This window comes from Kitasatospora sp. NPDC051702 (assembly GCF_040681575.1).
Classification (GTDB): Bacteria; Actinomycetota; Actinomycetes; order Streptomycetales; family Streptomycetaceae; genus Kitasatospora.
The window spans coordinates 1-57,671 of the sequence record NZ_JBFAZB010000027.1 but is presented as its reverse complement, the minus strand read 5'-3'; the positions used below and the strand labels follow the sequence as shown (position 1 = coordinate 57,671).

Here is a 57,671-nt window from a genome sequence, read left to right as displayed (position 1 = left end):
GAGCACAGCACCGAGCAGAGCGTGCTGGTGAAGACCCCCGACCGCGAGCGGCTCGCCGAGCTGCTGCGTTCCGAGGGCGCCACCGTCACCGACACCGACGAGGGCGACCTGGACGTCGTCGGGCTCGAGGCTCCGCGCATCGCCGAACTGGCCGCCGCCGGCGGCCTGGTCCTGCACGAGCTCTCGACCCGCCGCGGTTCGCTCGAGGACGCCTTCATGGAACTGACCAAGGACGCCGTCGAGTACGACGCCGGCGTGACCACCGCCGGAGGTGTGAAGTGACGACCGTGACCGCACCCGCCCCCGCGACCACCGTCACCGGCGGGGCCCGCGAACCGGGCTTCGCCGACCTGATGCTCTCCGAGTGGACCAAGATCCGCTCGGTCCGCTCGACCGTCTGGTCGCTCGTCATCCTGATCGTGCTGACCCTGATCGCCACCGTGCTGTTCATGCAGATGGGCGTCGCCAACTGGGACAAGAGCGACGCGGCCCAGCAGGCGGAGATGCGGCTCGACCCGACCGGCACCATCCTCGGGAGCGGCATCCTGCTCAGCCAGCTCGCGGTCTGCGTGCTGGGCGTGATGGTGATCGCCTCCGAGTACTCCACCGGAATGATCCGGGCCAGCCTCCTCGCGGTGCCCAAGCGGGTGCCGGTCCTGGTGGCCAAGGGCGCGGTCTTCGGCCTGGTGGTCCTGGTCGTCGGCGAACTGACCGCCTTCCTCTCGTTCTTCCTGGGCGCGCCGATCCTGAACGAGAAGGCGCCGGTCTCGATCGGCGACGAGGGCGTCCTGCGGGCCGTCTTCGGCTGCGGCCTGTATCTGTCCCTGCTCGGCCTGTTCGCGCTCGGGGTCGGCGCGATCATCCGGCACACCGCGGCGAGCATCACCGGCGTCATCGCCTTCGTCCTGGTGATCGCCCCGATGACCCGGATGCTGCCCGGTAGTGTGGGCAAGCACGTCCACGGCTACCTCCCCACCGAGGCGGGGTTCCTGATCACCCAGCAGCACTCCCGCGCCTCCGACGTCCTGGGGCCGTGGCAGGGCCTCGGGGTGCTCGCCCTCTGGACGGCCGCCGTGCTGGTCATCGCGGGTGTCCTGCTCCAGCGCAGGGACGCCTGACCAGGCCCTCCGCGTCCACCGCGGGTGTCCGCCGAACCGGCGGACGCCCGCGGTGTCGTGCTTCCAGGGAACGTCCACCTGCCCTCGACTGCCGCTGAAGAGCCGCTTGCGACGCTCGACGCAGCGGCAGCAGAGAGGGAGAGAACGGAATGGCTCAGAGCAACGGGCACGCCGTCCTGGTGACGAGTGCATTCAGCCCCGTCAGGACCGGCAACGCCGAATCATCGGCCCACACCGAATTCGATCTGAAGAACTTCGAGAAACTGCCGGCACGCGATGTCCCCATCACCGCGCTGTCGCCCGGAGTGTCCCTGCGCCAGGGCGGCACGGACGCCGCCCACATCCAACTCCTCATCGACGCGGCGGGTTCGGCCGAACTGCCGCCCATCCTCGTCCAGATGGACGGCTACCGCGTCATCGACGGGCTGCACCGGCTGGAGGCCGCCCGGCTGCGCGGCGACGACAGCATCAAGGTGCGCTTCCTCGACTGCTCGGACTCCGAGGCGCTCGTCATCGCCATGAAGGCGAACGGCTCGCACGGGCTGCCGCTGTCGAAGGCCGACCGGGTCTCCGGCGCCCAGCGGGTCCTGGGCTCCCACCCCGACTGGTCCGACCGGGCCATCGCCGGCATCACCGGGCTCAGCGCGAAGACGATCGCCTCGCTGCGCGACCAGTCGGCCGGGGGCGCGCAGCTGGGCGGCAAGCGGATCGGCCGGGACGGCCGGCGGCGCCCGGTGGACGCGGGCGAGGGGCGGCGCCGGGCGGCCGAGTACATCGCCGCCAACCCGAACGCGCCGCTGCGTCAGGTGGCCCGGGAGACCGACGTGTCGCTCGGCACGGTCCACGACGTGAGCGCCCGGCTGCGGCGCGGCGACAGCCCGGAGCGGGACGGACGCCAGACGGCCGCACGGCCGCAGGCCGTCCAGGCGGTGCAGCCCGTGCGGTCCGTGCAGGCCGTGCGGCCGGTCGACGGGGCGGTCCGGCCCGCCGGGGTCCCCGTGGGGGTCCCCGGCGGCGCCACCCGGGTGCCGCTGCGGGTGGCGCCGAGCGTCGACTCCGCCTCGACGCACCGCCGGAACCACACCGACGCGCCGCCCGCGTGGGCGACGGTGGCGGCCAAGATGGCCGGCGACCCCGCCATCCGCTACACCACCGGCGGCCGGGAGTTCCTCCGCTGGATGCAGCTCCACGCCACCGACCTCGACGAGGACTGGCGCGACCTGGTCGACGCGGTCCCGCCGCACTGGCGCGGCGTCATCGCCTCGATCGCCGAGCGGATCGGCCGGGAGTGGAGCCTGCTCGCGGAGCAGCTCAAGACCAACCAGGAAATGGTGCGGTGATCCCGCCCGGTCACGACCGCGCCGGCACCGGTGCCGCGGACGCCACCCGGAGGTGGCCCGCGGCCCGGTGCCGTTCGGCGCGCTCCGGGGCCGGCACCACGGAGGCGCACCCGGGGTGGGCCGTGACGTTCGCCGGCGGTTCGAGCTCCGGCAGCGCCAGCAGCACCGGCGGGTCGGACGGACGGCCCGGGCGCAGCCGCACCGCCGCACTGGTGACGGTGTCGGCGGTGACCGTCACCGGCCCCGGGCCGTGCCCGCCGAAGAGCGCGGTCCGCCGGGCCCTGGCGTCGGGCCCGACCCCGTCGGCCACCGCCACCGCGAGCAGGTGCCAGGTCCCCTCGGGGACGTCCGTCAGCGAGTAGCAGGACGGCCTACCGCTCGGCACGTCGATCACCGCCGCGGCGAGCGACGGGTGCTGGACGACCGGCGTGCGGAAGGCGCCCAGGAACACCCGGGCGTTCCCGTGGCCCTCCGGCAGGCTGATGGTGCCCGCGACCGTCCCGAATCCCGTCCACGTTCCCGGATCGGGCTCCGGAAGTCCCTCCCCCCCTCCGCGCGCCAGCCGGCGGTACCGGCTCGGCGACACCCCGACCCCGGCGGTGAAGGAGTTGGTGAAGGAACCGAGGCTGTTGTAGCCGACCGCGAAGGACACCTCGGTGATGCTCATCGAGGTGGTCGCGATGAGCCGCTTGGCCTCGTGGATGCGGATCGCGGCCAGGAACCTGCCGGGAGTGAGCCCGGTCTCCTCCTTGAAGAGCCGCGTGAAATAGAAGCGGCTGAGCAGGGCGCTTTCGGCGATCTCGGTGAGAGTAAGCGGATCGCCGTAACGCGCCCGAATGCACTCGATGGCCCTTTCTACTGCAGTATCCATATGTCACCTCACTACGTGTGAACCAAGCAGCAGAATGACTTTCGCACATCGCGCTCGACTCGAGTAGTGCCGGTGATCTGAACACATACGTTCACCGTCCGCAATGGCCTGGAACAACTGTGGACGAATATCCGAATCCGTGCTCCGCCCCTTTTCCTGAACACGTCCGGGGGTCTTGAAAAAGCCCGCGGTCCTCGAAAACGCCCGGGGCCTCGAACACGCGAAGGGCCGGCCGGGGCGACTCACCGGCGGCGGGAACGCAAGAGGCCCAGGTCATCACGTGGATGACCTGGGCCTTCACCGAGCCGCCTGCGGGATTCGAACCCGCGACCTACGCATTACGAGCCCGGGAGTGATCATGCTGGCTGGTGTCGCCGTAGGTCACTTGGTGATGAACCCGCAGGTCAGGACGCTGCACTGTGATCCGAGATCTTGCTCGAACCGGCACGTGCTGCCCCGTCCGCTCACGCATCGCTCACGCAAATCAGCCTTGGCCGAGGTCCCCGAACAGAGAACTATGGGGCCAATGTGGCTTCGGCAGTCCCAGCTCCTGCAGGTAACCGATCCGCGCGTTTATGGCAGCTGAGAAGTGCCTCCAGTCCAAGCTGGCAACCGGCTCGTTCGGCTTCGGGTCGGTCGCGGACGAGGTGACGTAGCAGACCGCGTCGTAGAGTTGTTCGGCCATCAACCGCTGGCAGAAGATGCCGAAGCGCTCCTGGTAGGACTTGCCGTGCCAGATGTCCTCCACCGGTAGAGCCCCCGCAGCCGGCTTCACCGGCCGCCTCGACCCGTCCTCGTCCTGCATGATGAAGAAGTAACCGAGCCAGGGCTTTTCCCCGGGGTAGAGGTCAGCCAGCGCCGCCCTTCGAAGGTCGACGGCGCTGCCGAGGGCTTCCTCCACCCGGTTGTTGTAGTTGTTGCCGAAGGACGGCCCGCCCAGGGCCTTCATCTCGAAGGCAGCAACCAGCGTGTTCTCGTAGGCGACGACGACGTCCCACTGCTTCTGGGGCCTGTAGTAGCCAGGGAGCTCCAGACGCTGGGACTTGGTGACCCGGATGCTCTCAGGCGGATAGCCCGCTTCGAGGAAGAACTTCGCCAGGAGGGCCGCAATGGAATCGAAGTGCTTGCCACCTCTGACGGAACCCGCAGTGCCGGCGCCGACCGCGGCCTTGATCGCCGACTGTTCGTTCTGGGCCTGTTTGACACCCCAGTACGCCGCGACGGCGTCCTCGAAGTCCTGGCGGCTGACCGTCAAGATCGGTTCCTCCTAATCGGGAAGCTCGGTAAGCCCGTAGACACGTAGTGCTGCCTCGGTGGCCGCCTTCACGTCCCGCTTGTCGAAGGCGTCCGCCAGCGCAGTCCGGTCCCCCTCAGCGATGGAGCCTGGGTCGGGCACGCGGATCTTGCGCAGGTACTGCGCCTGGAAGCGCAGCGTCCCCCCTCGCATCTTGACCGCGTACGCCTCCACGAACGCTTCAGCGACCTTCGATAGCAACAGGCCGCCGAGCACGCGCATGTCCCAGACGTCCGAGACGATGAAGTACAGGTTGTGGTGAGGGTACAGCCCTCCCTCATCCAGCACCGGATGGATCGTCAGTTTCATGTCCGGGAAGAAGAGTTTCGGCCTGGCCGTGAGGCGGTGGTCGACCTTGTCGATGGTCTTGTACCAGCGCTCTGGCTGCTTGACCGCGACGTACCGCTTCCGTAGGGCGCCGCTGTGCTGCCGGAAGTAGCTCGCGAGCTGCGGATAGTCGGCAAGGTCGACCAACTCGCCCTGCGAGTTCCACGGGTTGACGAGGTAGGAGCCATTCCAGTGGAGGGTGCCGCTGGTGGTGTCACGGACCATGGCCAGGGGCAGGAGCCGGTCCTTCTCGACGAGATCGGGTTCGTTGGTGATGAAGACCTTGTCAGCCCCGGTGGCGATACCGATGCCGACTCGGGTTCCGGTTGTCTCGTCCTCCAGCAGGCGGAATCGCTCGCTGAGGTCCTCAAGGACAGCGAGTCGCGCGGGTGAAGCTGCAGGCCAGGAGTCCTCGTCCGGGAACCAGTGGGGCATCCGGGCTGCTTGGTACGCCGCCTTCGTAGCTGGCTGCTGTTCGCCAGCTCCATACCAAGACAGGAACTCGCGAGCCTGGCTCTCCCCGAAGGCACGGGTTGTGTCAGCCGCGACTGCGGTGCCCTGCTTCTGGTTGGAGATGATCGTGATGGCCGGGTAGGCAGCGACCTGCTCATGGAAGGCGTCGACGTCGTGCATGACCAGAGCGAGATTCATGCTGAACTGGCGCGTGACCAGCTGGCGCAGCTTGCGCCCGTACTGGTTGCGCATCCAGCGGTCAGCACAGATGAAACCGAGCTGGCCCCCGGACCTCAGGCTGCGCAAAGCCATCTCGTAGAAGCCGATGTAGATGTCGGCTCGACCGCCCATCGTGCTACAGGCAGCCCGGTAGGCGTCCATCCGATCGTCCGGGACATCCTCAAGCCTGATGTACGGCGGATTCCCAACCACAAGGTCCACCTCGTGGCGTGGGCTCGCCTGCAGAAGGTAGTCGCCCTGCCTAACCCAGCCACCCGCGACCTGCCTCGCCTCCTCGCGTTCCCACCCGTCAGCATGCAGCAGCTCCTCGACGAGATCGCGGCTTTGCGCGACGTTCTTCTCCAACAGGTCGAACGCCTCAACCGCGTCTGCAGCATCAGTGATGGGCCGGCCGTGGCTACGGCACGATTCGGCGATCCGCGCTGCGATCGCGCCAAGGAACGCGCCCGCGCCGCATGCCGGCTCGACGACCCTCAGCTCGGCGAGGTCCTTGTCAGGCGTGTACCCAAGCAGGTCGAGGATGAGATCGACCACCCAGCGCCGCGTAAAGACCTCGCCATGCTCGACCGCCTCCACCGGCAGATCGGGCAGAGTCTGATGATCGAAGTCGAAGAGAGCCAGAGTTGCCACGTCTTGACCCTACAGGGGCGCCTACGGCGGCCCCGCGGACTCAACACGAAAGGGTGGAGATACACCGGCCGTCACCAAGCGGTTCCCTCGACCATGCCTCTCACCAGCCCCGATCACAACGGGCCCGTCGCTGTCAGACCAGAGCGATAGCTTTCGAGCAGCACCCGGACGACACAGGAGCGGAAGATGCTGGACTCGGTCGTAAACGCGGTAAAGGACGTCTGGCAAGCCAGGCGCCTGGACTCGGATCGAGCCGCTGCAGGCACCTACCCACCAAGTTCGGTGAGAGCGGGACACGCGTTCAAGCGAATCGAGCAGTCCATCATCGCCGATCTCGTGTCTCGGGGGGTTCCACCGGAATGGATCAAAAGCGGTCCGAGGCTCAGCCTCCCCAGCTTCTATGGGGGCATCAGTAGCGGCTGGGACCTGGTGATTTCCCGAGATGGATTCCCACTCGCAGCCATATACATCAAATCCCAAATGGGGCCATCCTACGGAAACAATTTCAGAAACCGAATCCAGGATGTCACCGAACAGGCGTTGGACGTCAGGCGACAGTACGAGAAATCGGACCTGAAGGAGCTCCAGCCGCATCTCGGTCTCTTCTTCATTCTCGAGGACGGCCCTGGCGCAAGAAGGCCCGTGAAGACCACACCAGCCGTGACCGGATTCCCATCAGAGGTAGATGGAATGTCCTACCGAGACCGGTTTACCGATGTCTTCGGACGACTGCTGAAGGACAGGGTCTATGACGGGATCTGTTACATCACCGCCAGCCCCGACGGCGATTCCTCCCCGGAAGAGCCGTGCTGGGATATGGGAATTGAAGCCTTCCTCTCGGAAATCGCCAGCAGAGTCTCCGCGCTGAGCTACGCCCAGGATCAGGGCGGTATGACCTCAGCCTCGTTCGGTGAGGCCTTGGCGCGTCGAGACGACATTGCCGACGTCATGTCCGGCTTCACCTCAACGCCAGCTGGCCTGGCAGCGGCCGAGATGGCAGTTGTCCGTCGACGCCGCATGCTGGTCGCGGAGCTTCGCGATCTCGCCCGCCAGTCAGAGGTCAATGAGACCGCCATGCACAAGGCCATGGAAGGCCACTACTGGCTATTCGGGGGCCAATACACCGGAGTGGCAGCGCGGCGCGATCTAATGAACTTGGACGAGCACGACTTCCCCCTGGTCTGCTCTGACGGAAGCCTGCACATTATTGAACTCAAGGGCCCCGAGGCCCGGCTCGTCCGCCGGGCAAGGGATAATCACCTGATCGTGACGAGCGCAGTTCATGAAGCGGTTAGCCAGTGCATGAATTACCTTCGCACGATTGACGAGATGGGCGCATCCCTCCGAACGCTGCACAGTAACGAGCTCGGCCTGAACTACGACTATCGACGCGCTCGCGGAACAGTCGTGATCGGATACCAGGATAGGTGCATTTCAGATCGCGCAACCAAGGAGCAAATCGACCAGACGATCCGCTCATACAACTCACACCTCAGTCGAATTCAAGTACTGACGTACGCAGATCTTCTCGACTCGGCCGAACGCGCTCTCAGCTTTGAAGAGACCTCCCTGTAGCCAGAATCACCTGAGTGACACCGGAAGAAGCGGCGTCGGTCAGCCGAGGTAGGGGTAGGTGCCAGCGAGGTAGTCGCCGATCTGCTGGCGCATGCTGGGGTGGATGTCGAACTGGTCGAGGTCGGCGGGCCGGACGAAGCGGACGCCGTCGGCCTCGTCGTTGATCGTGGGTTCGCCGCCGATAGGGCAGCCGATGTAGGTGTTCTCGTACTGCTGGCGGATCTCGCCGTCGGTGTAGGCGACGATGTGGTTGGGGTTGGTGTAGACACCGAGGAAGCCGGTGATCTCGGCTTCGATGCCGGTCTCCTCCAAGCACTCGCGCACGGCGCACTTGGCGGCAGTCTCGCCGATGTCCTGAGCTCCGCCGGGCAGAGCCCACTGGCCGGTGTCGCGGCGGCGCTGGAGCAGGATGGCACCGTGGTCGTCGACGACAAGCAGGTTGCTGGCGGGGATGAGGGTGTTCGCCTTCGGCGCGTTCGGGTCGTTGTAGTACTCCGTCCTGCCCACGGGCGGCGGTCCCCCTCCTGGTCTGGCGTCCAGGAGGGGCTCTCCCGGACAGCATTCATGCCGAGAGTAGACGGGCACCCCGGACCTGCTTGTCAGATCTCCGCAGCGGCGGCCGTTACTGTCGCGCGGGCAGCCATCACGTTGGCCACGGCCTGCTTGTTCGTGATCCATACGGTGTCACCGGCGGAGACCGAGCGCTGTACGACTTCGAGGACGGCTCCGTCGGCTGCAACGGGCTTGGCCAGGTGCGACCGCATGTAGTGCTTGAACAGCGAGGGCAGTTGGTCCGGGCTCGTCGCGGTCTTGGCCCTCAGGGAGAAGAGCGGGAGGAACCACTCTTCGAAACCGTCCTTGATCGCCTGGGTGGCGCGGTACGCCTCGTGCAGCGGCTGCAGGCTGGCCGTGTGGTCGTAGGGGAGGTGACCGTGTAGGGCGTACTGAAGGCGGGTGCCGCCGTGTTCGCGGAAGTGCTGGCCATGGGCGGCTATGTGGTTGGCCGCGTTCTCGGTGATGGTCATGACGGCCGTGTCCGCTTCGTGCCGGCGGGCTGCGGCGAGGACGGTGGCGTGGATGCCGACGCGCGGGTCGAGGACGAGGCCGTTGAGGCCGAGCGGCGAGAGGTCGATGCCGTGATCACGGGTTCGGGAGAGGATCAGCCGCTCGGCGACGTTGGCGGCGGTGTGCTGGAGGTGCTTGGGCTGCTGGCGGTGGCTGGCGTGGATGTCCGAGCGGTCGAGGACGGGGCGGTCCTTCGCGAGTTCGGCGACGAGGTGGAGGCCGGTGTGTTCTCGGGTGTCGGTGCTGCCGCAGGCGTTGCAGGGATGGCTGCCGGTGCCGGTCATGTGACCGCAGGCCCGGCACGAGGGTACGGTCTCGCGGCTGATGGTGAGGGTGCGGGCGCGGAGGTTGTTCTCGATCATCTCCAGGGCGAGGCCGGCGACCTCGGCGTCGGTGTCGGTCATGATGCCACCCACCGGGGACTGCCCGGGCGGGTACTTGTCGGCTATCAGGTCGGCCTCGAAGCGCTGGCGGGGGATCCTCGGGCCGTTGGCCTCACGGTGGCGGAGGTCCCCGGCGAGGGTGACGGTGTTCCACAGGTGGGGCGCCAGCGGTAAGCCGAGGATGGCGTTGAGGGCGGCGGCAAGCCGGATGCCTACGGCCTTGCCGGGCCGGGTGGCGAGGGTGAAGGGCCCGTTCTGGACGGGCCCGTTGAGGAACAGGTGTCGCACGGGCTCCTCCTAGATCGGCGGGATGGTCGTTCCCGTCCGGGTGAACCGGCCGTCTCGCAGTTCGTAATGGAGGATCGCGGCGTTGGGCATCTTGCCCTTCCGCTCCTCGGCGAGGATCTCGGGCAAGGTGCGGGCTTCGAGCAGGGATCGAAGGGCCACCGCGGCGGTCTGGTGGGTGAAGGCGACAACGGTCCGCGATTCCTGAAGTTCGGCCTGGGCGAGGGCGGCGAACTCGGCGGCCCGCTTGAGCACGCCCTCGGCGAGCGACTCTCCGCCGCCCGGCGCGGTCCAGATGTGCTTGCGCCGGCGGCGGTCCTCGGCGAGTGCGGGGTAGCTGTCGTAGAGCTCGCGCTTGGTCATGTAGGTGGCGTCGCCGTAGTGCTGCTCGTCCAGGAGCGCGGTCTGCCGGGGCCAACCATCGGGGAGGGTCGGCAGGGCGATCGCGGCGGTGTCGATCGCCCTGCGGTAGGTCGAGGTGTAGACGTGCAGGTCGGAGCTCGCGAGCTGCGGGAGGACCTCGGCGAGCCACTGGGCCTGCCGGAAGCCGCGCGGGGTCAGGCCGACGATGGTGCGGGAGATGGCATGGGCGGCGGCTCCGCTGTAGGGGCGGGGGTCCTGGTAGAAGCCGTTGTACTTGTCGGCGTTCTCGACGGACTCGGCGTGTCGGATGACGAGCAGGGGCAAGACGAGGCTCCTATCCGGCGAGGTTGGCGACGTAGGAGCCGCTGACGGTCCAAGGGGTGAGTTCGATGCCGAAGCCGCTGTGTTCGCCGTCCTGGGTGTGGACGAGCTTGCCGGACAGGTGCACGGTGTCGCCGGACCTGAAGGCGCCGGTGTAGGCGCCGAGGTACGAGCGCATGTGGGTGATCCGGCGGGCGAAGGAGTCAGCCTCGTCGATGGTCGAGCTGAGGATGGTCTTGACCTTGATCCCGTAGACGGCCGGGGTGGTGAGACCCTCGGCGTGGTCGGTGATCTTGGCGAGGAGCGAGATCTCGCCGATCTCCTTGGAGGAGATCCGAGCGAAGGTCTTGTCGCGGTCGGAGCGGATGGGTTCGCAGTTGATGTGCGCGCCGGCGTTGGCGGTGAGTCCTTGGAGCTTGCGGCGTTCCTGCTTGATGAGGGCGTCGAATGAGCTGCCCTCCATGTACTTGGCCCGGCGGATGTACAGCCGGGTGAGGTCGTCTCCGTCGTACGGCCGGATCAGGTCGGTCTGCTGGAAGAGCTCCTGTGCGGCCTGGTAGCCCTCGGGGCCGTAGCAGACGAGGTCGATGTCGGAGCGCTCGTTGAAGCAGCCGACGAGGAAGGAGCCGGTGACGCCGATCAGGCCCTGGGCGTCGTTCGCGGTGATCCACTCGGTGATGGCCAGGAGGTCCTTGCCGGCCGGGTTGTCGGCGACCGCGCCGGGGGCCTCGTGGATGGCTGCGAGGGCCTGGCGGCAGGAGTAGTGGACGGCCACGTCCTCGCGCGGGATGCCGGTGATGACGCAGCCGAGGGTGTCGGAGTAGACGTAGCACTCCGGCCTGCCGGCGAGGATGCCGAAGGACTTCGACACGACGCTGTTCTGCCGGTAGGTCCGGTCGAAGAGCCGCCGGTCGCCCTTCTCGTCAGGGTGGTACTTGACGTAGCCGAGGTAGTGGCTGCCGGGGTGGCTGTCGCCGATGACCTTGAAGACGACTCCGTGGTGGTCCATCAGGTAGTCGCGGTCGCGAACGGTGGGAACCGGCCTACCGGTGTTCAGCGGTGAACCGTTCCAGAGTGGGGAAGGTGCCGGTGTCGATCGTGTTGGACGACTCATACTGATCAAGTCCCATCGTGAAGAGGGTGCGGCGGTACTGCCACTTGATGTGCTTGTCGTGCCGTGTGGGGTCGGTGGGCCGCATGAGGGCGAGGAAGAAGAAGCACTTGACGAGCAGGAAGTCGCCCAGGTGCTCGCTGACCCGCTGCCCGATCAGGGATGCGGTGGTCTCGTCGAGTGCGCCGGTGTAGGCGGTGCGCTGTTCCGGGGTGATGCTGTAGCCCTTGCCTCCGCCCTTGAAGGCCACGATGTCGAGCGCGGGGTAGACGTCGTAGCCGAGCGGGACCGGTCCGTGGTGCTGCCAGTCGATGACACCGGCCTGGAGGACGTTGGGCAGGCCGTAGTCGAGATGTCCGTGCACCATCGGGAGCTGGGCCAGCCGGTCGAGGGCGTGCTTGACCGCTTCGTGGACGCGCGGGGTGTCGAGGTCCGGGTTCTCCTCGAAGACCTCTGCCGCGAAGGCCGCCTTCTCGAACCACGGCGTGGCGGGGAGGGGGTGCCTCGCTTGGGCCTGCAGGAGCTTCGATGCGACGGCCGCCGCCGTGCTGATCACCTGGTAGCTGACCTGACCGTTCTGCCTGGCGTCGGCCAGCGCCTCCTCGTGAAGCGAGCTGTCGCCGATGGCGCGCTCGATGACGAAGTAGCTCTCGTTCTCCGAGCCGCTGTCGACGATCTCCGGCACCGGGTAATTAAGGCCGGCGGCCAGCTGCTGGAACTCGGTCTCAACCCGCAGATCCTCGCCGCCGGTCCGCTTGTAGAGCAGGCCGTCGGTGGACCTCCACACCGCGCCCTGCGTGGCCGTTCTGTCCTTCACAAACTCCCAGTCACTCATCCATCCATCCTTCCGTAGAGCCGAGTTGGGGTGGAGCAGATACGGCTGTGTCGGGCAGGTCACCTGGGGTTGGGCCGGCCGCCCCCGGGGGAAAGGGCGACCGGCCCCGTCACCGCCCGGCCGGTGTGCCTGCATCGGTACGGGCGGAGTCGGTGGGCACGTGGCGAGCGGTGCTGCGAGAACCACCTGTACGCGCGGGCGCTTGGCCAGGCGGGCACGTGGGGACGGGGCCTGGGACGGTCGGTGCGGACGAGGCTCGCGATGAGTGCCGCCCGGCGGGCCGAGCGAGGGTGCTCAGGTACCGCGACAGCGGGCACCGCCAGTTCGGCCCAGACCTTCTTGCCATGGGTCGTCGGTTCCGCGCCCCAGGTCTCCGACAGGCCCTCGATCAGCAGCATGCCTCGACCGGTGGTCAGTTCGTCGTTGCCGAAGTTCGCGGCGCCGGTGGGCATCCGGCGCGACGGGTCGTAGACCTCGATCACCACCCGGTCGCCGTCCGGAGAGAGGTAGATGCCGGCCAGCAGTCTTCCTGGCGCGTGGATGACCGCGTTGGCGAGCAACTCGTCGGCGACCAGCGCGATGTCGCCCAGCGAAGTCGGGTCGATCCCCCACGAGCGCGCGACTCGGACGACGGCTTCCCGGGCCGGCGGGACGTGGTCGCGCTTGGTACCGATGAACGAGATACGCCGAGCGTGAGTGGAGGCGATCACTGATCACCGTCGCAGGCTTGGACCGCGTCGACAACGCTGTTGCACGGCCAGGGGCCGCAGCCGTCGCTGCACCGGCCGTCCTCGAACTGGTGGCGGCCGAGGACCTCTCGGGCGTGGGTGCTGGCGGTGGCGAGGCGCGCGCGACGCTCAGCGGCGTGATCTGAGGGGCTCGCGGTTGCGTTCGACGCCCGGCCGTCTTCCGAAGCGAGAGGAACGGCCACCGCGTCCGCGTCCCGCTGATGCGTGGTAGCGCCTCTCTGGGCATCCGAGCGGAGGGTCATCGGCGCTTCTCCTTAGCCACTGGGTAGAGCCGCGCATGCGAGAGACCGCAGATGGGCCTCGGTCATGCGGGAGCGGGGAACCGCAAGCTGCGAGATGGTCGAGCTGCTGACGACCAGACAACTCCATCTCGATGCACCACGGTTAGGGCAACGGCTCCGCGTGCATGATCCATGCAGATCGTGCATGACGGGTTGTCCTGGTGCGGCTACGCTCGGCTCGCCAGGGCAGGATCAGCATTGGCAGGAGAAGCCATGTCGCGGACGGCCACAGGACACTCCGCTGCGGGTGGGATCGGAGAGGTGATCCGCCGCGCGCGAGTGTTGAGCGGCCGGTCGCAGGCGGACGTGGCCACCGAACTGGGCTACCACCAGTCGAAGATCAGCCGGTTGGAGAGCGGCAAGGGGACGCAGGACATCGACGTCCTGCGCGCTGTCGCAGCCGTGCTCGACATCCCACTGGAAAGCCTCGGCCTGTCCTCCCATACCAGTGCGGACAGCAGGACGGACGACATGCACCGTCGCAACTTCCTGGCCGCGAGCGTCGCCGCGCTCGCGACCCCGACGCCCCGTCCCCGCGTGGGGATAGAGCTGGTCCAGGCGCTGCTGCCTGGACCTGTTCCAGCCGATCACGCGCCACAACCCCAGGCCGCACTCGCGGCCCGGCTCTCCCAGGCTCGGAGGCTGTTCTACACCTGCCGGTACGCCGAACTCGAAGGCGCTCTGCCCTCGCTGATCGCCGACCTTCGCCAGGCCCAGGATGCCTCCCGCGGCGACGATCAAGTCCTGTCCGGCCTCCTCGCCACGGCGTACCAGACCGCGGTCAGCCTGCTGCTCAAGCTCGGCGACCACGGCAACGCCTGGCTGGCGGTCGGCCGTGCCATGGCCGAGGCCGAACGGAGCGCCGACCCCGTCGTGATGGCCTCCAGCGTCCGCGTCCAGGCGCACGTCCTCGCGCGCGACCGGCACACCGCGCCCGCCGTCACCCTCATCCGGCACACCGCCGACCAGCTCTCCGGCAGCTACGACCGGCGCCCACCCGAGTACCTCGCCGCGCTGGGGCTCATGCTCCTTCGCGGGGTGACGGCCGCAAGCGCCGGCGGCGACCGCGCCACGACCGCTGAGTTCCTCGCCGAGGCCCAGGAGGTCGCGCGCTACGTCGACCTCGACAGCCCCGAAGCGTGGGCGAACTTTAGTCCGACCAACGTCGCACTTCACTCGGTGAGCGCCTCGGTCGTCCTGGGCGACGCCGGAGCGGCGCTGGACGCCGCCCGGCCGCTGATGCGCAGGCGCATCCCGGTCCCCGAGCGCCGAGCGGCACTGTGGGTTGAGGCTGCACGGGCCTACAGCCAGCAGGGCAGACTGGCCGAGGGATACAAAGCGCTCAGGATCGCGGAGAGCTGTGCCTCGGAGGACATCCGCCGACGGCCCAGCGTGCTGGAGCTGGCCGGTGACATGGCCGCTCGCGACCGGCGCGGCGCCGTCCCGGAGCTTCGCCGTTTCTGCCAGGAGTTGGGAGTCCAGGTTTGACCGAGCACCGCGAGCCGTTCCTCTACGTCGTCGTCTGCGCGTCGGGCATCGCCGACGGAGTGGGCGAACTGATCACCGCTGCCCATTCCGAGGGCTGGGGAGTCGGCGTGATCGCGACCCCGAGCGGGCTCGGATTCATAGACCAGGAAGCCATTGAAGCCCAAACCGGCTACCCGATCCGCTCCGCCTGGCGCACCCCCAGCATCCCCCAACCGCTGCCTCCGGCCGACGCCATCGCGGTCGCCCCGGCCACGTTCAACACCATCAACAAGTGGGCCGCCGGCATCTCCGACACCCTCGCCCTCGGCATCCTCTGCGAGGCGTACGGCCTCGGTATCCCCGTGGCCGTCCAGCCCTACGTCAACTCCGCCCAGGCTGCCCACCCCGCGTACGGGGAGAGCCTGGCCCGGCTCCGGTCGATGGGCGTCCTGATCGGTGACTACGTCCCCCACAAGCCCAAGGCCGGCGGGGGTCGCGACAAGTACAACTGGACCCACGTCCTCGACCTTCTCCGCCCCGCGGCGGCCTCAGCGACGGAGAGGGATTAGCCGATGCACCCGGCTTCAGACGGACGGCCAGGTATCGCTGCCGCGATCGTGATCCGAGAGAGTCGGGTGCTGATGGTCCGGCGCCGAGTCAGCGAGGGCCAGCTCTCCTGGCAGTTCCCGGCAGGCAAGATCGAGCCCGGCGAGTCTCCCGAGCAAGCGGCTGTTCGCGAGACCGCGGAGGAGACGGGGGCTGAACGTGGCCGCCATCAAGGTCCTCGGCGAGCGCGTCCACCCGGAGACTGGCCGATGGATGTCGTACATGGTCTGCGAGATCGTCAGCGGCACCGCTGCCGTCGGTGACCCACGAGAACTGGACGCACTGGCGTGGGTGGCGCTTGCAGAGATCCCCGAATACGTCCCATACGGGATCTTCGAGCCAGTGCAGGCATACCTGGATATCGCGCTCAAGGGCTGAGTGAACAGCTGTGGGCGACCACCAACTGGTGGCCGCCCACAGCGGCAGCAGAATTCCGGTCGCTGGTGGTCAGCGGTGTCGGGATTGGGTGACGGGGCGCTGCAGGGCAGTCGTGGCGGAGGACGGGTTGGTCGTGGGGTGGCGGACGGTCGGGGCGGCAGACGAGCGCAGGAGTGCCGCCTCGACGGTGCGGTTGGGTGCGGGGTTGTAGCTGGTGTGCTGGATGCGAGCGATGAGGACCTTGGCGGGCAGGTGGGCGCTGCCGAGTTCGCGGCGGGCGGCGGCCTCGGTGAGGAGTTGGTGGGGTATGTAGCCGCCGGCCTCGGCGTCGGCGAGCACGGTGGCGAGGGCGGGCCAGTTGGGGTCGGCGAGGATCCGCGTCGCGTGGTCGGGAATGGCGGCGCGGACGTCGCTGGCGAGGGTGTTGCGGGTCTGCTCCTTGGGCTGGCGCTGGGCGAGGAAGGCGAGCTGGTCGGCGGCGGCCTGGTCGTAGGCGGCCTGAAGGTGCTGGACGGTTCGGCGCGCGGCTTCGGCCTGCTGGGCATGACCCTTGGCGGTGTGCCAGCGCTGGGAGAGGATCGTGGCCCAGACGAGGGCTGCGACGAAGACGGCGAGGGTGCTGCCGTCCTTTCCGCTGCCGGCGTGCACAAGATCGCGGGCCGCCTGTCGCAGACCGGCTGCCGCCGTGTGGTCTGCACGAATCTGGGAGCGCTGGGCGCGGGCGAAGGTCTTTGCTGCTACTCGGAGTTCGGCGCGCAGGTCCTGGGGTGCGGTCTGGGCGGTGGCCTCGATCAGTTCACCGAGGGCGGTGATGTGCGCCTGCGCACGCGCGTCACCACTGTCGCCGGCGGTGTCGTGGTCGGTGGTGAAGGTGTCGAGGGCGTTGGTGGCGTGCTGCCAGCGGGTGGCGGGCTTGTTACGGCGGGCGGTGGGGTGCTCCTCCGGCTTGCCGGCCGCAAGGAGCGCCTGGAGCTTGGGCAGGGACAGGTCGGGGGCGATCTTCCCGCCGGGGATGTAGTTCGGCTGCCCGTTGGCCTTCAGGTCGCCGGGGCGGGCGACGGAGTAGCCCTGAAGGTTGCCGGACGGGAAGCGGCGGATCTTGACCTCGACGCCATCGGCCTGGAGGTAGGCGAGAAGTTCCTCCGCGTTGCTCGCGTGGGGGATGGCGGCGCGGATGCGGTCCTGGAGCCACTCGCGGCTGGTCTGTTCCCAGCCGAGGCGCTTGGCTTTGTGCATCTCGGCCTGGGTGGGGCGGCGTTCGGCGGTCCGGTCGCCGGTGCCGAGCTGGCGCAGGCCGTAGTCCTTCTCGATCTCGCGGCACTCGGCGCCGACACGCTGGCCGCTGTTGTGGAGCTTGGGGCGGCGGCCGTCCTCGCGGACGGTGGTGGCAAGGATGTGGATGTGATCGTCCGCGTGGCGCACAGCGATCCAGCGGCAGGCGAGGTCGTCGTCCTTGGGGGCGATGCCGGCGGCCTGGACGATGCGTTCGGCGATCTCGGACCACTCGGCGTCGGAGAGGTAGCGGTCCTCGGGTGCGGCGCGTACGGGGCAGTGCCAGACGTGGTCGGTGAGCTTCTTGCCGGGCTCGCTGTTGCGCAGGCGGACGGGCTCGTCGAGGTAGCGGGCGAGCTCGGTGAGGGTGGCGTTCTCGTCGCGGCCGGGGTCGGGCATGGCGAGCATGGCGAAGCCGGCGACGATGTGCGGGTCGTGGTGCTCATCGTGGCGGCCGGGTCCGTAGAGGTAGGCGAGCAGGCCGCGGGTGTTGGAGCCGGGGTTCTTGATGGGGGCGATCACGGCGGTGTTCAGCCTTCCTGGTTGGCGGGCTGGCGAAGGGCCTCGGCGATCTCGGTGAGCAGGCAGTGGAGTTCGTCGAGGGTGCGGCGGATGTCGACCGGGGGCTCGTATCCGCCGTTGAGGGCTCGGGCGATCTGGTTGACGTTGCTGGCGATACCGCTGATCTGGCGCAGGACGCGGGCGCGGAACTCGTGGATGAGTCGGCGTTCTTCCGCCAGGGGCAGGTCGATGAAGAACCGGCCGGCTATGAAGGCAAGGACGACGTCGGCGGCGAACCCGGACAGGCCGCGGTAGCCGTTGGCGGCGGCAGCCGCACGCAGCCGAGGCTCGTCCTCGGGTTCGAACCGCAGAGGGCCGACGCGCTCTTCGCGCTTGGTGCCGGTGTAGCGGCGGTTCTTCGGCGCGGCATCATCGGCGGTGCTGTGGTCGGAGGACTCGTTGTCGGTCTCGGTCGGGCGGACGTCGGCGAGGATCTGCTGCTGAACGGCAAGGAGCTTGTCCGGGTCGGGGCCGCCCTCGGCCCCGACCTCCTGGCCCGGCGCGCCCTCGCGCTGGGCCGTCTCCGCCACCCCTGGGGCGGAGATCCCGCGAGTCCGGCCACGAGTCGGACACGCGGTACTACTGGCTCCGCCAGGGGCACGGCTGCCGAACGCCCGCTGCCAAAGACCCTTCACGGTATGGGACTTCTTCCTCTCCTTCGCGCTCTCGCCGGTGGTGCCGTGGGGGTGCTGGGTGTCGGTCACGGAACTGATCTCCTGTCGCGGGGTCGTCGAGGTGCTGTGGTGCGAGCGGGATGCGAACGCGGTGCACGAACCGGCTCGGGCGGCGAGCGGTTCGGCGGAAGAGTGATCCGATCCTTTGGCGGATCTTGCTGACCACGAGGTGGACATCCGCCAGACCACTTGGCGGTGAAGGGGCCGCCCGCCAGGCGCCGTGCGGGTCATTGGCGGGCGGCCACCCATGGAGCGGTGGCATGTCAGGCGGGCACCGGGTGCTCACGCGCCTGCTCAGGCTCGCGGTCGGCGTTCTCGGGCTGAGGGTCGGCCTGCTCATCCCGCAGGAGCGTCATCAGCTCCGTCCGGCGCTTGCTGCTGATCGGAATCCCGGCGTTGCTGAGAGCCTTCTCGACCACGGCGACGCTGACGCCGTGCTCTGTCACGACCGGCCGCATCATCTCCACGAGCTGGTCCATGGTCTTCGCCGGTGGGCGTCCGGTGCACTTGCGAGGCGCGGCTGGTTCTTCGGCCGGGTCGTCCCTGCGCTCTGTGACCGGCGTGGGGCTGGACGGGCTGTCCTGCTCCACCTTTGGTATGGGCGGGGCTGCCGGGATGGGCACGGGGTTTTCGCGGAGCGGGAGTTCGTCCTTGGCGGGCTTCGGGTCGGTGGCGGTCGCGGTCGCGCTGGTGTTGTGGGCGAGGAGGGTGCCACCGAAGAAGGCGAGAGCGGGCCATCCGGCGACCAGGATCCGCAGCCAGGCGGGGACGTGGGCGAGGTCGAGGAGTCCAGCGGTGGCGACGTTGGCGCCGAGGGAGGCGGTCAGGGCGATGGCGAACCACGTCCAGGCGGTGCCGGCAGGGCGGCCGGTGGTGCGCAGGGTCCGCATGCGGTGCCAGGCGGCGACGAGCAGCAGGTCGACCGAGACGGGGTAGGCCCAGGCTTTCCAGCCGTGCTGTCCGGCGGCTTCGGCGATGTCGTGGAGGTGGGCGAAAGACAGGGCGCCCGCGATGGCGGCCTGTACGAGGACGGCGTCCGGGCGGGGCAGACGCGGTGAGGTGGTGGCGGTCATGCGGAAGGTGGTCCTCGCGGGTCGGGCGGTGGTGGTTTGTGGGATTGCCGTCTCTGCCGTCTTGCCGTCTTGGTGCTGCAGGACGGTCTCTGGGCCGGGGCGGGCTCGGCCGCCCGGGTGGTGCCGTGGACACGGCGCAGTTCGGGTTCGGGCCGGTGCGGTATCCGTCTTGGGGCTCGTATCCGTCCCGGAGTCAGGGCCTTTGAGCTGCGGTTTTACGGCAGAGACGGCTGGGACGGCACAAGACGGATGTGTTTCCCGTCCCGGGCGGGCCCGCCGCTCGCGCCGAGGTTCGGGCGGCGGCGGGCCGGTGGCGGCGTGGGACGGTTGCCGTCCCACGCGCCGTCTTGCAGGCGGGGTGGTGCCGTCCCCGGTGTAGGAGCGTTTCCGTCTTGGGAGACCGTTCCGTCCCGGCGGCAGGTGCTGTGACCTGTGCTGTTACGGCAGGGACGGCAGGGACGGCAGTTCGGGGAGGCTGGTCAGCCTCTGCTGCTCGTGCCCGTGCCCTCGTCCGTAGCCGTGGGGGTGACGGGGTGGACGGTGGGGCAGTAACGGCGCCAGGCGTCGAGGAACTTGTGGCGCGCGTAGCCCTTGCGCTGGGTTCCGTCGCCGAGGCGCACGTTGCCGGAGGTGATGCCGAACTCGCGGAGCATCGCGCCGAGTGCGCGCGGAGTCAGCCCGCCCCGGGCCGACTCCGCCCACGGCGCCTCCTCGTTGCCGTTGAGCGCGAACAGCAGCTGGCCGGTGGTCATGCTGTCCGGCTCCGGCTCGCTGGCGGCGTGGAAGATCCGGCGGATGTCGGCGAGGATCCGTGCGCCGCCGGGGTTGTCCTCCTCCGTCTGGACCTCGGCGTCGACCATGCGATTGCACGCCTGGCGGGCACGGCGGGGCCAGGGGCCTCCGGCGAGGTCGGCGATGATCACCAGGGGCTCCCAGGTGTCAGCCGCGCGGTCCTCGACCGGCATGGCGGGCTCCAGGCGCAGGGCTTGGTCGGCGAGCGGTGCCGTCCAGCGGGCGATCTTGTCGCGGATCGCGTGCAGGGCGGGGCAGTCGCGCTTGGTGCGGTACGGGGAGACGCGCTCGCCCTCGGCGCGGCGGCGCATGCGGATCACGATGGAGCGGTCCATGATCGTGTCGGGGAGGTCGCCGATGCCGGCGATGGCCGCCATGGCGAAGGTGTGGAACCTGCCCGGGGCGTGCTCCTTGCCGACCACCCGCAGCACGTAGCGGTCGCGCTGGTGCCCGGCGTTGAGCAGGCCGCGCATCTCCTCGTTCTTCTCGGCCATCTTCGGGCTGCCGAAGATCGTGTCCGCCTCGTCCACCAGCAGGGTGGGCGGCTCCTCGCTGATCGAGCGGAAGATGGCGGCCGGAGACGAGTTCACCGTCGCCACGGGATTGTGCACCGTCTCGGTGAGGACGTCGAGCAGGCGGGACTTGCCGCAGCGCTTGGCCGGGCCGACCACGGCCAGGCGCGGGGCGTGCTGCCACGAGCCCTGCAGGTGGGTCGCGGCGACCCACAACGTGGTGGCGTCCAGGGCCTGGTCGGAGGGAAGGATCACGAACTTCGCGATCTGGGCCCTCAGCTGCGCGAGCAGGTCGGCGCCCTCGGTCGCCTCGGTGTCGGGCATCAGGTCGGTCCCGTCCGGGACGGCGGGGTCGGCAGGCGCCGCCTCGGCGTCGCGTCCACAGGCTGTGGACGCGAGGGCCTGCTGGGCGGGCAGGTAGGTGCCGGGCTCGCCGGCCTTGGCGACCGGCGGCCAACTCACGGTGGGAGCTGCCGGATCGAGCTGGTGGGACGTAGACTCCATGCTGAAGCTCCAGACTGGGGCGCGGGACCTGTTCCGTCGCGCGCCGCCGATGAAGGTCGTGGGTAAGGACTTCGCCTGGCCCTCGGTGTTCGCAGCACCGGGGGCCTTCGTGCGTCCTGGGGCGGTCGGGCCGGGGATCCTGGCCCTCTCAACTCACAGGGACTGCTTGCACCTTGGCGGTGGTCCCTCGGCGGCCGAGGCCGCCGAGGGACCACGAACGTACGGTCATGCCGCTGGAAGATCCACTCCAATCGGGCAAGTACGCCCACGGCAGACAGGCTTGTGGATCGGGCTCTCACCACGTCAAGCTGCATCAGCCGCCGAACCTTCGCCGAGCGCCGCGTCGATGCCGAGCAGGCGCAGAAGGTCCGCTGTGATCACGCGATACTTCTTGCCCAGTCGCAGAACCCGGCAGGGGTAGGCACCGAGGCGGGCCAGCTCGTAGCCCTTGCTCCGCCCGAGGCCGATGGCCCGGTTTGCGGTGTCGAGGTCGATGGCCGCCGGCAGCCTGAGAAGTTCGGCCCGAACCATCCCCTGCGCCGTCGCGGATATGTCACCAGTTCGCACATGAACTCCAAGTCCGAGCTTCCCCCGGACGGGGGGCTGCGGCGGAGTGCCGCAACGGAGAAGAGCTTTCCAGTGGCTACTGTGTCGATATGACACAACGCCGCGAGGAACACTGGTCCACCGACGACGAAGACGCGCCCGACTGGCCCGAACGGATCACCAAGGACGTGATCCGAGCAATCACCCGAAGGAGGCAAGACCTTGGACTGTCCGCGCAGGATGTGGCCGACGAAACAGGGGCCCTGGGCTACGAAGTCCCCCGGAACGTCATCGCCAACTGGGAGTCCGGTAGGCGCAAGACGATCACGATTCCCGAGCTGATCGTCGTGGCCGAGGCCCTGGACATCGCACCGGTCGAGCTGCTCTTCTCCCCAGCCCTCGGCGGCCGGGTCGACTACCTGCCAGAGATGCCCAGCGACCGCTGGTCGGCGCTCACCCACTTCACCGGCGAGGCCCGCCACTCGCTCGGGATGTACCGACTCCGCCTCTACCGGGAGCACGAACGGATCTGGCAGGAGCTCCAGGAGGAACACCACGCCGCGTTCCAGCTGGAATTCAAATTGTTCCGGGAGGAATGGCCTCCCGACTCGCAGGACAAACTCGACGCTTTCGTCGCAGCCATCCGTGAGCGGCTTCAACCCGCCAGGGCACACCTGCGCGAGATCGGCCTGGAAGTCCCGCACCTCGCACCGAGTCTCGGCTTTCTCGACGCCGAACTCCCCCCGCTGAAGACCGATACCGATCTGGAGGACGAATGAAGGGTTCCACCTACCACCGCTGCTACTGCCGCGACGCCGAGACCGGAAAGCCGCTCGGCAAGGCGTGCCCGAAGCTCGGCAGCCGAAAGCACGGCGCCTACTCCATACGCCAGGAGCTGCCCAACTCCGAGGACGGCACTCGCCGTTCGTTCAACCGCGCCGGCTACGAGACGCTGAAGGAGGCCCAGGCTGACCTCGACCACGTTCGCGGCCTGCTCGCCCTCGGCAAGGAGGATCCGGACGACCTGGCCCTGGTCGCCGAGCTGCTGGTGAAGGTCGCGGACGAGAAGGCCCAGCTGCCCGACATCGAGGAGACCCGCAACCGCCTGAAGGCCGGTCAGGACCTCTCCGCCCGCGTCACTGTCGGCGAGTGGCTGGACACCTGGCTGGCCGGCAAGAAGATCCGCAAGTCCGGCATCACCCGCTACGAGTGTGACGTCCGGGTCCACCTCAAGCCCCGCATCGGGCACATCCGCGTCGACCGGCTGCGGGTGAGCACGCTCGCCGAGATGTTCACGGCCATCGCCGACGCCAACGAGGAGATCCTGGAGAACAACGCCCTGCGGCACGCGCTGAAGGCCGAGCTCGCCACCGTGCCGATCAAGGGCTTGGAGAACCGTGCCCGCCGCAAGGCTCTGCGCGCGGAGCTTGCCGAGATGCCACCGTTTCGGCGCACGACCGGCGCGGCCACCCGCCAGCGCATCCGGGCCACGCTCCGGACCGCCCTGAACGCCGCGATCCCCGAGGGCCTGATCACCCTGAACCCGGCCGCCCACGTCAAGCTCGACCCGGCCACCAAGCCGAAGGGTCTGGTGTGGACACCCGAGCGGGTCGCGCAGTGGCGGGAGACCGGCGTGAAGCCCTCCCCCGTGATGGTCTGGACGCCGCAACAGACTGGCGCGTTCCTCGATTTCGTCGCTGACGACCGCCTGTACGCGATGTGGCACGTGATCGCCTTCCGCGGTCTTCGCCGAGGCGAGGCGTGCGGGCAGCTGTGGTCCGAGACCAACCTCGACGACAGCTCGCTGACCGTGACGACCCAGCTCGTGCAGGACGGCTGGGAGGTCGAGGAGTCCGACCCCAAGACCGACGGGAGCTTCCGGACCGTGGCGCTGGACGACGACACGGTGGCCGTCCTGCGGCGCCACCGCGAGCGGCAGCGGAAGGAGCGGAGCGACTGGGGGCCTGCCTGGAAGAACACTGGCCGGGTCTTCACCAACGAGGACGGGTCCTGGCTCCACCCCGGCAAGGTCACCGAAATGTTCGCGCGACTGATCGCCGCATCCGGGCTGCCGCCGATCCGCCTGCACGACCTCCGCCATGGCGCGGCCACGCTCGCCCTCGCCGGCGGGGTCGACATGAAGGTGGTGTCCGAGATGCTCGGCCACTCCTCCATCAAGATCACGTCGGACACCTACACCAGCGTCCTGCCCGAGATCGCCAAGGGCGCGGCCGAGGCCGCCGCGAAGCTCGTCCCCCTCCAGCGGAAGACCGAAGCCGAGGCTCATGCCAAGGCCGCAGCCGAAGCGGAGAAGGCGAAGCGGAAGGCCGCGAAGAAGGCGAAGTCGAAGGACAAGAAGACCAAGGGCTAATCCAAGATCAACACCGCCGCTCACGCATCGCTCACGCAAGCGATCTTGTGGCGCTTCGCTGACGGCTGCTCACACGCCAAGGAATGGCAAAAGGCCCAGGTCATGGGCTATATGACCTGGGCCTTCACTGAGCCGCCTTCGGGATTCGAACCCGAGACCTACGCATTACGAGTGCGTTGCTCTGGCCAACTGAGCTAAGGCGGCACCGATGCCGCGTGCGGCGGCAACGCGGGCCAGTCTACACAGGTTCGCGGGTGATCCGTAACGGGACGGTCCGGCGGCCGACCGGGCGGCCGCCGGGCACCCGGGCCGGGCCGGGCCGGGCCGGTCAGGCGGAGGAGACGGCGAGCTTGGCGGCGAAGCCGGCGAACAGGACGGCGACGCCGCTGGTGAGGGTGGCGGACAGCCTCCGGCGGCGGCGGAAGGCGGTGGCCAGGGTGGTGCCCGCGAAGATCAGCAGCGAGAGGTAGAGCATGCTGAACGTCTGCAGGATCCCGCCGAGCAGGGCGAAGGAGAGCACCGGCCGGCCGTAGCCCGGGTCGACGAACTGGGTGAAGAAGGAGAGCAGGAAGAGGATCGCCTTCGGGTTCAGCAGGCTGATCACCAGGGCTCGGCGGAACGGCCGCTCGACGGCCTCGGGAGCCGCCTGCGCCTCCGGGTCGGCGACGGCCCGGCGCTCGCGCCAGAGCTGGCGGGCGGCCCGCAGCATGCCGAAGCCGATCCAGAGCAGGTAGGCGGCGCCGCCGAACTTGACCACCGCGAAGACGGCCGGGTTGGCCTTCAGGAGGGAGGTGGCGCCCAGCGAGGTGAGGCTGATCAGCGTGAAGTCGCCGACGAAGACGCCGGCGGCGGCCCGGTAGCCGGTCCGGACGCCCTTGCGGGCGGCGACGGACAGCACGTACAGGGAGTTGGGTCCGGGGAGCAGGATGATGACGAGGGCGCCGAGGACGTAGGTCGCCAGGTCGTTGACTCCGAGCACGGTGCGCTCCGGTGGGGACGGGGGCAGGGGGGCGCTCATCGTAACGTCGCACCGGTGATCGATTGAAGCTGCAACCATCCGGCCCCGCGGCCGCACCCGCGGCACCGCCCCGCGCCCGGGGCGCGCGCTAGCGGCCGCAGCGCTTCCCCTGCTCAGGGGCCTCGCCGGTGAGCAGGAAACGGTTGACCGCCCCGTCCACGCAGGCGTCGTGCCGCCCGTACGCGGTGTGCCCGTCCCCGTCGTAGGTGAGCAGCCGCCCCGACTCCAGCTGCCCGGCCAGCGACTGCGCCCACGCGTACGGCGTGGCCGGGTCCCGGGTGGTGCCGACGACCACGATCGGGGCGGCCCCGGCGGCCCGGATGGTGTGCGCCGCACCGGTCGCCCGGACCGGCCAGTAGGCGCAGGTCAGCGCCATCCACGCCATGTCGCGGCCGAAGTGCGGCGAGGCCCGCTCGAAGTCCGGCACCGCGCGCAGCACGTCCCCCGGCCCGGCGAACGGGGCGGGCAGGTCCAGGCAGTTCACCGCCGTGTTGGCGAACATCAGGTTGGGGTACGAGCCGTCCGCCTCCCGCCCGTAGTACGCGTCGGACAGGCGCAGCAGGGCGGTGCCGTCGCCGGCCCTGGCGTCGCCGAGCGCGGCGCGCAGCTTGGGCCAGAGGTAGTCGGCGTACATGGCCTCGATGACGCCGGTGGTCGCCTGCGCGCCGGTGAGCCGGCGGCCGTTGTCCGCGCTCGGCAGCGGCTGCGCCCGGACGGTCGCGAACAGGGCGGTGAGCTGCTCGCCGACCTGCTGTTCGGTGCGGCCGAGCGGGCAGTCCTCCCGCCGGGCGCAGTCCCTGGCGAAGGCCGCCCAGGCGGTCTCGAAGCCGCCCGCCTGGGTGCGGTTGCCGGTGACCGAGTCGAGCGCCGGGTCCATCGCGCCGTCCAGCACCAGCCGCCCGACCCGGCCGGGGAAGAGCCCCGCGTAGGTGGCGCCGAGGAAGGTGCCGTAGGACTTGCCGACGTAGTTCAGCCGCTCGTCGCCGAGCAGGGCCCGCAGCACGTCCATGTCGCGGGCCGCCTCGACGGTGCTCAGGTGGCCGAGCGCGGAGCCGACCCGCTGCCGGCAGCCCTCGGCGAACTCCTTGTCCGCGGCGACCAGCGCGTCGATCCCGCCCTGGTCGCCCGGGGTGAGGCCGACGGCCGTGAAGGCGTCCATCCGTTCCCCGCTCAGGCAGGTGACCGGGTTGCTCCGGCCGACCCCGCGCGGGTCGAGGCCGACCAGGTCGTACCGGGCGCGCACGCCGCCGTCGTACGTCCGGGCCACCGCCTCCACGTACTCGACCGCCGACCCGCCGGGCCCGCCCGGGTTCAGCAGCAGCGAGCCGAGCCGGCCCTCCCGGCCGGCCCCCTCGGGAGCCGCCGGGGCCCGGACGGCCGCCAGGGTGAGGTCGCCGTCGCCCGGCCGGTCGTAGTCCAGCGGCACCCGGAAGGTGGTGCACTCGAACCCGCCGTCGCAGGGCTGCCAGCCCGGCCGCTGCGCGTAGTAGGGCGCGAGCGCGGCCGGCACCGCCGCGGGCAGCGGCTCCAGCGGCGTGGCCCCGGCCGCCGCGGAGGCCGCCCCCGCACCGGCCGCGTCCGTGGCGGCCGCCCCGGCGGGGCCGGACGGCCCGGCCCCCGACCCCCCGGGCGCGCCCGCGCCGCAGCCGCCCGTCAGCAGCCCGGCGGCGAGCGCCGCGGCCAGTACCCGCCCGGTGGCCCTCATCCGGTTCCTCTCCAGCGCTCGGTCCGACGAAGACGAAGAAGTCCGCCGGGGCGCCCGGTCGGGCCCGGCGGAAAAGCAGCCGCCCGGTACCCGCTCCGGGTACCGGGCAGCGTAGCCCGCTCGCGCGGCCGTCAGGACGCCTTGGCCAGCGCCTCGGCCAGGAACTGCGCCGCCTGCCGGACCAGCCGCAGCCGCTCCCGGTCGGGGGTGTAGTCCTGCACGTTGTCCGAGATCCGCACGTCGGCCTTGGCTGCCGCACCGGCGCCGCCCTTCAGCCCGGCCTGGAGCTTGCGGGCCGCGTCCAGCCCGGCGGCGTCCCCCTTGGCCGCGGCCAGCAGCAGCTTCGCAGCGCTGCCGGCCGGGGCCTCGGCACCGGTCTGGGCCAGCGCGGCGGTGTCGTACCGGCCGGAGACCGCGGCGGCCGCGCCGTACAGGTCGGGGCGGGCCAGCCCGGCGGCGGCCGCGCAGGGCGCGCCGCCCTCGACGCCGAGGGTCCCCCAGGAGGCCGGGCCGGGCGGCAGGGTCCGGAAGGAGGCCGCGACGGTGGTGCGCAGCGCCGCGTCGTCGGCGACGGCGGCCGGGGCCGCCGCGACCAGCTCGCAGGGGTGCGCGGTGCCGTTCGGCGCCTCGGGGGCGACCAGGATGAACGGGCGGGCCCGGCCGACCTGCAGCGCCGAGGCGATCCCGTCGAAGACGTCCGGGACCTCGGCGTCGGCGGTCCTGCTCGGCGCGGCCGCCTGCATCACCACCACCGGGAAGCGGGCGTTCGGCTCCTTGGCGTACTGCGGCGGCAACCAGACCCGCACGTTGCGCGGGCGCCCGTCCGGGCCGAGCACCGCGGACTGCAGCAGCTCCCCGCCGCCGGGGCGACCGACGCTGTCGAACCTGCTGGCGACGACGGGCGGTGCGGCGGGCGTCGAGGCCGCGGCCGGTTCGGCGGCGGCCGGCGGCGCCGCCTGCTGCCGCGCCGCGGCGACCGCGCTCGGCACCGTCTCGGCCGCGTCGACGGCCGACTCCGCCCGGTCCGTCGGCCGGTCGCCGTGGCCGAAGCCACCGAAGGCCCCGAGTGCGGTGAGCAGCGTCAGCGCGGTGACGCAGACCCCGCAGACCATCGCCCCGGCCGCCCGCAGCAGCATCGGCCAGCGGTCCCCGGCCAGCTCGTAGGTCTCGGCGGCCCGCAGGTCCCGCCAGCGCTGGAGCGCGCCGCGGGCCAGCCAGATCCCGCCCAGCGCGGCCGCCAGCAGGGGGATGACGAGGAGCGGACGAACCATGGGACGCACCACCTCGGGAGGAGGGCCGGGGCCGGGCGCGGCCCGGCTCCGTCGGGAGACGACGGCCCCGGCACCGGGGCGCAGTCGGCCCCCAGCGTGCACAACGGGCGGGCGGTCACACGCGGGTGTGCCCGGCGCGTGGCGCTCGTTCACTCGAAGGTGGGACAGCTGGCCAGCGCCGGGAGGCCTAGGGTCGGCCCTCCGCGGGGTGCGCCGACGGGCGGGTGCACCGACGGGCGGGTGCACCGACGGGCGGGGTCAGCCGGCGCGCAGCGCCACCGTCATCGCCTCGACGGCGAGCAGCGGGTCGACGTTGCGGTCCAACGCGCGGCGGCAGGCCAGCACGGCCTCGATCCGGCGCAGCGTGCCCTCCGGCGGGCCGGCCTGGGCGACCCGGTTCAGTGCCTGCCGCTGGTCCTCGTTGGCGAGCGCGCCGGTGGAGCCGAGCTGGATCGCGAGCACGTCCCGGTAGAAGCCGAGCAGGTCGAGCAGCGCGACGCCGAGGGTCTCCCGGCGGGTCCGGGTGGCCCGGCTCTTCTGCCGCTTCTCCAGCTCCTTGACCGCCCCGGCCATGCCGCGCGGCGCCTTGCTGCCCTCGGCGGCGCCGTAGGCGGCCTTCAGGTCGTCGGTCTCCCTGGCGTCCTGGGTCTCGGCGAGCGCCTCGGCGTCGGCCTTGGCGGTGTCGACCAGGCGCTGGGCGGCGGCCAGGCAGCCGCCGATGTCGCCGACCTCCAGCGGGATCCGCAGCACCTCGGTGCGCCGGCTGCGGGCCTGGTCGTCGACGGCCAGCCGGCGCGCCCGCTCGACGTCGCCCTGCCCGGCCAGCGCCGCCAGCCGGGCCGTCTCGGGCTCGACCCCGTCCCGGCGGACCAGCATGTCGGCGACCGCCTCGGCGGCCGGGGTGCGCAGCACGAGCAGGCGGCAGCGCGAGCGGATCGTCGGCAGCACGTCCTGGACGGAGGGGGCGCAGAGCAGCCAGACGGTCCGCGGCGAGGGCTCCTCGACGCCCTTGAGCAGGGCGTTCGCGGCGGCCTCGGTGAGCCGGTGGGCGGCGTCGACGAGGATCACCGACCAGCGTCCGCCGGTCGGGTAGCTGGAGGCGCGCAGGACCAGCTCGCGCATGTCCCCGACGCCGATGGACAGACCGTCGGTCCGGACGTACTTGACGTCGGCGTGGCTGCCGGCCAGCACGGTGTGGCAGCCGTCGCAGAACCCGCAGCCGGGCGTGCCGCCGAGCGCGAGGTCCGGGCTGGTGCACTGGAGGGCGGCGGCGAACGAGCGCGCGGCGGTGACCTGACCGGCTCCGGGCGGGCCGGTGAACAGCCAGGCGTGCGTCATCAGGGAGGCGTTCCCGCCCGGCTCCGGGGCCGCACCGCGACCGGCCGCGACGGTCGCCCCGGCCGCCCGGGCCGCGGCGGTGAGCTGCTCGACCACCCGCTCCTGGCCCACCAGGTCGTCCCAGACGGCCACTGCTGCTCCCAAGCTCCGTACGGCGGCGCTCCCGGCGCCCCTTCCCCGCCGTCGAGCATACGGGTCCGCTGCGACACCCCCGGCGCCGTCGCCCCGAGCCGGCCCGACCCGGCCCGTCCGGGCCAGAACGGCGACGGGCGGCGCCGCCCGGGGTGGGGAACCCCGGCGGCGCCGCCCGTCGTCCGCGTCCGCTCCGGGGTCAGCCCCGGCGGCCCCAGCGGCGGCCCTTGCCCTTGCCGCCGTCCCCATCCCCGTCCGTTCCGCCGTCCCCGGCGCGGCCGGCGCCCGGGTCCTGCGGGGGCCGGGCGCCGCGCTGCTCCCAGTCCGCCCACTCGTCTCGCGAGCCGAGCAGGGTGTCGGTGAGGCTCGGCAGGTCGTCCATCGGCGTCTCCTCGGCCCACTCGGGCCGTGGCCGCTCGGCGGTGGCCTGCGGGTCCGCGTCGACCGCGGGCAGCTCACGGGTGCCGTCCGCCGGCTCCGCGCGCCACAGCCCCGGCGGCACCCGGTCCCCGGTCCGGTCCGCCCCGGCGCCGCCCGGCTGCGGCCGGACGGGCTCGGCCCCGGCCCGCTCCGCACGGCCGGACTCCGCACGGCCCGGCTGCGCACGCTCCGGCTGCGGGCGGTCCGGCTCGACGCGCGGCAACAGCGCCGTCCGCTCGGCGTCCGCGGGGACCTTCGGCAGCAGCGCCGTCCGCTCGGTCTCCGCCGAGACCTTCGGCAGCACCGCGGTCTCGTCCACGGCCGCCGGCGGGACCGCCGGCAGCGGCGCGGTCGTCTCGACGGCCTCCGGCGCCCCGGCGCCCGCCCGGTGGTCCGGCAGCGCCAGCTCCCGGGTCGCGTCGTCGGTGGGCCGGTCCTCCCGGACGGCCCGCAGCTCGGTGGTCACGGCGTCCCCGGGCGTGGCGGCCCCGGGCGCACCCGCCCCGGGCGTGCCGGCCGCCCGCTCCGCCGCCGTCTTGGCCGCGGCGGCCGCGGCGGCGAGCGCGGCGGCCTGCGCCAGCCGGGCCTCCTCGGCCCGCTGCAGCGCCTCCTCGGCGCGGCGGCGCTGCTCCTCCCGGGCCAGCTCGCGCTGCCGCTGGAGCTCGGCCTGGGCGGCCGCCTCGTCGGCGAGCCGCTTGCGCTCGGCGGCCTCCGCGGCCAGCCGGGCCTCCTCGGCGCGGCGGCGCTGCTCCTCCTGCTCGGCCCTGAGCCGGGCCTCCTCCTCCGCCCGGCGGCGCGCCTCCTCCTCGGCCTTGCGGCGGGCCTCGGCGGCGACCCGCTCGGCCTCCTCCTTCGCGAGCCGCTCCTTCTCCGCCTGCTCGGCGCGCAGCTGCTCCAGCAGCTCCTGGCGCTTGCGCTCGGCGGCCTCCGCCTCGGCCTTCCTGCGGGCCTCCTCGGCGGCGCGGCGCTCGGCCTCCTCACGGGCGAGCCGCTCCTGCTCGGCGCGGGCGGCCTTCTCCTGCTCGGAGAGGGGCAGCTCGCGGTCGAGCCGGTGCCGGATCGCGGTGGTGACGGAGCCGGGGGCCTGGCTGCCGTCGACGACCAGGTAGCGCGCCGGGTCGGCGGCCGCGAGGGCGAGGAAGCCGGCCCGGACCCGCTGGTGGAACTCGGTCGGCTCGGACTCCAGCCGGTCGAGCGCCTCGGTGAACCGCTCGCGGGCCTTGGTCGGGTCGACGTCCAGCACGACGGTCAGGTCGGGCAGCAGCCCGCCGGTCGCCCAGCGCGAGATCCGGGAGACCTCGGTGGCGGCCAGGTCGCGCCCGGCGCCCTGGTAGGCGATCGAGGAGTCCATGTACCGGTCGGTGATCACCACGGCGCCCCGGGCGAGGGCCGGCCGGATGACGTTCTCGACGTGCTCGGCGCGGTCGGCGGCGTAGATCAGCGCCTCGGCGCGGTGCGACAGGCCGGTGTTGCCGACGTCCAGGACGAGGCCGCGCAGCCGCTGGCCGACCGGGCTGCCGCCGGGCTCGCGGGTGAGCACGACCTCGTGCCCCTTGCCGCGGATCCACTCGGCGAGCGCCTGCGCCTGGGTGGACTTGCCGGCCCCGTCGCCGCCCTCCAGGGCGATGAAGAAGCCGGTGCCGGCGCCCCGGTGCGGGGTCGGCCCGCCGGCGCCGCGCACCGCGTCCAGCAGGTCCCGGCCGAACGGCGTGGTGCCGCGCCGGTCGTCGGTCCGCAGCAGCACGACGGCGGCCAGCACGAGCGTGAGCAGCCCCGAGGTGGCGACGGCGAGCGCCGCGCCGCCGTGGATGAAGGTGAACGAGCCGGGCTCGACCGTGCCGTACTCGACGTCCCCGTAGGCCGCGGCGATCAGCGGGACGACCACCAGCGCGGCGCCGACCACGACCCGCAGCACCGCGTACAGGTGCTCGGTGACCTTCGGCAGCCGGGCCTCCTCGACCTCCTGGGCGAGCAGGGTGCGGCCGGTGGAGACGATGATCCCGGCGGTCAGGCCGGCCAGCACGGTGAGCCCCAGGACCAGCACGAAGTCCAGCACCAGCCCGGCGAGGATCAGCGCCACGCCCTCGGTGAGCAGCGCCAGCGCGAGCAGCCGGCGGCGGGAGAGCGCGGGCAGCGTGGCCCGGGTCAGCCGGGCGCCGAGCGCGGGCGCCGCGGTGGCGGCCAGCACCAGCAGCCCGTACCCGATCGGCCCGGCGCGGTGCTCGGCGGCGGTGAGCAGGGCCAGCGCGGCGACGCCGGCCATCGAGGCGAAGCCGGCCGCGACGGCGAAGGTGAAGTACGGGGCGCTGCCGGTGCGGCCCTTGCCCAGCGCGGGCCCGGGCGTGGCGTCGGTCGGGGCGCGCAGCCCCTGCAGCGGCGAGTGCGGCGCGGCGGTCACCGGGCCGACGGGCAGCTGCTGGAGGTGGTCGCGGACGGCCGCGGCGGCGAACAGGCCGGCCGCGCCGAGCGCGGCGAAGGTGACCTGGTGGGCGCGGAGCCAGTCCGAGCCGAGCGCCGCGCCGATGTTGTTCAGGAGGGTGAGGGCGACCAGGCCGGCGGCCGCGAGCGGCGCGGTGGCCCAGCCGGTGAAGCGGTCGATGCTCCGGACGGTGTCCAGGTTGACGGCGGCCGGCCGCTGCTCGGCGGCGGGCGCGTAGGGGTCGGCGGGCGGCAGCAGGCCCGGGACGGCGACGTCCCTGGCGATCGCCCGGACCCGCTCGGCACCGCCGGTGAGGAACACCGTGGCGAGCAGCACGTAGGTGGCGGCGGCGGAGGGCCGCGCACCGGAGGACAGCCAGACCGTCCACCAGGGCGCGAGGCCGATCAGCAGGGCGCACAGCGCGTCGGCGCCGAGCAGCGTCCAGCGCCGGTCCAGCTTCCCGGCGACCAGCCGGTGCACCGGGCCGAGCAGCGCCACCCCGACCAGCCCGGCGGCCAGCAGCCGCACGGCGAGGACGGCGGTCACGGCGAAGGCGAGGCTGCGCGGCAGGTCGCCGAACTGGCCGCCGAGGGCGGCGGAGACCACGGTGAGCACGAGCAGCACCAGCAGCCCGAGCCGGTCGCCGGTGCCGCCGATCAGCTGGGTGGTCCACAGGCGCCGGTAGGGACGTGTCCGCAGCAGCGCCCGGGCCCGGTCGACCGGGGTACCGGCGGGCGCGACCCCGGGCAGGTCCGGCGCCGCGGCTCTGGCGGCCGGGGCGGCGCTGGGGGTGGGCTGCTCCTCGCTCGTCATACGGTCAGCGTAGCGGGCGGGGCTTGACCGGAATGAGATGAACGGGGTTCCGGTTCGCGCTCATCACCGGCCTGTGACGATTCGCGCACGTAGCCCGGACGACCACGGGCCCGCGCCCCCCGAGCGGGGGGCGCGGGCCCGGCGGCACTGGCGGGGGATCAGCCCTCGTCGGTGGTCGCGGTCTTGCTCGCGGCGGTCTTCTTGGCCGCCGTCGTCTTGGCCGCGGTCTTCTTCACCGCCGTCTTCTTGGCGGCGGTCTTCTTCGCGGCCGTCTTGGTGGCGGTGGTCTTGGTCGCCGTCGCCTTCTTGGCCGCCGCCTTCTTGGCGGGGGCCTTCTTGGCCGCCTTCTTCACCGGCCCGCGCGCCCGCTTCTCGGCGAGCAGCTCGTAGCCGCGCTCCGGCGTGATGGTCTCGACCTCGTCGTCCTTGCGGAGCGTCGCGTTGGTCTCGCCGTCGGTCACGTACGGGCCGAACCGGCCGTCCTTGACCACCACCGGGCGCTCGCTGACCGGGTCGGTGCCCAGCTCCTTGAGCGGCGGGGCGGCGGCGGCCCGGCCGCGCTGCTTCGGCTGGGCGTAGATCGCCAGCGCCTCGTCCAGGGTGATCGTGAAGAGCTGGTCCTCGCTGGTGAGCGAGCGGGAGTCGGTGCCGCGCTTGAGGTACGGGCCGTAGCGGCCGTTCTGCGCGGTGATCTCCACACCCTCGGCGTCGGCGCCGACCACGCGCGGCAGCGAGAGCAGCCGCAGCGCGTCCTCCAGGGTGACGGTGTCCAGCGACATCGACTGGAAGAGCGAGGCGGTGCGCGGCTTGACGGCGTTCTTGCCGGTCTTGGGCGTGCCCTCGGGCAGGATCTCGGTCACGTACGGGCCGAAGCGGCCCTTCTTGGCGACCAGCTGGTTGCCGCTGACCGGGTCCGCGCCCAGCTCGAAGTCTCCGCTGGGGCTGGCCAGCAGTTCCTCGGCCAGCTCGACGGTGAGCTCGTCCGGCGGCAGGTCGTCCGGGATGTCGGCGCGCTGGCCGGGCTCGCCCTCGACCTCGGAGGCGCGCTCCACGTACGGGCCGTAGCGGCCGACCCGCAGCGTGATGTCGTCGCTGATCCGGAAGGAGCTGATCTCCCGGGCGTCGATCGCGCCGAGGTCGGTGACCAGTTCCTTCAGACCGCCGAGGTGGTCGCCGTCGCCGTTGCCGGCCTCGGCGGCGCCGCCGGTGGCCACGCCCTCGCCCTCACCGAAGTAGAAGCGCTTCAGCCACGGCACGGACTTCGCCTCGCCGGCCGCGATGCGGTCGAGGTCGTCCTCCATCTTGGCGGTGAAGTCGTAGTCGACCAGCCGGCCGAAGTGCTTCTCCAGCAGGTTGACCACGGCGAAGGAGAGGAACGACGGAACGAGCGCCGTCCCCTTCTTGAACACGTAGCGGCGCTGGATGATGGTGTCGATGATCGAGGCGTAGGTGGAGGGGCGGCCGATCTCCCGGTCCTCCAGCTCCTTGACCAGCGAGGCCTCGGTGTAGCGCGCCGGGGGCTTGGTGGCGTGCCCCTCCGGGGTGAGCTGCTCGGCGGCCAGCGGGTCGCCCTCGGCGACCTGCGGCAGCCTGCGCTCCCGGTCGTCCAGCTCGGCGTTCGGGTCGTCGGCGCCCTCGACGTAGGCCTTGAGGAAGCCGTGGAAGGTGATGATCTTGCCGGAGGCGGAGAACTCGGCGTCCCGGCCGTCCGCGGCGGCCCCGCCGACCCTGACGGTCACCGACTGCCCGGTCGCGTCCTTCATCTGGGAGGCGACGGTGCGCATCCAGATCAGCTCGTAGAGCCGGAAGTCGTCCCCGGCCAGGCCGGTCTCGGCGGGGGTGCGGAAGCGGTCGCCGGACGGGCGGACGGCCTCGTGCGCCTCCTGCGCGTTCTTGACCTTGCTGGCGTAGGTGCGCGGGGCGTCCGGCAGGTAGTCGGCGCCGTACAGCTGGGTGACCTGCGCCCGGGCGGCGGAGACCGCCGTCTCCGACAGCGTGGTCGAGTCGGTGCGCATATAGGTGATGAAGCCGTTCTCGTACAGCTTCTGGGCCACCTGCATGGTCCGCTTGGCGCCGAAGCCGAGCTTGCGGCTCGCCTCCTGCTGGAGCGTGGTGGTGCGGAACGGCGCGTACGGCGAGCGGCGGTAGGGCTTGGACTCGACGCTGCGGACGCTGAACGAGGTCTGCTCCAGCGCGGCGGCCAGCTGACGCGCCGCCTGCTCGTCCAGGTGCAGGGTGTTGGTGCTGGCGGCCTTCAGCCGGCCGTCCGAGCCGAAGTCGCGGCCGCTGGCGATCCGCTTGCCGTCCACCGAGGAGAGCCGGGCGCCGAAGGTCTCCGGGTTGGCCGCGTCGGCCGGGGTGCGGCCGGTGCCGAAGGTGCCGACCAGGTCCCAGTAGGAGGCGCTGCGGAAGGCCATCCGCTCCCGCTCGCGCTCCACCACCAGGCGGGTCGCGACGGACTGCACGCGGCCGGCCGACAGCTTCGGCATGACCTTCTTCCACAGCACCGGCGAGACCTCGAAGCCGTACAGGCGGTCGAGGATGCGGCGGGTCTCCTGGGCGTCGACCAGGCGCTGGTTGAGCTCGCGCGGGTTGGCCACCGCCTCCTGGATCGCCGACTTGGTGATCTCGTGGAAGACCATCCGGTGCACCGGCACCTTGGGCTTGAGCACCTGCTGGAGGTGCCACGCGATGGCCTCGCCCTCGCGGTCCTCATCAGTGGCGAGGAAGAGCTCGTCGGACTCCGCGAGCAGCGACTTCAACTTGCTGACCTGCGACTTCTTGTCCGCGTTGACCACGTAGATGGGCGCGAAGTCGTGATCGACGTCCACCCCGAGGCGGCGCACCTCGCCGGTGTACTTGTCCGGGACCTCGGCCGCGGTGCTGGGCAGGTCGCGGATGTGCCCGACGCTCGCCTCGACGATGTAGCCGGGGCCCAGGTAGCCCTTGATCGTCTTCGCCTTGGCCGGCGACTCGACAATGACGAGTCGCTGTCCGTGCGCGGTCTCGCTGCTCGGGGACACCTTCGCTCTTCTCTCCCGGTCGTTATGTGGCTGGTCGGCGCCGGCAGCACGGGCTGCGCTCCGCCCGACCCCGCAACCGTCCCGGGGCTGCCGCTGCACGACGACCCCACCAGCGGAGTGTGACCGTACCCCGGCCACCCTTGTCAAACGGACGGATCCCGCGTTTTCGCTTGCCGGGCTCACCGACGCCACTCGAACGGTAACCCGATGACGGAGGTTCGCGCCCCGCGGAGGGGGGCTTCGGCGGGTTCCGGAGGATGGAATGACGGATTTCAAAATCTGTCAACGGAAAATCGCCGCCCCCGAGGCCCACCCCCCGCGCACCACGGCCGCGACGCCCCGCGGACGGCCCCCGCCCCCGCGCCGACGCCGCGTCCACGGCGTGTCCGCGCCGGGCCGACGCCCCGGCGGAGCGTCGCCGCACCGCCGCTCCGGGCCGGCCGCCCGGAGCTCAGCCGCCGGCCGCGACGAGCAGCCCGGCACCCGCCACCAGGCAGCCCGCGCCCAGCAGGCCCCACAGCAGGTCGGCGAGCACGGCCCGGCGGAGCTCCCCGGCCGCCAGCACCACCCGTTCCGGCCGGCTCGGGTCGTAGCAGACCCGCACCGTGGCACCGGGCACGAAGCGGTCCGGTCGGCGCAACGGGGTGTGACCGCGCGGACGGGTGAGCACGAGCTCGGCGATCCGGCCCCCACCCGGTCCGCCGACCACGGGCAGGACGGGGAAGGAGAGCAGCGGCGCGCTGTCGAGGTGACCGTGCGCCTCGTCCTCGGCCACCACCGTCGCCACCGCCGCGGCCCCCCTGCGGCGCACGCGGTGGCGAAGGCGCACTTCGGCGGCGCACCAGAGCAGCAGCACGCCACCGAAGAGGGCGAGCACCAGCCCGCCCACCGTCGCCGTCGTCGTGTCCACCCCTGGCCCCCGGCTCCCCAGCTCTGTCCACAGCCTGTGGACAGAGCCTCACAGCCGGGGGCCAACGGGCGGCGGCCGCCCGGCGACCACCGGACGAACCGGCGGGTACGAGCGGGTGAACCGGGTACCCCGCCGCCCCTCCTCCGGGGCCCGCGGCCCCGGTCAGCCCACCGGGCGGACGAAGCCCTGCTCGGTCAGCAGCCGCAGCGACTCCGGCACCCGGTCGCGCAGCACCACCCGGTCCTCGCCGAGCAGCTGCGCGATGGCGTCCACGATCTCGCCCGCCGACAGCGTCCCGTCACAGACCCCGACGAAACCGGCACCCACCGTGTCCACCTTGGTGGCCCGCCGCATGCCGCGGTTGTGACGCAGGATCACGTGCTCCGGGTCCTCCGCGCCCGGCGCTCCGACCTGCTCCTGCACCACCTCGTCGGCCAGCACGTACCGGGCCGCGAGCAGGCCCGCGTCGTCGTGCGAGCGCAGGAAGTCCTGCCGGTCGAACCACTCCTCGATGTGCGGGCCGAGCGGCTGCTCCACCGGGTGCGGCCACTCCTCCACCCGGACGGTCGGGCGCTCGGCGCCGCTCGCCCGCAGGGTGATCCAGCCCATGCCGACGCCCTCGACCCCGCCCGCCTCGAAGGCGTCCAGCCACTCGCCGTAGCGGGCCTGGTAGTCACCGCCGGGGCCGCGGTGGTCGCCGCCGTCCCGCAGCCACAACTCGGCGTACTGGGCCGGGTCCTGGACCTCGCGCTGGACGATCCAGGCGTCCAGCCCGGTGCCGGCCACCCAGCCGGCCAGCCGCTCGTGCCAGTCCTCGCCCTTGACGTGCTGCCAGTTGGCGAGCAACTGGCAGTAGCCGCCCGGCTCCAGGTGGGCGGCGGCCGAGCGGACCAGGCTGCGGCACAGGTCGTCGCCCGCCATGCCGCCGTCCCGGTAGGTGAACCGGCCGGCCGGCGAGATCACGAACGGCGGGTTGGAGACGATCAGGTCGAACCTCCGCTCCCCGACCGGCTCGAAGAGGCTCCCGGCGAGCGCCTCGGCGTGGTCGTAACCGGACAGCGCCAGGGTCAGCTCGGTGAAGCGCAGCGCACGCGGGTTCAGGTCGGTGGCGGTCACCCGCTGGGCGTGCCGGGCCGCGTGCAGCGCCTGCACGCCGGAGCCCGAACCGAGGTCCAGCGCGGCCCGCACGGGGCGGCGCACGGTGACGTTGGCCAGCGTGGTCGACGCGCCGCCGACCCCCAGCACCAAGTCCCTGCGGGCCACCCCGTGCGCGGTCTCGCCGGAGCCGATGCCGCCCGCGCCGCCCACCGCGCAGCCCAGGTCGGAGACCACCCAGGCGTCCGAACTGGGCAGGCCGGCCACCTCGTTGGCGTACGGCCGGACGTCCACCGTGGCGCGCACCCGGTCGCCGTCGGGGCGCAGCCAGCCGTCGGCGAGACAGTCCTCCACCGGCAGCGCCGCGGCCGCCGCCCGGTACGGCACCGGCTGCTGCAGCAGGAACAGCCGCACCAGGGTCTCCAGCGGGCTGCCGCCCCGGGTCGCGCGCAGCGCGGGCACCGCCTCGCTGCGGGCCAGCGCCGCGTACCCGGTGGGCCCGAGCAGGTCGAGGCACCCGTCGGCGGTGAACGAGGCGGCGAGCAACGCCTCCCGCAGCTTGGCGAGGCGGGTCAGGTCGAGAACGGGGCTACTGGTCACCCCGCCATTGTCCCCCGCCCCACGGGCCCCGGCCGCCGCACACCGGGCCGCCCGGCGGCGGGGCTTCGGGGCCCGGGCCCCGAAGCCCGCAGGGGCTGCGGTTCCGGGGCCGGTGCGGGGCCGGTACCGGTCCGGCGCGGGACCGGTCCCGAGGTCAGCTCGCGCTGGGCGCCGGGCTGCCCGGGCCGGCCGGCGGCGCGGCCGGAGCACCGGTGGCACCGGCGGAGGGGGAGCCCGCGGCGGGGGAACCGGACGCGCCGGCGCCGTCGGTCGCACCCGGCGCGGGGGTCGCCGCCGGCGAACCCGTCGCCCCGGTCGCCCCGGCGTCCGGCGAGCCGGTCGCGCCGCCGCTCGGGGCCGTGGCGGCCCCGGGCTTGCAGCCCTCCTGCTTCGCCATCGCCGCACCGAGCTCGCCGCGCTGCAGCTTGGCCTGCGCCTGGGTGGAGAGCGAGGCCAGCTTCTGCACCTGGTCGGCGACGCTGCGCAGCCCGTCCGCGAACTTCGCCTGGTCGTCGTTGGGCAGCGCGTCCAGCTTCTTCTGGACGTCCTGGTAGCCGTCGGCCGCCTTGGTCAGCTCGGCGACGGTGTCCTGCTGCAGGTTCGCGCCGGAGTCCACCTTGGGCGCACCGGCCGAGTTGATGGCCGCCGCGATGTCCTGGTTGGTCTTGGCCAGCCGCCCGATGTCGGCGGAGAGCCGCTTCTGCAGATCGGCCGGGACCTCACCGGTCTTCACCTGGCCGGTGTCGGCGAGGGCCGTCTGCGCCTGGGCGATCGGGTCCTTGGCCGCCCCGCAGACGTTGGACGCCCAGGACTCCAGCTGCTTGGCGTTGTCGTCGCCGCAGCCGACGGCGCCGAACGCGAGCAGCGCGCCGAGGGCGGGTACGGCCAGCAGTCGCTTGTTCACCGGGAGAAGCCTTTCGGTTCGGTCGTCTTCGGTCGTCGAACCTACACGGCCGTCACCCGCACCCCGGTTCCCGGCTCCGGCCGCCGCCCGCCCGCCCCGGCGCCGGCTCAGGCGCGTTCGACCCGGATCGGGTCACCGGGCCGGACGGTGCGCAGCACCCGGGCGTCCCCGTCCAGGGCGCCGAGGACGTTGCAGGGGCTGGCCAGCCGGCACTCGCCGTCGCGCGCGATCGGCGTCGGCCCGTAGGGCAGCGCGAGGCTGTCGCCGTCCGTCCAGAAGGCGACCGTGCCGGGCTCGACGACCTGCCGGGCGCCGGCCTCGCGCGGCACGCTGACTGGCGTGCCGAAGTAGACCTCCTCGCCCCAGGTGCTGGCCGAGGAACTGATCGGCAGCTCGGCCCAGAGCGCCTCGGCGGTGGGCGTGCTCGCCAGCGTGGCGGTGGCCTGACCGGCCGGCCACAGGATGCGGATCCGCATGCTCTTCTTCTTCCGCGACAGGTCCGATCAGTGATCGGAGCCGGTCGTGCCGGAAGCAGCGAACCGCCGTGCGCGACGGTTTGTCAACGCGTTCCCAGGGACTGGACCACCGCGCGACCGCTCCGCGAGCGGCTGCCGAGCGGCCCGTGCCGATCGCGCCGGGCACGGGCGCACGAGCCGTGCGGGGCCGTACGACCGCAGGGGCCGTGCGGGCCGTGCGACCGCACGAGCCGTGCGGGGGCGGTACGGACGCAGGGCTGTGGGGCGTCCGGTGACGGGCGTGGCGGCGGAGAGCCGGGAAGGGCCGCAGGAGACCGCGGACCGGCGCAGGCCGGTACGGACCGGCGCGGACGGCCGGTCAGACCGCGACGGACTCGACGGAGAGCGGCCAGCTCATCCGGATCAGACCGCCCTCGGCGCCGTCGGTGACCTCCAGGTCCTCGACCAGGCCGGTGATCACCGCGAGGCCCAGGGTGTCCTCGTCCGGGTCGCCCTCGGCGGCCCCGGAGGCCGGGACGCCGACCGGACCGGCCTCGTCCTCGACCTCGATGAGGAAACGCTTCTCCTGGTCGGTCAACGCGACCCGGACCGTGCCGCCGACACCACCGCGCTGGTGCAGGCCGACCGCACGGGAACACGCCTCGCCGACCGCGAGGCGCACCTCGTCGAGCACCGACTCGTCGACCCCGGCCCGTCTGGCGACGGCCGCGGCGACCAGCCTGGCCGTCCGCACGTGCTCGGGAAGCGCGCTGAATCGAAGTTCGACGGTTGCCATCTCTCCCCCTCGGGGTGCTCCGGCCAAGGGCCGGCAGTGCGGCCCCTGCGGGCCGGTCGAACCGGCCCCGGGCGGCCGGGTGGGCGCCGGGGCCGTCGAGACCCCGGCGCACCCGGACGCGTGGAAACGAACGGGCCGGCCCGCGGGCCGGCCCGGCCGCGTCAGTCGGTCGCGTTGACCGCGTCGTCCACCGAGGTGTGGATCGGGAAGACCTTGGTCAGGCCGGTGATGCGGAAGATCTTCAGGATGCGCTCCTGGTTGCAGACGAGGCGCAGCGAGCCCTCGTGGGCGCGCACCCGCTTCAGACCGCCCACCAGCACACCCAGGCCGGTCGAGTCGAGGAAGTCCACGCCTTCCATGTCGACGACGAGGTGGTACTTGCCGTCGTTGACGAGCTCGACCAGCTGCTCCCGCAGCTTCGGGGCGGTGTACACATCGATCTCGCCGCCAACCTCGACGACCGTACGATCGCCGACTGAACGGGTCGACAGGGACAGGTCCACGGAACCTCCAGCACCTTGCCTTGCTACGTCATGTGCGATCCTCGGCCGGGCAGCCGCCACCGCATGGTCGCGAGCCCGGGCACGCCCAGCAACGCGTGGCGAACCCCGGCGCTGCGACCCACGGCCATCCGGCCGTCACGGCCACATTCAACCACCTGTGACCATGACCGCACGATGGCTTACGACGATTCTCCGTCACGCCGGTGACACACTGGGTCCCCATGCCGCCCCGACACAGCCTGCCCGAGGCACTGCTCACGACCCTGTCCACCAGCAGAGGGCGGTCCGACCGGCTCACCCATACGGAGCACCTTCCCGCCCGACCTGCACGTTATGCACCCTGGCCCGGATCGATCCGGGCGGAGATCGTGGCCGCCGCGCACGAGGTCGGGGTGGAACAGCCCTGGGCGCACCAGGCAGAAGCGATGGAACTGGCCAAAACCGGTCAGACTGTGGTGATCGCCACAGGCACCGCCTCGGGCAAGTCGCTCGGCTACCTGGCCCCGGTGCTCAGCGACCTGCTGGACGGCACCGAGGCCCGCAACGGCCGCGGCGCGACCGCCCTCTACCTGGCCCCGACGAAGGCGCTCGCCGCCGACCAGCGCCGCCGGGCGGCCGAACTCGCCCCGCCCCGGGTCCGGGCCGCCCTCTACGACGGGGACACCCCGCCCGAGGAGCGCGAGTGGGTCCGCCAGTACGCCTCGTACGTGCTCACCAACCCGGACATGCTGCACCGCGGCATCCTGCCCGCCCACGCCCGTTGGTCCTCCTTCCTCAAGGTGCTGCGCTACGTGGTGGTCGACGAGTGCCACGCCTACCGGGGCGTGTTCGGCTCGCACGTCGCCCAGGTGCTGCGGCGGCTGCGCCGCGTCTGCGCCCGCTACGGGTCGTCACCCACCTTCCTGCTCGCCTCCGCCACCACCGCCGACCCGGCCGCCACCGCGGAGCGCCTGACCGGGCTGCCCGCCCGGGCCGTCACCGAGGACGCCTCGCCGCGCGGACCGATGGTCTTCGGCCTCTGGGAGCCGCCGCTGACCGAGAACGTCGGCGAGCACGGCGCGCCCGTCCGCCGCACCGCCACCGCCGAGGCCGCGCACCTGCTGACCGACCTCGTGGAGCAGCAGACCCGCACCGTCGTCTTCGTCCGCTCCCGCCGGGCCGCCGAACTGGTCGCCCTGCAGGCCCAGGACCAGCTCGGGCGGCCGCTCGCCGAGCGGGTGGCCGCCTACCGCGGCGGATACCTCGCCGACGAACGCCGGGCGCTGGAGCGCGCCCTGCAGTCGGGCCGGCTGCTCGGGGTCGCCTCCACCTCCGCGCTCGAGCTCGGCGTCGACGTCTCCGGGCTCGACGCCGTCCTGATGGCCGGCTACCCCGGCACCCGGGCCTCGCTGTGGCAGCAGGCCGGGCGGGCGGGCCGCGAGGCGCAGGGCGCGCTGGCCGTCCTGATCGCCCGGGACGACCCGCTGGACACCTACCTGGTGCACCACCCGGAGGCGCTGTTCGCGGCGCCCGTCGAGGCCACCGTGCTCGACCCCGACAACCCCCACGTCCTCGCCCCGCACCTGTGCGCGGCCGCCGCCGAACTCCCGCTCACGGACGCCGACCTGGACCTGTTCGGGCCGTCCACCGCTCCCCTGCTGCCGGTCCTGGAGCGACGCGGGCTGCTGCGCCGGCGCAGCGACGGCTCCTGGTACTGGACCCGCCGCGAGCGCGCGGCCGACGCCGTCGACCTGCGCGGCAGCGGCGGCAACCCGGTGCAGATCGTCGAGGCCGACACCGGTCGGCTGCTCGGCACGGTGGACGCCGCGGCCGCCCACACCACCGTGCACACCGGGGCCGTGCACCTCCACCAGGGGCGCACCTTCCTGGTCCGGGAGCTCGACCTGGAGAACTCGGTCGCCCTGGTCGAGGCCGCCGATCCGCCGTACACCACGTCCGCCCGCGACATCACCTCCATTTCCGTGCTGAGCACCGACATCACCGTCGAGTGGGGCGAGGGGCGGCTCACCTTCGGTTCGGTGGAGGTCGTCAACCAGGTGGTCGGCTACCTCCGGAAGCGGATCTCCACCGGGGAGATCATGGGCGAGAGCAAGCTCGACCTGCCGCCCCGCACCCTGCGCACCCGCGCGGTCTGGTGGTCCGTCACCGAGGACCAGCTGCTCGACGCGGACATCCCGCTCGACCGGCTGCCCGGAGCCGCCCATGCCGCCGAGCACGCCTCGATCGGCCTGCTGCCGCTCTTCGCCACCTGCGACCGCTGGGACATCGGCGGCGTCTCCGTCCCGCTGCACCCCGACACCGGACTGCCCACGGTGTTCGTCTACGACGGCCACCCGGGCGGGGCCGGCTTCGCCGAACGCGGCTTCCGACGGGCCGTCGAGTGGCTGACGGCCACCCGCACCGCCATCGCCTCCTGCGAGTGCGAGCGCGGCTGCCCGTCCTGCGTCCAGTCCCCGAAGTGCGGGAACGGGAACGAGCCGCTGGACAAGGCGGCCGCCATCCGGCTGCTGGACGTCCTGCTGTCCGGCGCCCCCGGCCCGGCGGACGGGGCGAGCGCGGCGGACGGGGCAGACGGGGCGGACCAGCAGCGCGCGGCGGACCCGGCGGACCTGGCGGACCCGACCGCCCCGTCCGGCGGCTCCGCGGTGGGCTCCGGGCCGGACACCGCCCCGGACGACGCCGACGGTACGGGGCCGGCCGGTTCATGACCCCGCCACCGGTGCGGCGGCCGCCCCGCCGAAACCGTCCTCGGTGGCGGTGACCGCGGCCCGCACCGGTCCGGCCCGGGCCCGCGCCCGGGCAGGGCCGACCGGCAGACCCGCCGGGAGCCCGCGGGGAGCCACCTCGGTCACCACCTCGACGGCGTCGGCGTCGCGGTCCACCGTGCAGGACACCAGTGCGGCACCCTGGGCCGCGGCGATCCCCGCGGCCCGCCCGCACCCGCCGTCCCCGTCCAGCAGCAACCGTTCGGCGGCCGCGAGGGCGCCCAGGTCGGCGGCCGACTCGGCCCGGTGCCGGGCGGTGACCGCGGCCCCGACCGCGACCGTCCCGGCGAACACCGCGGTGCCCAGCACCGCCAGGGCGAGCAGCCAGACCGTCGCCGAGCCGGCGTCCGGCCCGCGCCCGCCGAGGGCGGCGGCCCGGGCGGTTCGGGCCCGCGCCACGCCCCGCGCCGCCGGCCACACCACCGCCTGCCAACCCACCGCCGAGCGCCCCACCGCCCGTCCGGCCGGCCCTGCCCGACCGGCCGACCCACCCGGCCCGTTCAGTCCGTTCGACGTCGCCGGTCCGCTCGGCCCGCTCATGCGCCACCACCTCCGATCGGCCCTCCGGCGGCGCCCACGAGGGTGTCCTCCCTGGCCGCCACGGCGGCCGCGCCCAGCCGTACCGCGAGCAGGCCGCCGAGCCGGCCCGGCGCCGCGCACGGCGCGTCGACCTCGACCCGCACGACGTCGGCCGCCAGCTCCACCCGCACCCGCGCCCCCGGTGGAGCCGCCGCACGGGCGAGCCCGGCGGCGTCCACCTCCCCGCGGGCGGCCGCCCTCGCCCCGACCCGCGCCGCGTCCACACAGCGGATCTGCGCGGCGGCCGCCAGCACGCCCCAGATCAGCAGCGCCGCGAGCAGCACCAGGGCCGGCAGCGCCACCGCCGTCTCGGCCGTGACGAATCCGGCGTCGCCCCGCCACCGCCGCCCGCTCGGTCGCGACCACCGCCACCGGGCGGCCCGGTGGGCCCGGCGGACCTCTGGATCCGTCCTCGGACCCACGCCTCCGCGCCCGTGCCGGGGCACTCCGGTCCGACGAGGCCCCCCAGGGTCCGTCTTCGCACCCCCGTCGTCCGCCCGGAGGGCGGGCGGGGCGGCACCGGGGTGCGTGGACCGCCAGGCGGAGGACGGGGGCACTTCCCGGCCGACGGGCCGGGGGAGAGCCACTGCGGTGGGGGCACCCCACGACCGACGGCCGTGGGGTACCGCCGACCGGCGACAACGCGAGGTGGGGGTGCCCCCGGCCGAAGGCCGTGGGAGCGCGTGCCCCGACGCCGCCCCGCAGGCGCGGGTCCGAAGACAGGTCCTAGGTCGCATGAAGGGCCCGCTCCAGCACCTCGGTCAGCGCCGCCGTGAACGTCGCGCTGGTCACCACCTTGTACAGGCCCGCGGCGAGCGCGCAGGCGCCCAGGGTGCCCACGGCGTACTCCGCCGTGGTCATCCCGGCGTCCGACCGCCGCCGGCGCCGCCACGCCGCCGGCGACCGCCGGGGCGCCCGCCCGGAACCGGACCCCGTCGCCGTCACCGACGTCTCCGCCGTCACCCCTGTCTCCGCCGTCACCGCTGTCGCTGTCGTCACTGCCGTCATGGACCTCTCCTGTCTCCGATGTCGATCCAGCGGTCGAAGCCGCCGTGGATCCGGTCGTCGCACGCTGCCGGTACCGGGTCGGTGCCGGCCGCCGTTCACATCCCCTGGGTGAAGCGCGTGGTGAGGCCGATGACCACCGGCACCACGCCGATCAGCACGAAGGCCGGCAGGAAGCAGAGCCCGAGCGGAGCGGTCGCGAACACCCCCGCCCGGCGGACCCCGGCCCGGGCCGACCGGGCGGCCGCCGACCGCTGGGCCTGCGCGAGCCCGATCAGCGGCCCGGCCACCGGCACCCCGCCGAGGCTCGTCCGCACCAGGCAGCGCGCCAGCGGTGCCAGCGCCGGGTGCTGCTCGCCCAGCCGGGTCCAGCACAGTTCCGGCGGTGCTCCCAGGGCGAGTTCGCCGCCGAGGGCGACCAGCCGGGGCCCGATCGGTGCGCCCAGGCTCCGGCCGACCGCGGACACCGCCGCGGAGGGCGAGGCCGCCGACCCGAGGCAGGCCGCCAACAGTTCCGCACCCAGGGGAAGTTGCCGCGCCAGCTGGTCCTCCTCCAGTGCCGCCCGCCGGTCCACGGGCGAGGGCATCCGGGCCGACCACCAGTACGTGCCCGCCGTCGTCAGGGCCCCGACGACCACCCCGACGACCCCGCCCAGCAGCAGCGCCGCACCGGCCCCGGCACCGACCGCCAGGGAGGCCCGCCGCCGTCGCCCCCGGCCGCCTCCGGCCGACGGCCCGGCCCGCGCCGCCGGCGCCTCCCACCCCCTCCCGCCCGCCCGTGCCCGCACCCGGGCGAACACCCCGCCCCACCGCGCCCGCCGGGGCACCGGGAGCCCGATCGTTGCCGGCAGCCCGGGGACCGGCCGCCCCCGCGTCACGGCGACACCACGCCCGGTCCGGGTGCCCGCACCCGCGCGATCCCGCAGCCCCGGCCGCCGCCCCGGGGGACGACGGCCCTCCGGGACGCCCCCGGCGCTCCAGGGGACGCCAACGCGCCCCTGGTGGCCGCCCGGACGATGCGGGCCGTCCAGAGCACCCCCAGGCCCTCCAGCACCGCCCCGGCCGCCAGGCAGCCCAGTCCCGCGGGCGTGTGCAGCAGGACGTCCACCGGCCGGGCCCCGAGCGCCGCGCCCAGCAGCAGCCCGGCGGCCGGCAGGGCCGCCAGGACGGCGATCGTGGCCCGGGGCCCCGCCAACTCCCCGGCGACCTCCTCCGCCAGCGCCTGCTCGCCGCGCAGCGCCTCGGCCACCCGGTCCAGGGCGGCGGCCAGCTGCGAGCCGCCGTCGGAGGCGACCCGCCAACAGGCCGCGATCGCCGACGCCCCGCTCCCGCCCGGCAGTTCGGCGAGCAGGTGGAGCGCGGCGGGGACGTCCCCGCCGTACCGGCCCGCCGCGAGCCGCGCCACCGCCTCCTCGCCGAGGCGACGCGCCCCGTCCGGTTCGGCCGCGATCCGGACGGTGACCAGGTGCAGCGCCTGCTCCGGTGTCGCCCCGCCGCGCAACTCCCCGGCCAGCCCGGCACAGAGCTCCACCACGGCGGCCGCACGCCGCCGCGCCTCCGCTGCCAGCCGCCGGTGCTGCCGCCACCGCCGCAGCGGCAGCACCGCGAACAGCGCGGCGAGCACCGGCACCGGGGAGTCGGTGGCCAGCCCGGCGACCGATCCCACCACCAGCAGGAGCAGTTCGGGCGCCGCCCGGCCGGCCGCCCACCACCACCGGCGCCCCACCCCCGGGCTCCCCGGCCACACGCCGGGGACAACGCCGACCGGAGACCCGGGCGGGAAACCGGGCGAAGACCCGAAGGGAGGCCCGGGCACAGGCCCGGACTGCGGACCACCACCTGCCGGCACCAACCCGCGCCGCCGCCCGCCCGGCACGCGGCCCTGCACCGCCCACCACCCGGCGGCGGCCGGCAGGCACAACACCACCGACCACCAGAAAGCCGTCTGACGATCCATCACCTCAGTTACCTCCCTCTCGTCGACCCCTGCGACCCCACGCCCCCGGCAGCTCCGGGGCGCCCGTCGCACACCCGCCCGGCAACCGGGCCGGCACGCGTCCCGCCACCCGCACGACGGCTCCCGCCGACCCCGGCGCCGCTTTCACGACGGCCCCCGCAGGGGCGGCCCGACCGGCCCGGCCGGGAACGACACCCCGGATGCCGCCAGCAGGCCCACCAACCGCTCCCAGCCCGCCCCGGGGACCAGGCCCCCGGCCGCCGGGAACTCCACCGCGGGGCTGGTGACGGCCAGGCCGTCCCGACCGGCCACCAGGGTGTGGATCTCCGCCACCCGGCGCCGCCCCGACCCCGGCTCCCGGACCAGGTGCACCACCAGGTCGAGCGCGGAACGGAGTTGGCTGTGCAGGGCGGGCCGGTCGAGCCCCGCGAGCGCTCCCAGCGCCTCGAGCCGGACCGGCACGTCCGCCGCCGTGTTGGCGTGAACGGTGCCGCACCCGCCCTCGTGCCCGGTGTTCAGCGCGGCGAGGAGGTCCGACACCTCGGCCCCGCGGACCTCCCCGATCACCAGCCGGTCCGGGCGCATCCGCAGCGCCTGCCGGACGAGATCCCGCAGGGTGAGCTCGCCCAGCCCCTCCTGGTTGGGCGGTCTGCTCTGCAGTCGGACCACGTGCGGATGGTCCGGTAGCAGCTCGGCCGAGTCCTCGGCCACGACGATCCGCTCCGCGGGCCCGACCAGCCCGAGCAGGGCCGCGAGCAGCGTGGTCTTGCCCGTGCCCGTCCCCCCGGAGACCAGCAGCGAGAGCCGGGCCCGCAGCACGCCGGCCAGGAGCTCGGCGCCCTCGGGCGGCAGCGCCCCGCCGGCGACCAGCTCGTCGAGCGTGAACGGCCGGGGCCGGCAGACCCGTAGCGAGATGTGCGTGCAGCCGGCCGCGATCGGCGGCAGCACGGCGTGCAGCCGGGTGCCGTCCGGCAGCCGGGCGTCCACCCAGGGCCGCGCGTCGTCCAGCCGCCGACCGGCCGCGGTGGCCAGCCGGTGCGCCAGCCGCCGCACCGCCTCGGCATCGGCGAAGCGGATCCCGGTGGCCCGGTGCAGGCCCCCGCCGCGGTCGACCCACACCTCGTCCGGACCGTTCACCAGGACGTCCGTGACGTCGGGCGCCGCCAGCAGCCGCTCCAGCGGGCCCGCACCCACCAGTTCGGCGCGCAGCGAGCGCACGGTGTCCAGGACTTCGTCCCCGCCGAGCGGCGGCCGGGTGGCCCGCAGCACCGCCGCGACCGACCCCGCCGTCGGGGCGGCGCCCGACTCGGCCAGCCGCAGCCGCACCGCGTCCACCAGAGCCGCCGTCCGTTCCTCCCGGGCCGTCCGCCCGTACGGACAGGGCCGGGGCCCCGCCTCGGGCGGCCCGCCGGGCGGCGGGACGCTCCTGAGCGGGCGCCGCTCCCGCGGGCCGTCACCGCCACCCGGCGGCCCGCTCGCGGATCCCGTTCTGCGCAGACGGACCATCAGTAGACACCTCCTCCGACCGCCGGAACCGGCGGCAGCACCTCGTTCAGGAAGGCCCCGCAGAAGCGGGCGAGCGGACCGCCCTCCCGGATCCCCGGCGGGACGCCCTTCTCGGCGTCCTCCGCCAGCCCGGGTTCGGGCCCCAACTCCCCCGCGAGCTCCATCCGCAGCCCGCGGGCGATCCGGTGCGCCGGGAGCCCGGAGGCCCGCGGCGACCGCACCACGGCCCGGACGTCCGCGAGCCTCATCCGCGCCGCCGCGGCGACCCGGTCGGCGGCGGCCACCGCGCGCAGTTCGGCCGGCACCACCAGCAGTGCGAGGTCGGACTGCTCCAGGGCCTGCCCGGCGGCCGCGTCGAGGTGGCGCGGCACATCGACCACCACCAGCCCGCCGCGCCGTCTGGAGGCGGCCAGCACGCTGCGCATGGCCTCCGGGGGCACGGTCAGCATGTCGCCGCGGTCCCAGGACAGGCAGGAGAGCGCGGAGAGCCTCCTGAGCACCGGCAGCGCCCGGGCCAGTTCGGCCCCGCTGACCCGGCCGCGCGAGGCGGCGAGGTCCGGCCAGCGCAGCCCCCGGGCCGTCTCGCCGCCGAGCAGGACGTCGATGCCGCCGCCCAGGGGATCGCCGTCGATGAGCATGGCCCGCCGGCCGGCCCGCGCGGCCGTGACGGCGAGGGCACAGGCCAGTGTCGAGGCACCGGCCCCGCCGCGGCCGCCGAGCACGGCGACGGTGAGCGCCGGCGAGCCCACGCCCTCGGCCGCGTCGGCGATCCGGTCGAGCAGCCAGGCCTCGGCGTCGGGCAGGAACAGCACGTGCTCGGCGCCGAGTTGGACGGCCCTGACCCAGACACCGGGGTCGTCGAGGTCGAGGCCGAGCAGCAGCACTCCGGCGCGGCGGCCGAGCCCGGCGCACCGGGCCGCCTGGTCGTCCCCGACCAGGACCAGCGGGGCCCCCTCCCAGAGTTCGCGCGGCGGCGGGGCGCCCCGGATCAGCCGGGGCTCGGTACCGGCGGCCGCGCAGACCCGCAGCAGGTGCTCGGCCAGGCCCGCGTCCTCGGTGATGACGAGCGGGCCGTCGGGCCCGGGCCCCTCGGTGGTGGTGTGGTCGGCGATCGGCGTCGACATGGTGGCTCCCCTCCGCGCCGCGGGCCGCCGGGGCGGCCGACGGCGCACGTCGGACGGTTGCGGCGAGCGGCCGCCTGACGGGCCCCGGGAGAGGAAGGGGATGGGATCCGTCTGGCGACCGCCGCCGACCATCACGGTGGGGGGAGATCCGGTTTCCGTCATCCACGTTCCGAATCCCTGTGGACAACTCGGGGGCTGTGGATGAAAACGTTCACCCGGGCGGGGTGCTATTCGACAAAGAATTGACGATCGGGGATCACCGGGCCGAACCGGAACCCCGGCCCGCCCCGCCCCGCGGCAGGTCGCGGCGGCTCCACGAGTCCCGCGGCACGCCTCAGCGACCGCCCCGGACCGCCGGCGGGAACCGGTCGGGCCGACAGCGGCAGCCATGAGCAATCAGCGACGCAGAGTGACGAAAGGGGGCCGATGGGCCGAAGTGTCGACACCCCCCGTACACCGCCCGGTCGGCCGGCGCGGCACCTGCGGCGAGCGGCCTTCAGGCCCTGAAAATGGGCCCGGACGTGCGACGACCCCCGCCGGGGGGGAGAGCGGGGGTCGTCTATCCACAGCCCGACTCGGGGGGGAGGAGCCGGACCGGGTTAGCACGGTCGCGAACGATCCGTGACTTCCATGGTGTACCCGAGCGGCCAGAAACACAAACCCGCACGCCCGCGAGTACGCCGAATGGCCGCCTGTTTTGTGGCTCCCTCTATCCTCGGTTCCCGTGGACACCACCGAGAACGCCGACGACCGCGCCGACGAGTCCCCGGGCGAGGCCACCGGGCCCGAGCGGACCCCCTCAGCCGTCGCCCCCCGGCCGGGCGGGCTGCGAACGGCGGCCTTCTTCGACCTGGACAAGACCATCATCGCCAAGTCCAGCGCGCTGGCCTTCAGCCGCCCCTTCTACCAGGGCGGCCTGATCAACCGTCGGGCCGTCCTGCGCAGCGCGTACGCCCAGTTCGTCTTCCTGGTCGGCGGCGCGGACCACGACCAGATGGAGAAGATGCGCGAGTACCTCTCCTCGCTCACCCGCGGCTGGAACGTCCAGCAGGTCCGCGAGATCGTCGCGGAGACCCTGCACAACCTGATCGACCCGATCATCTACGACGAGGCCGCCTCGCTGATCGAGCAGCACCACGCGGCGGGGCGGGACGTGGTGATCGTCAGCAGCTCCGGCTCCGAGGTGGTCGAGCCGATCGGCGCGCTGCTGGGTGCCGACCACGTGATCGCCACCCGGCTCAAGGTCGAGGACGGCTGCTACACCGGCGAGATCGAGTACTACGCGTACGCCGAGAACAAGGCTTCCGCCATCCGGGAGTTGGCCGCGTCCGAAGGCTACGACCTGACCGAGTCCTACGCCTACAGCGACTCCTCCACCGACCTGCCGCTGCTGGAGGCCGTCGGCCACCCGTCGGCCGTCAACCCGGACCGCGCACTGCGCAAGGAGGCGCAGGCCCGGGAGTGGCCGGTGCTGGTCTTCGACCGGCCGGTGGAACTGCGGCGGCGGCTCCCGGAGTTCTCCGCGCCGAGCGGCTCGGTGCTGACCGCCGTGGCGGTCGGGGCGGCCGCGGTGACGGCCGGGGTGATCTGGTACCTGGCCCGCCGGCGCCGTCCGACGGCCTGACCGCAGCGTCCGGTCGGGCCCGGGATCGGGCCGGCCCGGCTCCGCTCCTCGCCCGGAGTTCCGGGTGAATCGGGCAATTGGCACAGACTTCTCGTTTCGGGTTCCCCTTTCGCCCGAAACGCGATACAAAGGAAGCACGGCCCGCGAGACCCGGTCAGGACCTGAAGAGGTCAAACCGACAACGCAGTTCAGGCCCCACGGACCGCGTGTACAGATAACCGAGCACCCACATGCAGCCGACCCGCTGTCGGGCCGCCGGACCAGACGAACGGGCAGGATCCCCGTCTGATCGGCACTTCCGGTGCATGCATGGTCACCCGGTATCTGCACCAGCGGCGGCACCCGGCAGTATCAGGTGCCGCCGCATCCGTCTGCCCGGAGCGCGCCCGCCGACACCCCGACGGGACGCCCGCCGACCCCCGTGACGGGACGCCCCGGCGGGCGGATCCGCCCGGCCGCTCAGACCATTCCGCGCTGCATCGCCTCGCAGACCGCCGTGCTCTCCCGCACGCCGAGCCGCAGCGCCCTGCCACTGTGGGCAATCCAGGCCGCCATCCCCTCCGGCGTGCCCGCCAGGTAGCCGGCCAGGGCCCGCCGGTAGGCGCCGGTGCCGAGCTCCGCGAACCCGACCTCGGCCGGGCAGATCGACTTCGGGTCCAGCCCCTCGGCGAGCAGCACGATCCGTTGGGCGGCCCGCGCGATCACCCCGTTGTGCGCGCCGAATGGGCGCAGGGCGAGCAGTTCGCCGTGCACCACCGAGGCCACCACCAGGGCCGGCGTCCCCACGCCCTGGCCCTCCGCGCGCGCCACCAGCAGCCGGGAGAGCTGGTCCAGCCGGGCGGCCACCTCCTCCGCGCCGGGTGCGGGCGGCAGCACGGGCGGCGGCCCGTCCTCCACGACGGCCCCGACGCCCTCCACCGGCTCCAGCTCCAGCGGGAACAGCTCCTCCGCGCCCTCGCCCGCCCGGCGGGGCCGCCCGGCCGCCGGGTCGGCGTCGCCGACCGCGAGCAGGTGGAGCCTGGCCAGCACCTGGAGCGGCGAGTGCCGCCAGACGCTGAGCAGCTGACCGGCCTCGGCGGCGATCCGCAGCGCCGCGCCGACCGTGCGGGCCTCCGGGTCCGCGCTGAAGTCGCTGCGGCGCCGGACCTCCTCCAGCGGCCAGTTCGCCCCGGCCAGCGCCGCCGACGCGCGGGCGCCGCGCAGCGCGGACTCGGAGGTGACCTCGGCGGCGCGGCGGCGCATCACCCGGTGGCCGTAGAGGCGGTCGACGGCCTTGCGGACCTCGGCGACGGCGTCGGGCACCCCGGGGAGCTGGGCCAGCGGGGCGAGGGGATCTGTTCCAGTGCTCACCTACCCGAGAGTAATGAACCGGCGGCCCCTCCCGGAACAGCAACCCCGCATCACCCTTTAGAGGCAATCCTCACTTCCCTCCACCGGGCACGCCCAAACCCCGGCTAGCATGACCGCTATCGGAGACGATAACGATTTCCAGTTAGGGCGCCCCCGGCGGGCGCGACCCCTGAGCAGGCGGCCCCGCACGCGGGCCCGGAGCGAGAGTCGGAGTCCCAGATGAAGATCGCCTTCGTCGGCAAGGGCGGCAGCGGGAAGACCACGCTGTCCGCACTGTTCATCCGCCACCTGGCCGCCGCCGGCCGACCGGTCATCGCCGTCGACGCCGACATCAACCAGCACCTCGGCCCCGCACTGGGCCTGACGGACGCCCAGGCCGCGGAACTGCCCTCGCTGGGCGCGCACCTGCCGGAGATCAAGGAGTACCTGCGCGGCGACAACCCGCTGATCCGCTCGGCCGACGAGATGATCAAGACCACGCCGCCCGGCCGCGGTTCGCGCCTGCTGCGGATCGTCGAGGAGAACCCGGTCTACGCCGCCTGCGCCCGCCCGATCGCCCTGGACGAGGGCTCGGTCCGCCTGCTGGCCACCGGCGCCTTCACCGAGGAGGACCTCGGCGTGGCCTGCTACCACTCCAAGGTCGGCGCCGTGGAGCTGCTGCTCAACCACCTGCTGGACGGCCCCGACGAGTACCTGGTCACCGACATGACGGCGGGCTCGGACTCCTTCGCCTCCGGGCTGTTCACCCGCTTCGACCTGACCTTCCTGATCGCCGAGCCGACCCGCAAGGGCGTCTCCGTGTACCGGCAGTACAAGGACTACGCCCGCGACTTCGGCGTCCGGCTGCGGGTGATCGGCAACAAGGTGCAGGGCCCCGACGACCTCGCGTTCCTGCGCCGCGAGGTCGGCGACGACCTGCTCGCCACCTTCGGGCACTCGGACTGGGTGCGCCGCCTGGAGCAGGGCGCCGAGCCCCCGCTGCGGGCGCTGGAGCCGGCCAACCGGGCCGTGCTGGAGCAGCTGCGGAGCGAGGCCGAGGCGGCGCACCGCCGGCGGGACCCGCGCCGCTACACCGAGCAGGCCGTCCTCTTCCACCTGCGCAACGCGGAGAGCTGGGCCAACGCCAAGGTCGGCATCGACCTGGCGACCCAGGTGGACGAGGCCTTCGTGCTCGACGGGTCGGCAGCCGTCGACGTGCGCCCCGCCCCGGCCGGCGCGCCCGCCTGACCCCGCACCACCCGAACGGGCCGCGGCCCTCCCCCGGATCACGGGGAGGGCCGCGGCCCGTTCCGCACACCGCCCCACCCCGCGCCACCAGCAGATTCCCGACCGTTCGAACACCACCCAATGGGGTGAATCAGACGGTTTTCCCCTTCCCTCCCGGAATGACGCTGTGCAAAGCTTTCATTACCCTCGGTTTACCGAGTCTTGATGGTCCGTTCCGGACGGCCCCGGCGAGACGTCCCGCACCTCGCCCGGCCCCCTGGCGGGCCCTGATGGTCGACGCCCGGCCGGTGACACCCGCACTCCCCGCCGCGCCCACGCCATCCCGCCACACCGTCGCGACCCACGACAGCCGATCCGCCCCGGAGCCCCACCCCGGACTCACCGCCGGACCTGACTGCGTTCGTTCCCCCGGACAGACGGGAAGACCATGACCCTCGACATCTCCAGCGCACCCATCGCCTCCGACACCACCGACCACGCCCCGCCGGGCCCCGGCGGCCGCGCCCGCTGGGCGCAGGACCTCTCGGCCTCCCTGGTGGTCTTCCTGATCGCCGTGCCGTTCTCCCTCGGCATCGCGCTCGCCACCGGCGCCCCGCTGACCGCGGGCCTCGCCGCGGCCGCCGTCGGCGGCATCGTGGTCGGACTGTTCGGCGGCACCCCGCTGCAGGTCAGCGGGCCCTCGGCCGCGCTGACGGTGATCACCGCCGGGCTGATCGGCCAGTACGGCTGGCAGGCCACCTGCGCCATCACCCTCGCCGCCGGCCTGCTCCAACTCCTCCTCGGCGTACGGCGGGTGGCCCGCACGGCGCTCGCCGTCTCGCCCGCCATCGTGCACGGCATGCTGGCCGGGGTCGGGCTGACCATCGCCATCGCCCAGCTGCACGTCGTCCTGGGCGGCTCCCCGCAGAGCTCCGCGATCGCCAACATCATCGCGCTGCCCGGGCAGTTGGGCGCCCCGCACCCGCCCGCACTGCTGGTCGGCGCGGTGACGGTGGCCGTCCTGCTCGGCTGGCCCCGGCTGGCCCGACTCCCCGGCCGCGCCGGCGCGTTGGGCGCGAAGCTGGCCAAGGTGCCGGGGCCGCTGGCCGCCGTCGCCGCCGCCACCGCGCTCGCCCTGACCCTGGGCCTGCGGCTCGCCCACATCGGGCTGCCCGCCTGGGAGCCGCACGCCCTGGTGCCCGCACTGCCGCACGGTCCGCTCGCCGGTGTGCTGGCCGCCGTCCTCACCGTCACCGCCGTCGCCAGCGTGGAGTCGCTGCTGTCCGCCGTCGCGGTCGACCGGATGTCGCACCGCACCGGCGACCTCGACCGCGAACTGCGCGGCCAGGGCCTGGCCAACATGGTCAGCGGGCTGGTCGGCGGGCTGCCCATCGCGGGCGGCGCCGTCCGCAGCACGGCCAACGTCCGGGCCGGCGCCCAGAGCCGGTGGGCCTCCGTGCTGCACGGCGCCTGGGTGCTCGCCGCCGCGCTGGCGCTGACCGGCGGGCTGCGCCGGATCCCGCTCTCCGCGCTGGCCGCGCTGGTCCTGGTGGTCGGGCTGCAGATGGTCAGCTTCGCGCACATCCGCAACGTGCACCGGCACCGCGAGTTCCCGGTCTACCTGACCACCGTGCTAGGCGTGGTGGCCTTCGGCGTGCTGTGGGGCGTCGCGTTCGGCGCCGGCACCGCCGTGCTGCTGGCGCTCTACCGGCTGACCCGCGCCCACGTGGACGTGCTGCCCGGCCCGGACGGCGCGGTCACCGTCCAGACGCACGGCCCGCTCACCTTCACCGCCGTCCCCCGGCTGAGCCGGGCGCTGGCCGGGATCCCGGCCGGCGCCGAGGTCACGGTGGTCCACGACGGCTCCTTCCTGGACCACGCCGCGTTCGAGACGCTGCACAGCTGGCGGACGGGCCACCAGGCAGCCGGCGGCCGGGTCTCGATGGTGACGCGCCGCCAGGACGACGAGGTGCTCGACCCCGACGGCACCGTACGGGCCGGCAGCTCCCCCGGCCCGCACCGCTGCCGGGCCTGGACACCGTGGGTCGGCCACCACTGCATCGAGCAGCAGGAGGACCCGCACGGGCGGCTGCTGGACGGCGTCCGGGTGTTCCAGCAGCACACCGCCCCGCTGATCCGGCCCGAACTCGCCCGGCTGGCCCGGGAGGGGCAGACCCCGTCCCAGCTCTTCCTGACCTGCGCGGACTCGCGGATGGTCACCAGCATGATCACCAACAGCGGCCCGGGGGACCTCTTCACCGTCCGCAACGTGGGCAACCTGGTGCCGGCCCCGTTCGAGCCGGGCGCGGCCGACGACTCGGTGGCCGCCGCGGTGCAGTACGCGGTCGAGGTGCTGGAGGTGCGCTCGATCACGGTCTGCGGCCACTCCGGCTGCGGCGCCATGAAGGCCCTGCTGGACGGCGTGCACGAGCGCCCCGGGCCGCCCACCCCGCTGGCCCGCTGGCTGCGCAACGGCCGCGGGGCACTGGACCGGCTCCGCCGGGTGCCCGCCGGGTTCGACGACCGCCCGGTGGTCGACCTGGTGGAGCAGCTCTGCCTCACCAACGTGGTCCAGCAGTTGGACCAGCTGATGGCGAACCCGGCCGTGGAGCGCCGGGTCGAGGAGGGCTCCCTGCGACTGGTCGGGATGTACTTCGACTTCGCCACCGCCCAGGCCTACGTGCTCGACCGCGCCAGCGGGACGTTCAGCGCGGTCGGGCCGGTCGGGCCGGCGGGAGCCGACACGGCCGAACGGGTGAATGAGGACGGGCGGGTTCCCGTCGACGCCGGAGGGGAGGCCCCCGAGCTGGCCGCCTGAGAGCCGGGCCCGTGTCCCCCGCCGGGCGGGCCGGGGCACGGGCTTCAGCCACCGTGCGGCCCGTCGCCCCGAGGGCGGCGGGCCGCACGGCACGGCGTTCGACAGTCGGTCAAAGGTCTACACCAATTCCAAGGAGCCTCTTGTCAAGTGCCCCGTTCGCCTGGTGAGCTGTGCGCTGGGACACACGGGACAATCCCCACGCACGGGATTGTCCCCGATCATGACTCGATGAGGAGTGCGCGTTGAGCAACGAGAGCCTGGCCAACCTGCTCAAGGAGGAGCGGCGTTTCGCCCCGCCGGCAGAGCTCGCCGCAGCCGCCAACGTCACCGCGGCCGCG

General features: G+C 73.0%; 47 protein-coding genes, 1 tRNA gene and 1 pseudogene (1 of these 49 running past the window's edge). 14 read left to right on the top strand and 35 right to left on the bottom strand.

The genetic code is table 11. The features are described 5' to 3' along the window. From AB0N04_RS22460 to AB0N04_RS22450, 3 genes are all read left to right on the top strand, one after another. Nucleotides 1-282, top strand: the 3' portion of a protein-coding gene (locus AB0N04_RS22460) for an ATP-binding cassette domain-containing protein (protein WP_360217075.1). Its footprint begins 645 nt before the window's first position; the window shows 282 of its 927 coding nt (coding positions 646-927); the start codon falls outside the window, past its left edge; the stop codon is at nt 280-282. After that, nucleotides 279-1,118, top strand: coding sequence for an ABC transporter permease (locus AB0N04_RS22455; protein WP_360217078.1), 840 nt, complete (start codon nt 279-281; stop codon nt 1,116-1,118). Before AB0N04_RS22460 ends, AB0N04_RS22455 begins: the two co-directional genes overlap by 4 nt. Nucleotides 1,119-1,267: 149 nt before the next feature. After that, nucleotides 1,268-2,458 (top strand): ParB N-terminal domain-containing protein, encoded by a 1,191-nt coding sequence (locus AB0N04_RS22450; protein WP_360217081.1) that lies wholly within the window; start codon nt 1,268-1,270, stop codon nt 2,456-2,458. Nucleotides 2,459-2,468: 10 nt separating this feature from the next. Here AB0N04_RS22450 and AB0N04_RS22445 read toward each other — a convergent pair whose 3' ends face one another. The 3 genes from AB0N04_RS22445 to AB0N04_RS22435 all read right to left on the bottom strand — a co-directional run bounded on the left by AB0N04_RS22445 (nt 2,469) and on the right by AB0N04_RS22435 (nt 6,273). Next, nucleotides 2,469-3,329, bottom strand: a complete 861-nt coding sequence (locus AB0N04_RS22445) for an AraC family transcriptional regulator (protein WP_360217084.1) — start codon at nt 3,327-3,329, stop codon at nt 2,469-2,471. A gap of 484 nt (nt 3,330-3,813) precedes the next feature. Continuing rightward, nucleotides 3,814-4,584 (bottom strand): PaeR7I family type II restriction endonuclease, encoded by a 771-nt coding sequence (locus AB0N04_RS22440; protein ID WP_266270908.1) that lies wholly within the window; start codon nt 4,582-4,584, stop codon nt 3,814-3,816. Nucleotides 4,585-4,596: 12 nt separating this feature from the next. Continuing rightward, the gene (locus AB0N04_RS22435; RefSeq protein WP_363365127.1) at nt 4,597-6,273 is read right to left on the bottom strand and encodes an Eco57I restriction-modification methylase domain-containing protein; all 1,677 of its coding nucleotides are present in this window, start codon (nt 6,271-6,273) and stop codon (nt 4,597-4,599) included. 186 nt (nt 6,274-6,459) lie between these two features. On the opposite strand from AB0N04_RS22435, the gene AB0N04_RS22430 reads away from it, so the two are divergent. Beyond that, nucleotides 6,460-7,848, top strand: a complete 1,389-nt coding sequence (locus AB0N04_RS22430) for a Shedu anti-phage system protein SduA domain-containing protein (RefSeq protein ID WP_363365125.1) — start codon at nt 6,460-6,462, stop codon at nt 7,846-7,848. A 39-nt stretch (nt 7,849-7,887) separates the two neighbouring features. Here AB0N04_RS22430 and AB0N04_RS22425 read toward each other — a convergent pair whose 3' ends face one another. The 6 genes from AB0N04_RS22425 to AB0N04_RS22400 all read right to left on the bottom strand — a co-directional run bounded on the left by AB0N04_RS22425 (nt 7,888) and on the right by AB0N04_RS22400 (nt 12,921). Beyond that, nucleotides 7,888-8,355: an NUDIX domain-containing protein gene (locus tag AB0N04_RS22425; RefSeq protein ID WP_363365123.1), complete on the bottom strand. Its 468-nt coding sequence runs from the start codon at nt 8,353-8,355 to the stop codon at nt 7,888-7,890. Between the two features lie 92 nt (nt 8,356-8,447). Beyond that, entirely contained in the window at nt 8,448-9,584 is a 1,137-nt protein-coding gene (locus AB0N04_RS22420; RefSeq protein WP_363365121.1) for a hypothetical protein, read from the bottom strand. Nucleotides 9,585-9,593: 9 nt separating this feature from the next. Next, entirely contained in the window at nt 9,594-10,268 is a 675-nt protein-coding gene (locus AB0N04_RS22415) for a histidine phosphatase family protein (protein WP_329885679.1), read from the bottom strand. Nucleotides 10,269-10,278: 10 nt separating this feature from the next. Continuing rightward, on the bottom strand, nt 10,279-11,274 hold the full coding sequence (locus AB0N04_RS22410; protein WP_329885680.1) for a nucleotidyltransferase domain-containing protein: 996 nt from the start codon (nt 11,272-11,274) through the stop codon (nt 10,279-10,281). Between the two features lie 34 nt (nt 11,275-11,308). Then, nucleotides 11,309-12,211: a phosphotransferase gene (locus AB0N04_RS22405; protein ID WP_363365119.1), complete on the bottom strand. Its 903-nt coding sequence runs from the start codon at nt 12,209-12,211 to the stop codon at nt 11,309-11,311. Between the two features lie 59 nt (nt 12,212-12,270). After that, nucleotides 12,271-12,921 (bottom strand): ATP-binding protein, encoded by a 651-nt coding sequence (locus AB0N04_RS22400; RefSeq protein WP_363365117.1) that lies wholly within the window; start codon nt 12,919-12,921, stop codon nt 12,271-12,273. A gap of 17 nt (nt 12,922-12,938) precedes the next feature. Between AB0N04_RS22400 and AB0N04_RS22395 the strand changes: the two genes are divergently transcribed. The 4 genes and pseudogenes from AB0N04_RS22395 to AB0N04_RS22380 all read left to right on the top strand — a co-directional run bounded on the left by AB0N04_RS22395 (nt 12,939) and on the right by AB0N04_RS22380 (nt 15,692). After that, nucleotides 12,939-13,085 (top strand): hypothetical protein, encoded by a 147-nt coding sequence (locus tag AB0N04_RS22395; protein ID WP_329885683.1) that lies wholly within the window; start codon nt 12,939-12,941, stop codon nt 13,083-13,085. A gap of 369 nt (nt 13,086-13,454) precedes the next feature. Continuing rightward, nucleotides 13,455-14,729: a helix-turn-helix transcriptional regulator gene (locus AB0N04_RS22390; protein WP_363365151.1), complete on the top strand. Its 1,275-nt coding sequence runs from the start codon at nt 13,455-13,457 to the stop codon at nt 14,727-14,729. After that, nucleotides 14,726-15,277, top strand: a complete 552-nt coding sequence (locus AB0N04_RS22385) for a flavoprotein (protein ID WP_363365115.1) — start codon at nt 14,726-14,728, stop codon at nt 15,275-15,277. Before AB0N04_RS22390 ends, AB0N04_RS22385 begins: the two co-directional genes overlap by 4 nt. Before the next feature lie 3 nt (nt 15,278-15,280). Then, nucleotides 15,281-15,692, top strand: a pseudogene (locus AB0N04_RS22380) (NUDIX hydrolase). A gap of 69 nt (nt 15,693-15,761) precedes the next feature. On the opposite strand, the gene AB0N04_RS22375 reads toward AB0N04_RS22380, so the two are convergent. The 5 genes from AB0N04_RS22375 to AB0N04_RS22355 all read right to left on the bottom strand — a co-directional run bounded on the left by AB0N04_RS22375 (nt 15,762) and on the right by AB0N04_RS22355 (nt 21,611). After that, a complete protein-coding gene (locus AB0N04_RS22375) occupies nt 15,762-17,486 on the bottom strand; it encodes a relaxase/mobilization nuclease domain-containing protein (RefSeq protein WP_363365113.1) in 1,725 nt (574 codons plus the stop codon). A gap of 8 nt (nt 17,487-17,494) precedes the next feature. Continuing rightward, nucleotides 17,495-18,229: a MobC family plasmid mobilization relaxosome protein gene (locus AB0N04_RS22370; protein WP_363365111.1), complete on the bottom strand. Its 735-nt coding sequence runs from the start codon at nt 18,227-18,229 to the stop codon at nt 17,495-17,497. A 233-nt stretch (nt 18,230-18,462) separates the two neighbouring features. Further along, complete coding sequence (locus tag AB0N04_RS22365) at nt 18,463-19,272, bottom strand: DUF2637 domain-containing protein (protein ID WP_363365109.1); 810 nt, start codon at nt 19,270-19,272, stop codon at nt 18,463-18,465. 479 nt (nt 19,273-19,751) lie between these two features. Then, nucleotides 19,752-21,080 carry a DUF3631 domain-containing protein gene (locus AB0N04_RS22360; protein ID WP_363365107.1) on the bottom strand — a complete coding sequence of 443 codons (1,329 nt, stop codon included), beginning with the start codon at nt 21,078-21,080 and terminating at the stop codon, nt 19,752-19,754. Nucleotides 21,081-21,383: 303 nt separating this feature from the next. Further along, nucleotides 21,384-21,611 (bottom strand): hypothetical protein, encoded by a 228-nt coding sequence (locus AB0N04_RS22355; RefSeq protein WP_363365149.1) that lies wholly within the window; start codon nt 21,609-21,611, stop codon nt 21,384-21,386. A 125-nt stretch (nt 21,612-21,736) separates the two neighbouring features. On the opposite strand from AB0N04_RS22355, the gene AB0N04_RS22350 reads away from it, so the two are divergent. Continuing rightward, nucleotides 21,737-22,405, top strand: coding sequence for a helix-turn-helix transcriptional regulator (locus tag AB0N04_RS22350; protein WP_363365106.1), 669 nt, complete (start codon nt 21,737-21,739; stop codon nt 22,403-22,405). Continuing rightward, on the top strand, nt 22,402-23,997 hold the full coding sequence (locus AB0N04_RS22345) for a site-specific integrase (RefSeq protein ID WP_363365104.1): 1,596 nt from the start codon (nt 22,402-22,404) through the stop codon (nt 23,995-23,997). Before AB0N04_RS22350 ends, AB0N04_RS22345 begins: the two co-directional genes overlap by 4 nt. Nucleotides 23,998-24,127: 130 nt before the next feature. Here the strand turns inward: AB0N04_RS22345 and AB0N04_RS22340 are convergent. The 13 genes from AB0N04_RS22340 to bldG form a co-directional block, all read right to left on the bottom strand. Beyond that, a tRNA-Thr gene (locus tag AB0N04_RS22340) sits at nt 24,128-24,201 on the bottom strand. Nucleotides 24,202-24,325: 124 nt separating this feature from the next. Beyond that, complete coding sequence (gene leuE, locus AB0N04_RS22335; RefSeq protein ID WP_360217102.1) at nt 24,326-24,976, bottom strand: leucine efflux protein LeuE; 651 nt, start codon at nt 24,974-24,976, stop codon at nt 24,326-24,328. A gap of 127 nt (nt 24,977-25,103) precedes the next feature. Beyond that, the gene (locus tag AB0N04_RS22330) at nt 25,104-26,720 is read right to left on the bottom strand and encodes an alpha/beta hydrolase (protein ID WP_360217105.1); all 1,617 of its coding nucleotides are present in this window, start codon (nt 26,718-26,720) and stop codon (nt 25,104-25,106) included. Between the two features lie 131 nt (nt 26,721-26,851). Further along, nucleotides 26,852-27,991, bottom strand: a complete 1,140-nt coding sequence (locus AB0N04_RS22325; RefSeq protein WP_360217108.1) for a hypothetical protein — start codon at nt 27,989-27,991, stop codon at nt 26,852-26,854. A gap of 258 nt (nt 27,992-28,249) precedes the next feature. Beyond that, nucleotides 28,250-29,461 (bottom strand): DNA polymerase III subunit delta', encoded by a 1,212-nt coding sequence (locus AB0N04_RS22320; RefSeq protein WP_360217111.1) that lies wholly within the window; start codon nt 29,459-29,461, stop codon nt 28,250-28,252. Between the two features lie 199 nt (nt 29,462-29,660). Further along, nucleotides 29,661-33,113 carry a dTMP kinase gene (gene tmk / locus AB0N04_RS22315; protein WP_360217114.1) on the bottom strand — a complete coding sequence of 1,151 codons (3,453 nt, stop codon included), beginning with the start codon at nt 33,111-33,113 and terminating at the stop codon, nt 29,661-29,663. Between the two features lie 158 nt (nt 33,114-33,271). Continuing rightward, entirely contained in the window at nt 33,272-36,136 is a 2,865-nt protein-coding gene (topA, locus tag AB0N04_RS22310) for a type I DNA topoisomerase (RefSeq protein WP_360217117.1), read from the bottom strand. A gap of 451 nt (nt 36,137-36,587) precedes the next feature. Then, nucleotides 36,588-37,046, bottom strand: a complete 459-nt coding sequence (locus tag AB0N04_RS22305) for a DUF3592 domain-containing protein (protein WP_360217120.1) — start codon at nt 37,044-37,046, stop codon at nt 36,588-36,590. Between the two features lie 162 nt (nt 37,047-37,208). Beyond that, nucleotides 37,209-38,741, bottom strand: a complete 1,533-nt coding sequence (locus tag AB0N04_RS22300) for a methyltransferase (protein WP_360217123.1) — start codon at nt 38,739-38,741, stop codon at nt 37,209-37,211. A gap of 154 nt (nt 38,742-38,895) precedes the next feature. Continuing rightward, on the bottom strand, nt 38,896-39,645 hold the full coding sequence (locus AB0N04_RS22295; RefSeq protein WP_360217126.1) for a small secreted protein: 750 nt from the start codon (nt 39,643-39,645) through the stop codon (nt 38,896-38,898). Nucleotides 39,646-39,752: 107 nt separating this feature from the next. After that, nucleotides 39,753-40,121 carry a cyclophilin-like fold protein gene (locus tag AB0N04_RS22290; protein ID WP_360217129.1) on the bottom strand — a complete coding sequence of 123 codons (369 nt, stop codon included), beginning with the start codon at nt 40,119-40,121 and terminating at the stop codon, nt 39,753-39,755. Between the two features lie 358 nt (nt 40,122-40,479). After that, nucleotides 40,480-40,896: an ATP-binding protein gene (locus tag AB0N04_RS22285; protein WP_360217132.1), complete on the bottom strand. Its 417-nt coding sequence runs from the start codon at nt 40,894-40,896 to the stop codon at nt 40,480-40,482. A gap of 161 nt (nt 40,897-41,057) precedes the next feature. After that, nucleotides 41,058-41,399, bottom strand: a complete 342-nt coding sequence (bldG, locus tag AB0N04_RS22280) for an anti-sigma factor antagonist BldG (protein ID WP_049659132.1) — start codon at nt 41,397-41,399, stop codon at nt 41,058-41,060. A gap of 221 nt (nt 41,400-41,620) precedes the next feature. Between bldG and AB0N04_RS22275 the strand changes: the two genes are divergently transcribed. Next, nucleotides 41,621-44,107 carry a DEAD/DEAH box helicase gene (locus tag AB0N04_RS22275; RefSeq protein WP_360217135.1) on the top strand — a complete coding sequence of 829 codons (2,487 nt, stop codon included), beginning with the start codon at nt 41,621-41,623 and terminating at the stop codon, nt 44,105-44,107. Here AB0N04_RS22275 and AB0N04_RS22270 read toward each other — a convergent pair. The 7 genes from AB0N04_RS22270 to ssd all read right to left on the bottom strand — a co-directional run bounded on the left by AB0N04_RS22270 (nt 44,102) and on the right by ssd (nt 50,335). Continuing rightward, the gene (locus AB0N04_RS22270) at nt 44,102-44,563 is read right to left on the bottom strand and encodes an Rv3654c family TadE-like protein (RefSeq protein ID WP_360217138.1); all 462 of its coding nucleotides are present in this window, start codon (nt 44,561-44,563) and stop codon (nt 44,102-44,104) included. The genes AB0N04_RS22275 and AB0N04_RS22270 overlap by 6 nt on opposite strands. A gap of 137 nt (nt 44,564-44,700) precedes the next feature. Next, complete coding sequence (locus AB0N04_RS22265; protein ID WP_360217141.1) at nt 44,701-45,045, bottom strand: TadE family type IV pilus minor pilin; 345 nt, start codon at nt 45,043-45,045, stop codon at nt 44,701-44,703. A gap of 424 nt (nt 45,046-45,469) precedes the next feature. Next, a complete protein-coding gene (locus AB0N04_RS22260) occupies nt 45,470-45,751 on the bottom strand; it encodes a DUF4244 domain-containing protein (RefSeq protein WP_360217144.1) in 282 nt (93 codons plus the stop codon). A gap of 95 nt (nt 45,752-45,846) precedes the next feature. Then, complete coding sequence (locus AB0N04_RS22255) at nt 45,847-46,335, bottom strand: type II secretion system F family protein (protein WP_360217147.1); 489 nt, start codon at nt 46,333-46,335, stop codon at nt 45,847-45,849. Nucleotides 46,336-46,622: 287 nt separating this feature from the next. Beyond that, complete coding sequence (locus AB0N04_RS22250; RefSeq protein WP_360217150.1) at nt 46,623-47,474, bottom strand: type II secretion system F family protein; 852 nt, start codon at nt 47,472-47,474, stop codon at nt 46,623-46,625. A gap of 375 nt (nt 47,475-47,849) precedes the next feature. After that, complete coding sequence (locus AB0N04_RS22245; RefSeq protein ID WP_360217165.1) at nt 47,850-49,043, bottom strand: TadA family conjugal transfer-associated ATPase; 1,194 nt, start codon at nt 49,041-49,043, stop codon at nt 47,850-47,852. 167 nt (nt 49,044-49,210) lie between these two features. After that, nucleotides 49,211-50,335, bottom strand: coding sequence for a septum site-determining protein Ssd (gene ssd / locus AB0N04_RS22240; RefSeq protein WP_360217153.1), 1,125 nt, complete (start codon nt 50,333-50,335; stop codon nt 49,211-49,213). An 826-nt stretch (nt 50,336-51,161) separates the two neighbouring features. On the opposite strand from ssd, the gene AB0N04_RS22235 reads away from it, so the two are divergent. Beyond that, nucleotides 51,162-51,959, top strand: coding sequence for an HAD-IB family hydrolase (locus AB0N04_RS22235; RefSeq protein ID WP_360217168.1), 798 nt, complete (start codon nt 51,162-51,164; stop codon nt 51,957-51,959). A gap of 459 nt (nt 51,960-52,418) precedes the next feature. Here AB0N04_RS22235 and AB0N04_RS22230 read toward each other — a convergent pair whose 3' ends face one another. Then, a complete protein-coding gene (locus tag AB0N04_RS22230) occupies nt 52,419-53,309 on the bottom strand; it encodes an oxidoreductase (RefSeq protein WP_360217156.1) in 891 nt (296 codons plus the stop codon). A gap of 219 nt (nt 53,310-53,528) precedes the next feature. Between AB0N04_RS22230 and AB0N04_RS22225 the strand changes: the two genes are divergently transcribed. Then, nucleotides 53,529-54,536 (top strand): ATP-binding protein, encoded by a 1,008-nt coding sequence (locus tag AB0N04_RS22225; protein ID WP_360217159.1) that lies wholly within the window; start codon nt 53,529-53,531, stop codon nt 54,534-54,536. 427 nt (nt 54,537-54,963) lie between these two features. Continuing rightward, entirely contained in the window at nt 54,964-57,333 is a 2,370-nt protein-coding gene (locus tag AB0N04_RS22220) for a SulP family inorganic anion transporter (protein ID WP_360217162.1), read from the top strand. Nucleotides 57,334-57,671: the final 338 nt, after the last annotated feature.

What these genes read in the sequence shown, in the direction of transcription:
- AB0N04_RS22360 (WP_363365107.1), bottom strand. Translation starts at nt 21,080, where the DNA reads ATGGAGTCTACGTCCCACCAGCTCGATCCGGCAGCTCCCACCGTGAGT.
- AB0N04_RS22255 (WP_360217147.1), bottom strand. Translation starts at nt 46,335, where the DNA reads ATGCCCTCGCCCGTGGACCGGCGGGCGGCACTGGAGGAGGACCAGCTG.
- tmk (WP_360217114.1), bottom strand. Translation starts at nt 33,113, where the DNA reads ATGACGAGCGAGGAGCAGCCCACCCCCAGCGCCGCCCCGGCCGCCAGA.
- AB0N04_RS22450 (WP_360217081.1), top strand. Translation starts at nt 1,268, where the DNA reads ATGGCTCAGAGCAACGGGCACGCCGTCCTGGTGACGAGTGCATTCAGC.
- AB0N04_RS22325 (WP_360217108.1), bottom strand. Translation starts at nt 27,991, where the DNA reads ATGGTTCGTCCGCTCCTCGTCATCCCCCTGCTGGCGGCCGCGCTGGGC.
- AB0N04_RS22290 (WP_360217129.1), bottom strand. Translation starts at nt 40,121, where the DNA reads ATGCGGATCCGCATCCTGTGGCCGGCCGGTCAGGCCACCGCCACGCTG.
- AB0N04_RS22390 (WP_363365151.1), top strand. Translation starts at nt 13,455, where the DNA reads ATGTCGCGGACGGCCACAGGACACTCCGCTGCGGGTGGGATCGGAGAG.
- AB0N04_RS22330 (WP_360217105.1), bottom strand. Translation starts at nt 26,720, where the DNA reads ATGAGGGCCACCGGGCGGGTACTGGCCGCGGCGCTCGCCGCCGGGCTG.
- AB0N04_RS22350 (WP_363365106.1), top strand. Translation starts at nt 21,737, where the DNA reads ATGACACAACGCCGCGAGGAACACTGGTCCACCGACGACGAAGACGCG.
- AB0N04_RS22285 (WP_360217132.1), bottom strand. Translation starts at nt 40,896, where the DNA reads ATGGCAACCGTCGAACTTCGATTCAGCGCGCTTCCCGAGCACGTGCGG.
- AB0N04_RS22225 (WP_360217159.1), top strand. Translation starts at nt 53,529, where the DNA reads ATGAAGATCGCCTTCGTCGGCAAGGGCGGCAGCGGGAAGACCACGCTG.
- AB0N04_RS22260 (WP_360217144.1), bottom strand. Translation starts at nt 45,751, where the DNA reads ATGACGGCAGTGACGACAGCGACAGCGGTGACGGCGGAGACAGGGGTG.
- AB0N04_RS22220 (WP_360217162.1), top strand. Translation starts at nt 54,964, where the DNA reads ATGACCCTCGACATCTCCAGCGCACCCATCGCCTCCGACACCACCGAC.
- AB0N04_RS22430 (WP_363365125.1), top strand. Translation starts at nt 6,460, where the DNA reads ATGCTGGACTCGGTCGTAAACGCGGTAAAGGACGTCTGGCAAGCCAGG.
- AB0N04_RS22445 (WP_360217084.1), bottom strand. Translation starts at nt 3,329, where the DNA reads ATGGATACTGCAGTAGAAAGGGCCATCGAGTGCATTCGGGCGCGTTAC.
- ssd (WP_360217153.1), bottom strand. Translation starts at nt 50,335, where the DNA reads ATGTCGACGCCGATCGCCGACCACACCACCACCGAGGGGCCCGGGCCC.
- AB0N04_RS22345 (WP_363365104.1), top strand. Translation starts at nt 22,402, where the DNA reads ATGAAGGGTTCCACCTACCACCGCTGCTACTGCCGCGACGCCGAGACC.
- AB0N04_RS22355 (WP_363365149.1), bottom strand. Translation starts at nt 21,611, where the DNA reads ATGGTTCGGGCCGAACTTCTCAGGCTGCCGGCGGCCATCGACCTCGAC.
- AB0N04_RS22365 (WP_363365109.1), bottom strand. Translation starts at nt 19,272, where the DNA reads ATGACCGCCACCACCTCACCGCGTCTGCCCCGCCCGGACGCCGTCCTC.
- AB0N04_RS22275 (WP_360217135.1), top strand. Translation starts at nt 41,621, where the DNA reads ATGCCGCCCCGACACAGCCTGCCCGAGGCACTGCTCACGACCCTGTCC.
- AB0N04_RS22410 (WP_329885680.1), bottom strand. Translation starts at nt 11,274, where the DNA reads ATGGACCACCACGGAGTCGTCTTCAAGGTCATCGGCGACAGCCACCCC.
- AB0N04_RS22405 (WP_363365119.1), bottom strand. Translation starts at nt 12,211, where the DNA reads ATGAGTGACTGGGAGTTTGTGAAGGACAGAACGGCCACGCAGGGCGCG.